Source organism: Agrobacterium sp. O3.4 (genome assembly GCF_041414895.1).
In the GTDB taxonomy this organism is placed as follows: Bacteria; Pseudomonadota; Alphaproteobacteria; order Rhizobiales; family Rhizobiaceae; genus Agrobacterium; species Agrobacterium cucumeris.
On sequence record NZ_JALPZP010000009.1, the window covers coordinates 114434 to 166024 of the forward strand.

37 protein-coding genes and 5 pseudogenes (1 of these 42 running past the window's edge) are annotated in these 51591 nt (G+C 52.8%); 32 read left to right on the forward strand and 10 right to left on the reverse strand.

What is annotated here, in order from left to right:
- A protein-coding gene (locus M0412_RS25030; protein WP_012476026.1) for a potassium transporter Kup crosses the window boundary here: on the reverse strand, window positions 1–47 show its 5' portion. It extends 1852 nt beyond the left edge of the window; only the first 47 of its 1899 coding nucleotides appear in the window; the start codon lies at window positions 45–47; the stop codon falls past the left edge of the window.
- A gap of 468 nt (window positions 48–515) precedes the next feature.
- Here M0412_RS25030 and M0412_RS25035 point away from each other — a divergent pair.
- From M0412_RS25035 to M0412_RS25045, 3 genes and pseudogenes are all read left to right on the forward strand, one after another.
- A pseudogene (locus M0412_RS25035) lies at window positions 516–1716 on the forward strand (pyridoxal phosphate-dependent aminotransferase).
- A 25-nt stretch (window positions 1717–1741) separates the two neighbouring features.
- Window positions 1742–2998: a cytochrome P450 gene (locus tag M0412_RS25040; RefSeq protein WP_234886495.1), complete on the forward strand. Its 1257-nt coding sequence runs from the start codon at window positions 1742–1744 to the stop codon at window positions 2996–2998.
- A gap of 203 nt (window positions 2999–3201) precedes the next feature.
- Window positions 3202–5757: a two-component system VirA-like sensor kinase gene (locus tag M0412_RS25045; RefSeq protein WP_010900341.1), complete on the forward strand. Its 2556-nt coding sequence runs from the start codon at window positions 3202–3204 to the stop codon at window positions 5755–5757.
- A gap of 72 nt (window positions 5758–5829) precedes the next feature.
- Here M0412_RS25045 and M0412_RS25050 read toward each other — a convergent pair whose 3' ends face one another.
- The gene (locus tag M0412_RS25050; RefSeq protein ID WP_077768110.1) at window positions 5830–6072 is read right to left on the reverse strand and encodes a hypothetical protein; all 243 of its coding nucleotides are present in this window, start codon (window positions 6070–6072) and stop codon (window positions 5830–5832) included.
- A gap of 456 nt (window positions 6073–6528) precedes the next feature.
- On the opposite strand from M0412_RS25050, the gene M0412_RS25055 reads away from it, so the two are divergent.
- From M0412_RS25055 to M0412_RS25110, 12 genes are all read left to right on the forward strand, one after another.
- Window positions 6529–7251 carry a type IV secretion system lytic transglycosylase VirB1 gene (locus M0412_RS25055; RefSeq protein WP_010900342.1) on the forward strand — a complete coding sequence of 241 codons (723 nt, stop codon included), beginning with the start codon at window positions 6529–6531 and terminating at the stop codon, window positions 7249–7251.
- Window positions 7251–7616, forward strand: a complete 366-nt coding sequence (gene virB2, locus M0412_RS25060; protein ID WP_010900343.1) for a pilin major subunit VirB2 — start codon at window positions 7251–7253, stop codon at window positions 7614–7616. Before M0412_RS25055 ends, virB2 begins: the two co-directional genes overlap by 1 nt.
- Complete coding sequence (locus M0412_RS25065) at window positions 7613–7939, forward strand: type IV secretion system protein VirB3 (protein ID WP_010900344.1); 327 nt, start codon at window positions 7613–7615, stop codon at window positions 7937–7939. Before virB2 ends, M0412_RS25065 begins: the two co-directional genes overlap by 4 nt.
- Window positions 7939–10308, forward strand: coding sequence for a VirB4 family type IV secretion/conjugal transfer ATPase (locus M0412_RS25070; protein ID WP_077768109.1), 2370 nt, complete (start codon window positions 7939–7941; stop codon window positions 10306–10308). The genes M0412_RS25065 and M0412_RS25070 overlap by 1 nt, the downstream gene beginning before the upstream one ends.
- A 16-nt stretch (window positions 10309–10324) precedes the next feature.
- Complete coding sequence (virB5, locus tag M0412_RS25075) at window positions 10325–10993, forward strand: pilin minor subunit VirB5 (protein WP_012476031.1); 669 nt, start codon at window positions 10325–10327, stop codon at window positions 10991–10993.
- A gap of 66 nt (window positions 10994–11059) precedes the next feature.
- Complete coding sequence (locus M0412_RS25080) at window positions 11060–11947, forward strand: type IV secretion system protein (protein WP_010900347.1); 888 nt, start codon at window positions 11060–11062, stop codon at window positions 11945–11947.
- An 87-nt stretch (window positions 11948–12034) separates the two neighbouring features.
- The gene (locus M0412_RS25085) at window positions 12035–12142 is read left to right on the forward strand and encodes a type IV secretion system lipoprotein VirB7 (RefSeq protein WP_371338341.1); all 108 of its coding nucleotides are present in this window, start codon (window positions 12035–12037) and stop codon (window positions 12140–12142) included.
- Window positions 12129–12842 (forward strand): type IV secretion system protein VirB8, encoded by a 714-nt coding sequence (locus M0412_RS25090; protein ID WP_012476032.1) that lies wholly within the window; start codon window positions 12129–12131, stop codon window positions 12840–12842. Before M0412_RS25085 ends, M0412_RS25090 begins: the two co-directional genes overlap by 14 nt.
- Window positions 12839–13717 (forward strand): P-type conjugative transfer protein VirB9, encoded by an 879-nt coding sequence (gene virB9, locus M0412_RS25095; protein ID WP_012476033.1) that lies wholly within the window; start codon window positions 12839–12841, stop codon window positions 13715–13717. The genes M0412_RS25090 and virB9 overlap by 4 nt, the downstream gene beginning before the upstream one ends.
- A complete protein-coding gene (gene virB10 / locus M0412_RS25100; protein ID WP_012476034.1) occupies window positions 13717–14847 on the forward strand; it encodes a type IV secretion system protein VirB10 in 1131 nt (376 codons plus the stop codon). Before virB9 ends, virB10 begins: the two co-directional genes overlap by 1 nt.
- Window positions 14848–14880: 33 nt before the next feature.
- A complete protein-coding gene (virB11, locus tag M0412_RS25105) occupies window positions 14881–15915 on the forward strand; it encodes a P-type DNA transfer ATPase VirB11 (protein ID WP_012476035.1) in 1035 nt (344 codons plus the stop codon).
- A 235-nt stretch (window positions 15916–16150) separates the two neighbouring features.
- Complete coding sequence (locus tag M0412_RS25110) at window positions 16151–16876, forward strand: response regulator (protein WP_012476036.1); 726 nt, start codon at window positions 16151–16153, stop codon at window positions 16874–16876.
- A gap of 33 nt (window positions 16877–16909) precedes the next feature.
- Here the strand turns inward: M0412_RS25110 and M0412_RS25115 are convergent.
- The 3 genes and pseudogenes from M0412_RS25115 to M0412_RS25125 all read right to left on the reverse strand — a co-directional run bounded on the left by M0412_RS25115 (window position 16910) and on the right by M0412_RS25125 (window position 19147).
- Window positions 16910–17680, reverse strand: a pseudogene (locus M0412_RS25115) (IS5 family transposase).
- Window positions 17681–17843: 163 nt separating this feature from the next.
- On the reverse strand, window positions 17844–18449 hold the full coding sequence (locus M0412_RS25120) for a conjugal transfer protein VirC2 (RefSeq protein ID WP_010900354.1): 606 nt from the start codon (window positions 18447–18449) through the stop codon (window positions 17844–17846).
- A 2-nt stretch (window positions 18450–18451) separates the two neighbouring features.
- The gene (locus M0412_RS25125; RefSeq protein ID WP_012476039.1) at window positions 18452–19147 is read right to left on the reverse strand and encodes a conjugal transfer ATPase VirC1; all 696 of its coding nucleotides are present in this window, start codon (window positions 19145–19147) and stop codon (window positions 18452–18454) included.
- Between the two features lie 254 nt (window positions 19148–19401).
- On the opposite strand from M0412_RS25125, the gene virD1 reads away from it, so the two are divergent.
- The 8 genes from virD1 (at window position 19402) to M0412_RS25165 (ending at window position 31930) form a co-directional block, all read left to right on the forward strand.
- Window positions 19402–19848: a T-DNA border endonuclease subunit VirD1 gene (gene virD1, locus M0412_RS25130; protein WP_012476040.1), complete on the forward strand. Its 447-nt coding sequence runs from the start codon at window positions 19402–19404 to the stop codon at window positions 19846–19848.
- Window positions 19849–19873: 25 nt separating this feature from the next.
- A complete protein-coding gene (locus M0412_RS25135; protein WP_012476041.1) occupies window positions 19874–21220 on the forward strand; it encodes a T-DNA border endonuclease VirD2 in 1347 nt (448 codons plus the stop codon).
- A 358-nt stretch (window positions 21221–21578) separates the two neighbouring features.
- On the forward strand, window positions 21579–24074 hold the full coding sequence (locus M0412_RS25140; protein WP_173992072.1) for a virA/G regulated protein: 2496 nt from the start codon (window positions 21579–21581) through the stop codon (window positions 24072–24074).
- 59 nt (window positions 24075–24133) lie between these two features.
- Entirely contained in the window at window positions 24134–26116 is a 1983-nt protein-coding gene (gene virD4 / locus M0412_RS25145) for a type IV secretion system ATPase VirD4 (RefSeq protein WP_012476043.1), read from the forward strand.
- 245 nt (window positions 26117–26361) lie between these two features.
- Complete coding sequence (locus tag M0412_RS25150) at window positions 26362–28731, forward strand: virA/G regulated protein (protein ID WP_236771576.1); 2370 nt, start codon at window positions 26362–26364, stop codon at window positions 28729–28731.
- A gap of 231 nt (window positions 28732–28962) precedes the next feature.
- The gene (locus M0412_RS25155; RefSeq protein WP_077768107.1) at window positions 28963–29913 is read left to right on the forward strand and encodes a hypothetical protein; all 951 of its coding nucleotides are present in this window, start codon (window positions 28963–28965) and stop codon (window positions 29911–29913) included.
- Between the two features lie 103 nt (window positions 29914–30016).
- Window positions 30017–31372, forward strand: a complete 1356-nt coding sequence (locus M0412_RS25160; RefSeq protein ID WP_012476046.1) for a hypothetical protein — start codon at window positions 30017–30019, stop codon at window positions 31370–31372.
- A 102-nt stretch (window positions 31373–31474) separates the two neighbouring features.
- Window positions 31475–31930, forward strand: coding sequence for a cupin domain-containing protein (locus M0412_RS25165; RefSeq protein ID WP_012476047.1), 456 nt, complete (start codon window positions 31475–31477; stop codon window positions 31928–31930).
- A 79-nt stretch (window positions 31931–32009) separates the two neighbouring features.
- Here M0412_RS25165 and M0412_RS25170 read toward each other — a convergent pair.
- Window positions 32010–32150: pseudogene (locus M0412_RS25170) on the reverse strand (transposase domain-containing protein); the annotation flags it as partial.
- 124 nt (window positions 32151–32274) lie between these two features.
- Between M0412_RS25170 and M0412_RS25175 the strand changes: the two are divergent.
- From M0412_RS25175 to M0412_RS25185, 3 genes are read left to right on the forward strand one after another with little or no spacing between them, the layout of a single operon-like run.
- On the forward strand, window positions 32275–33516 hold the full coding sequence (locus M0412_RS25175) for a site-specific integrase (protein WP_012476048.1): 1242 nt from the start codon (window positions 32275–32277) through the stop codon (window positions 33514–33516).
- Window positions 33513–34436, forward strand: coding sequence for a tyrosine-type recombinase/integrase (locus M0412_RS25180; RefSeq protein WP_077768106.1), 924 nt, complete (start codon window positions 33513–33515; stop codon window positions 34434–34436). The genes M0412_RS25175 and M0412_RS25180 overlap by 4 nt, the downstream gene beginning before the upstream one ends.
- The gene (locus tag M0412_RS25185; RefSeq protein ID WP_077768105.1) at window positions 34433–35434 is read left to right on the forward strand and encodes a tyrosine-type recombinase/integrase; all 1002 of its coding nucleotides are present in this window, start codon (window positions 34433–34435) and stop codon (window positions 35432–35434) included. Before M0412_RS25180 ends, M0412_RS25185 begins: the two co-directional genes overlap by 4 nt.
- A 140-nt stretch (window positions 35435–35574) precedes the next feature.
- Here M0412_RS25185 and M0412_RS25190 read toward each other — a convergent pair.
- A pseudogene (locus M0412_RS25190) lies at window positions 35575–36111 on the reverse strand (transposase); the annotation flags it as partial.
- Window positions 36112–36255: 144 nt separating this feature from the next.
- Between M0412_RS25190 and M0412_RS25195 the strand changes: the two are divergent.
- Window positions 36256–37437, forward strand: a complete 1182-nt coding sequence (locus tag M0412_RS25195) for a tyrosine-type recombinase/integrase (RefSeq protein ID WP_077768104.1) — start codon at window positions 36256–36258, stop codon at window positions 37435–37437.
- Between the two features lie 1328 nt (window positions 37438–38765).
- On the opposite strand, the gene M0412_RS25200 is transcribed toward M0412_RS25195, so the two are convergent.
- Window positions 38766–39590 carry a hypothetical protein gene (locus tag M0412_RS25200; RefSeq protein ID WP_010900201.1) on the reverse strand — a complete coding sequence of 275 codons (825 nt, stop codon included), beginning with the start codon at window positions 39588–39590 and terminating at the stop codon, window positions 38766–38768.
- A 263-nt stretch (window positions 39591–39853) separates the two neighbouring features.
- On the opposite strand from M0412_RS25200, the gene M0412_RS25205 reads away from it, so the two are divergent.
- A complete protein-coding gene (locus M0412_RS25205) occupies window positions 39854–41212 on the forward strand; it encodes a hypothetical protein (RefSeq protein ID WP_077768103.1) in 1359 nt (452 codons plus the stop codon).
- A 356-nt stretch (window positions 41213–41568) separates the two neighbouring features.
- On the forward strand, window positions 41569–43857 hold the full coding sequence (locus tag M0412_RS25210; RefSeq protein ID WP_161991480.1) for an FAD-dependent oxidoreductase: 2289 nt from the start codon (window positions 41569–41571) through the stop codon (window positions 43855–43857).
- 1531 nt (window positions 43858–45388) lie between these two features.
- Here M0412_RS25210 and M0412_RS25215 read toward each other — a convergent pair.
- Window positions 45389–46228 (reverse strand): RolB family protein, encoded by an 840-nt coding sequence (locus tag M0412_RS25215; RefSeq protein ID WP_077768174.1) that lies wholly within the window; start codon window positions 46226–46228, stop codon window positions 45389–45391.
- A 1263-nt stretch (window positions 46229–47491) separates the two neighbouring features.
- Here M0412_RS25215 and M0412_RS25220 point away from each other — a divergent pair.
- The 3 genes from M0412_RS25220 (at window position 47492) to M0412_RS25230 (ending at window position 51101) form a co-directional block, all read left to right on the forward strand.
- A complete protein-coding gene (locus M0412_RS25220) occupies window positions 47492–47896 on the forward strand; it encodes a RolB family protein (protein WP_161596388.1) in 405 nt (134 codons plus the stop codon).
- A gap of 695 nt (window positions 47897–48591) precedes the next feature.
- Window positions 48592–49188: a RolB family protein gene (locus M0412_RS25225; RefSeq protein WP_077768172.1), complete on the forward strand. Its 597-nt coding sequence runs from the start codon at window positions 48592–48594 to the stop codon at window positions 49186–49188.
- A 1352-nt stretch (window positions 49189–50540) separates the two neighbouring features.
- On the forward strand, window positions 50541–51101 hold the full coding sequence (locus tag M0412_RS25230; protein ID WP_161596389.1) for a RolB family protein: 561 nt from the start codon (window positions 50541–50543) through the stop codon (window positions 51099–51101).
- Between the two features lie 309 nt (window positions 51102–51410).
- Here the strand turns inward: M0412_RS25230 and M0412_RS25235 are convergent.
- Window positions 51411–51591: pseudogene (locus M0412_RS25235) on the reverse strand (hypothetical protein); the annotation flags it as partial.

A 51591-nucleotide genomic window follows, 5' to 3' on the forward strand; every position in this document is an offset into this window, starting at 1 on the left:
TTTTTCGGCGTCATCTGGGATTCGGTCGGATGGCTTTCTGCGGACATGATTTCAACAGGCTCTTCGGAGCCCCAGCCTCCTTTTCCCGCATCGTTTAAAACGCAACAAAGGCTTTCGCAACGGCGTTGGAAAATTGACCGGTCGAAGAATTCTTTGATGATGCAGGCGTTTCTTTGAGGCCTTATCTCATGATCTCAACAGAGCTGAAACGTCGGATCGAGCTTCATCTGTAACGCTCACAAAGTTGCAAATCCGTTCGGCAAACTGATGCGCTGATCGAGGACCACTCGGGCTCTTAAAGCGACGAGTTTCGCAGGGGCGGCTTTCAGAATTGCCGATCGCAGACGCGGCGGCATACCAAGCCGCTTTGAACGACTTCAAATCGCGCGCTTCGCTGAGGACGTCAAATTTGATTTCATTTGTAACAGGGGACCACGCGTCGATTGAAATCCGAAGCGCGTTCAACATAAAAACATCGGGAAGACTTCCTTTTGAAACGTTTGGGTCAGCCTGTCATGTTCGTGCGTTCCGATGCTCTCTCCCGTATAAAGCCTTCTGCCACTATCGTTGTCTCGCAGAAGTTTCGCGAGCTTAAAGCTGAGGGCAGGGACGTGGTCCGCCTCAATATAGGAGAGCCGGATTTCGATACGCCCGACAATATCAAGACGGCCGCCATCGACGCGATCAACCGCGGCGAAACGAAGTACACGCCGGTGTCCGGTATCCCCGAGCTGCGCAAGGCGATCGCCTCCAAGTTCAAGCGCGAAAACGGTCTGGAATATTCCTGGGAGCAGACGATCGTTGGCACCGGCGGCAAGCAGATCCTGTTCAACGCCTTCATGGCGACGCTGAACCCGGGCGATGAAGTCGTCATCCCGGCGCCTTACTGGGTGTCTTATCCCGAGATGGTGGCGCTTTGCGGCGGCACGCCGGTTTTCGTTTCGGCCACCCAGGAGCATGACTTCAAGCTTCAGCCGGCGGATCTCGAAAAGGCGATCACGCCGAAGACCAAGTGGTTCATCTTCAACTCGCCGTCCAACCCGACGGGTGCGGCCTATACGCATGCGGAGCTGAAGGCGCTGACCAACGTGCTGATGCAGCATCCCCATGTCTGGGTGCTGACCGACGACATGTACGAGCACCTGACCTATAGCGACTTCAAGTTCGTCACGCCCGTTGAAGTCGAGCCCAGCCTCTACGACCGGACGCTGACGATGAACGGCGTCTCCAAGGCCTATGCAATGACCGGCTGGCGTCGGCTATGCCGCCGGCCCGCTCCAGCTCATCAAGGCCATGGACATGATCCAGGGGCAGCAGACCTCGGGTGCGACGTCGATCGCCCAGTGGGCGGCTGTCGAAGCGCTGAACGGCACCCAGGACTTCATCCCGGCGAACAAGAAGATCTTCGAAGGCCGCCGCGACCTCGTCGTCTCCATGCTGAACCAGGCCAAGGGCATCGTCTGCCCGGTGCCGGAAGGCGCCTTCTACGTCTATCCGTCCTGCGCCGGCCTGATCGGCAAGACGGCGCCGTCGGGCAAGGTCATCGAGACGGACGAGGATTTCGTTTCCGAGCTTCTGGAATCGGAAGGCGTTGACGTCGTTCACGGCTCGGCCTTCGGCCTCGGCGCGAACTTCCGCATCTCCTATGCGACGTCGGAAGCGCTTATCGAGGAAGCCTGCCGCCGCATTCAGCAGTTTTGCTCGAATTGCTCGTAAGAGCGTATCCTCCAGAGGTTATTTTATGAATGGTAGAGTTTCTCAAAAAGTGTCGGAAGAGTCCGGGCCAATGATATCGGCGTCGATCGACCCAGACAACGTTAGTATCGCGGACTTAGATCGGTTCGGCCACGCTATTTTTAAAGAATGGCGGCCGAAGCGGCCCTTCCTCCGCAGGCAGGACGGCGTATACCTCGTACTTAGGGCGGACGATGTATTGGGCTTAAGTAGTGACCCTCGGACCCGTCAGATAGAGACGGAACTGATGCTCAATCGGGGGGTCAACGAAGGAGCGGTCTTCGACTTCGTTCGCTACAGCATGCTTTTTTCAAACAAGGAAACCCACAGCAGGCGTCGCTCTCCTTTTACTCGGACTTTCGCATTCCGGATGATTGAAAATCTACGTCCGCAAATAAGGCAATTGACGGAGATCCTTTTTCGAGATTTGAAGGAGCTTGGTTCCTTCAATTTCGTGGGGGAATATGCTTCAAAGCTCCCAGCCGTTACGATAGCCAGCCTGTTAGGCCTCCCGCCAAGCGACATTCCCTATTTTACTCAACTCGTCTATCGCGTTGCTCGCTGCCTGAGCCCTTCATGGCGGGATGCCGACTTTCCGGACATCGAAAAATCAGCGGTCGAGTTTAAGAACTACGTGCAAGCGGTAATTGACGATCGCCGAACGGATCCGCGTGATGACTTCCTCTCATCCTACATAAACGCAACGCGAGAAGCGGAGGATCTCTCGCCCGTCGAAGGCCTAACCCAGCTGATGCTTATCATCTTGGCTGGAACTGACACGACCAAAACCGGCCTCACTGCACTGACCGGACAGCTTTTGCAACATCGACAGGCATGGGACGCACTGTTGAACGATGGTACTCTCGTGGCCGCCGCCGTCGAGGAGGGACTGCGCTTTGAGCCTCCAGTCGGATCCTATCCCCGTTCAACACTGGCAGATATTGATCTTGACGGGTTCATACTACCCAAAAATAGTCTTCTCGCACTTTGCACCATGTCCGCGCTAAGAGACGAGAAACACTATGTCCACCCTCAACTTTTCGATATTCATCGCAAGCAGATGCGCTGGCATATGGTATTTGGCACCGGTGAACATCGATGCCTTGGGGAAGCGTTGGCTCGTTTGGAATTGCAAGAAGGACTTGCTACGGTGCTTAGACATGCTCCCAATCTCTCGATTGAAGGTGAATGGCAGGCGGTACAGGGTCATGGAGGTGTGCGCCGAATTGCGGAGATGAGAGTTGGCTTCAATCGAGAAAATTGAAGCGAGTTGCTTTCTCTCGTTGGCTGATGGGAAGAAAGCGCATAGGAGTCGCCGCCAAATTCTTGTCGGACCAGCTTGGTTTGTTCGGTCGGTGTTTTTCACCGTGGATGCGGAGTAATGAGAAACTGGGTCAGACCACTGGGCTCCGTTGATTCCGCGAAATCTGCTTAGTTGGATTGGCTGTCAGAAGGAGAGGTGACCGCATGATTTGGGATCATTTATCACCTTCCCGAAGGGTTCTGCTTGATATCAAATCGTGGTCTGTATTGGTACTGGTAATTGCCTCGATATCTTTTGCGGTTCTGGCCATAGGATCTTGGCAAGACAACGAAAGCAACGAAGCGATCCTGACAGAGCTGCAATCGATCGACGTGGATTGCGCGATGCTGCAGCGGAATGTGTTGCGTGCTCACGCCGGCCTTCTTCGGAATTACCATCCTCTTATCGTCCCTCTGGGGCGACTGCGCACGAGCGTCGCAGATTTACAGCAGCTTTTTAGGCGGGCGGGCCTCGACGGGGCCGGTGAATTTTCTGAATTGCTGGCGCGGGTGAAGAGCTCAGTAGATGCGACCGACGCAGCCGTTGCAGCGTTCGGTACGCAAAATGTAATGTTCCAGGATTCGTTGGCGACCTTTAACCAGTCGATAGCTTCGCTTCCGAGGTCTTTGGATACGAGGGATTTGAACTCGCTAGAAGTCGCTGAGTTGGGCTATCTGATGCTCCAGTTTTCGTCTCAGCCAAATTTCGAGTTTGCACGGGAAATCAACCAACGTCTCGACCGGCTTCAGGTTTCGGCGAACGGGGATAAGGCAGGCGTCAAGGAGATCGTTCGCAGTGGGAGGATTATCCTGACTCTACTGCCGCGATTGAAAGACACCGTTGGAGTGATCCAAACTTCTGAAACCATCGACAACACGAAGAAGTTGCAGCGAGCATACCTTGAAGCTTATAGCTTGGCCAGCGCGGGTGAACAGCGGGTACGGGTCTTCCTCGGCGCAGTTTCGGTTTTCTTTTGCTTTTGCATAATTTCCCTAGTCCATAGGTTACATCTGCGAACCAAGGTGTTGACGAGACGACTGGACTTCGAAGAAGTGATCAAAAAGATTGGGCTTTGCTTCGAAGATGCTTCAGAAGCAAAACCGTCGTTGGAATCCTCAACGAATGCCGCGTTGGGAATTATCCAATTATTCTTTGAAGCTCATCAATGCGCGCTGGGACTGGTCAACATCAATGAGAATGACGTTGGCGTCACCTTTTTTGGAAGCACTCCTGCGCCAGAGTGGAACGAACAACGGGTGCGCGAAATTGTTTCCACGGTAGGGGCCGAGGACGGCGGGCGGATTTTCCGAGCCTATCCTCAACGAAAAGCGAGCTGCTTCGGTGAGGACTCTCCATTTCTGTGGGTGCTGCTTGCGTTCAAGGTATCCGATCGAATAGTCGCTGTCTTTGGCCTGGGATTTGATCGAGAGCATCTACAGACGCCGACCGCACGTGAAATGCAGCTGATGGAACTAGCGGCTGCATGTGTTAGCCACTATGCGGTCATTCGGCGCAAGCAGTCCCAGCGAGATATTCTGGAACGTCGTTTGAAACATGCGGAACGGCTTGAAGCAGTTGGTACGCTTGCCGGCGGCATTGCGCATGAATTTAACAACATTTTGGGTGCAGTTCTGGGTTACGCGGAAATGGCACACAACGTTCTGCGCCGTCGTACTCATGCTCGAGACTACATCGATCACATCATTTCTGAAGGCAATCGAGCGCGGTTGATTGTCAACCAGATCCTTGCCCTTAGTCGAAAGCGGGATCGAACAACAAAACCATTCGATCTTTCGGAGTTAGTGACCGTGATCGCGCCGTCGTTACGTGTTGCGTTGCCTCCGGGCGTCGAGCTCGATTTCAAATATCAGAGCGCTCCAATGGTTATCGAAGGAAACTCACTTGAGGTCGAGCAAATACTGATGAATTTGTGCAAAAACTCTGCTGAAGCATGCCGAGAGTTAGGGCGTGTGGAGGTCAGCGTTAGGAGGTCTGTCGTACGGAAACACAAGGTTCTTACAAACGGTACTATTCCCACCGGCGAGTATATCCTTCTTTCAGTTGAGGATAACGGCGCAGGCATAACAGAGGCGGTATTATCGCACATTTTCGAGCCTTTTTTTACTACCCGCGCCCGCAGCGGTGGCACGGGCCTGGGATTATCCACGGTTCACGGTCACGTTAGCGCGATGGCTGGTTACATCGACGTGGTATCAACTGTCGGCAGAGGTACGCGCTTCGACGTCTACTTGCCACCTTCGTCGAAGCAGCCGGTAAATTCAGAGAGTTTTTTTGACCCTGGAAGAATCCCGCTTGGGAACGGCGAGATTGTCGCGGTGGTCGAACCCGACTTAGCCACGCTGGAAATGTACGAGGAAAAGATCGCGGCGCTGGGCTATGAGCCAGTCGGCTTTAACACGTTGGATGGTTTAATCGACTGGGTGTTGGAAGGAAAAGAACCTGATCTTGTTCTAATTGATCAACCGTCTTTGCTGGATGGAGACGGTGCAGGGTCCTTAATCTCAAAGCTGGCAAAAGCGCCCATCATCATTATTGGCGAAAACCAGAAAAATGTTCCCCTTTCTGCGGATCGCGAGGGATCTGCCCGTTTTTTGGAAAAGCCGATTTCAGCAAAGACTCTCGCCTATGTCGTTCGTGCGAATATCAGAACTGAACGAATGGTCGGCTCGAATAGCAGCGGAATCGTGATTGCGTCATAAACCGATACGCCCTCTGAACAGAAGCCGGCCGCACAACGCGATTGCTTATTAATTTAATCCCCAGTCGCGGAATCAGCCGGTCAGTCCCGACATCCGCAACAACGCAACTCCGGTTGCGGCTGCAATCACCGCCAGTGATATACAGGCAAAAAACCGGTAAACCTGCTCTTTTGATGTTAAGAGGAGATGGATCGAAGCGATCATCAGAAGGAAAATCGTCGCAAGTGCGCCATACGCCCAATACTCGTTCGAATAAAGCCATGTTCCCAAAGCCAACAGACCGCAAACAAAAAAAACGAGTTCGAGCTTTTGCAAGACAACACCTCAAAAAGATCTCGTTGTGATCCTAGGACATCGGTCTCGCAGGTCAATACTGCGATCGCGTTTCATGCAACGGACTTGATGTATCTGCCGCGCGGCACTAGGAGACGTGAGGAACGGCCCCCTGTCTAGGGTGCAGTCGGTGCCGATCTCCGCTTCGGGGGCGCTTTGCGAAATCTCCTGCGGCTGCACCATCCTCCGCGCCAGCCTGCGAAAATTTTCGAAAACCGCCGCTATGGTGAATTCGCTCTCATGGCCTAGGGATCACCGCTTGGGCCGCCGATTCCCTCGATTCAAGAAATCAAACGGCTTCGCTTCGATGCTTCAAATGAAACCGAGAGGTAAGATAATAAAATCAGAAAGTAACAGACACCTCCCATAGTCGCGACTGTTAGCGATCGAGTCATTTCATGCTGACCAAGATCATTGCGATACAGTGGGGAATAAACAATGCGGAAGACGGCAGGATCTTTCGGGATCATTTTTCTGATGGTCCAGCCAAGCAAAGCTGCGCCGCTCTCGTTCGCTGAATTTAACCAACTCGCTCGCGAATGCGCACCTTCAGTCGCTCCATCGACGCTTGGAGCGATTGCGAAGGTTGAAAGTCAGTTTGATCCGCTCGTGCTGCATGACAATACCACCGGCGAAACTTTACATGGCAAGAATCCGGCGGATGCTACGCAAAGCGTAAACAATCGCGTCGCAGCAGGGCATTCAGTCGATGTAGGCCTAATGCAAGTGAACTCGAAAAATTTCGCGAACTTGGGCTTGACTGCCGGCAATGCAATCAACCCTTGCGTGTCCCTGTCGGCGGCGGCGGACCTGCTCGTACGGCATTATAGTGGCGGCGACACGGTAGAGTCAGAACAACTTGCCATCCGGCGAGCAATTTCGGCTTACAATACCGGCAACCCGACACGCGGCTTCGCGAACGGCTATGTGCGGAGGGTCGAAGTGGCGGCTCAGCTACTCGTCCCCCCGCTGGCTCAGTCGGGGAAAAAAGGCGACCGTGATGAGCGGAGTCCAGAAGAACCCTGGAACGTCTGGGGTTCATACGACCGCTCCCACTCAGCAGTCGGTTCGTCCGCGCCGCCAGAGGCGCAGCAGCCGAATGAGCGCAAATCCCCCGAACAAGATCAAGTTTTCGAACCGAATGATGGAGATGCACCATAATGGCATGGCTTGAAGGATACCGCGCACCGTCGAAATTCCGTGGCCTCTGGCACAGAGCTGTGCGCCTGCTGGCTCCGCACGTGCCGAGCGTCACCGGCGCGATCGGCTGGAGCTTGTTTTTCTGCGAGCCAGCTGCCGCGCAGGCCGCTGGGGGCACTGACCCCGCCACCATGGTCAACAATATCTGCACGTTTATTCTCGGTCCGTTTGGTCAATCGCTCGCCGTTCTTGGTATCGTAGCCATCGGGGTATCGTGGATGTTCGGCCGAGCTTCCCTTGGTCTGGTAGCAGGTGTTGTTGGCGGGATCGTTATCATGTTTGGAGCCAGCTTTCTCGGCCAAACACTGACAGGGGGCGGGGGATGAATGCCGATCTTGAAGAAGCCACACTCTACTTGGCGGCAACGAGACCTGCATTGTTCTTTGGGGTACCGCTGACGCTTGCTGGAGTTTTCATGATGTTGGCGGGGTTTCTCATCGTTGTTGTGCAGAACCCCCTCTATGAAATTGTTCTCTTGCCGCTGTGGCTTGGAGCGCGGCTCATCGTAGAGCGGGACTATAACGCGGCAAGCGTGGTCTTGCTGTTTCTCCAGACGGCAGGGAGAAGCGTTGACGGCCATGCGTGGGGCGGCGCGAGCGTCAGTCCCAACCCCATCAGAGTGGCGTCGCGAGGAAGAGGAATGACGTAATGTTCGGAGCAAGCGGACGGACCGAGAGATCTGGGGAAATCTACCTGCCTTACGTAGGGCACCTCAGCGACCATGTCGTTCTTCTAGAGGACGGTTCCATCTTGACCATGGCGCATATCAGTGGCCTTCCCTTCGAACTGGAGGAAGTAGAGGTCCGAAATGCGCGCTGCCGTGCCTTTAACACGCTCTTTCGCAATATTGCCGATGATAACGTCTCAGTATATGCCCATCTCGTCCGTCACAACGATGTGCCAGTACCGCCGGTACGCCATTTTCGCAGCACCTTCGCGTCAAGCCTAAGCGAAACGTTCGAGCGGCGTGTTCTGTCTGGTAAACTGTTTCGAAACGACCACTTCCTCACGCTCATTGTCTCTCCTCGCACCGCTCTCGGTAAAGTGGGAAGCAGATTCACCAGGCGCTATGGGAAGAACCCAGGCGATCTTGCGCATCAGATCCGACATCTGGAGGATCTTTGGAACGTTGTCGCTGGCGCGCTTGATGGGTATGGACTTCGTCGACTTGGCATCCGAGAAAAAAATCAGGTGCTTTTCACGGAAATTGGTGAAGCCCTTCGCCTGATAATGACTTGTCGTTTTTTACCGGTGCCGGTCGTTAGCGGATCCCTCGGCGCCTCAGTTTATACCGACCGGGTCATCTGCGGCAAGCGTGCCCTCGAGATTAGAGCGCCGAAAGATCGTTACGTTGGATCTATCTTTTCATTCCGCGAGTACCCGGCAAAGACGCGGCCCGGAATGCTTAACACACTCCTGTCATCAAGTTTTCCGCTCGTTTTGAGCCAGAGTTTCTCTTTCCTCACACGTGCACAGGCTCACGCCAAGCTCAGCCTCAAATCGAACCAGATGACTAGCTCCGGTGACAAGGCGGTCACCCAGATCGGTGAACTCGCCCAAGCAGAAGATTCATTGGCCAGTAGCGAATTCGTCATGGGTTCGCATCATCTCAGCCTTTGTGTCTATGGCGATGATCTCGATACCCTTGCCGACTATGGTGCGCGAGCCCGCACGAGCTTGTCGGACGCGGGCGCGGTTATCGTGCAGGAAAGCATTGGAATGGAGGCTGCATACTGGTCTCAGCTTCCAGGAAACCACAGATGGCGTACCCGTCCCGGAGCGATCACTTCACGCAACTTTGCCGGCTTGGTTTCATTCGAGAACTTCCCTATCGGAAGGAAGTCGGGCCATTGGGGAGGTGCGGTTGCTCGTTTCCGTACAAACGGCGGGACGCCCTTCGATTATATTCCGCACGAAAACGACGTGGGCATGACCGCGATCTTCGGGCCGATTGGCAGGGGAAAAACGACACTTATGACCTTCATCCTGGCGATGCTTGAGCAGAGCGTGGTTGACCGCAGCGGGACGATCGTTTTTTTCGATAAGGATCGTGGCGGTGAACTGCTTGTGCGCGCCACCGGGGGCACGTACCTCACGTTACGACGAGGTGTCCCAAGCGGCCTTGCACCTTTGCGCGGCCTAGAGGATACGGCAGCGGCGCGGGACTTTCTCCGCGAGTGGATCGTGGCGCTGATTGAAAGCGACGGCAGGGGGGGAATTTCGCCGGAGGAAAATCGCCGCTTAGAGCGCGGTATCCAACGGCAACTTTCGTTTGAGCCTAACATGAGATCCCTTGCGGGCTTAAGGGAGTTCTTATTGCACGGGCCCTCCGAAGGTGCGGGAGCTAGATTGCAGCGGTGGTGCCGAGGCAACGCTCTTGGCTGGGCGTTTGACGGCGAATCGGACGAAGTGAAGTTAGATCCTTCGATTACGGGCTTCGATATGACCCATCTCCTCGAATATGAGGAGGTATGCGCGCCGGCCGCAGCATACCTTTTGCATCGAATAGGAGCGATGGTAGATGGCCGACGCTTCGTCATGAGCTGCGATGAGTTTCGTTCCTACCTGCTTAATCAGAAATTCGCAGCAGTCGTCGACAAGTTCCTGCTGACCGTCCGGAAGAACAACGGAATGTTAGTTCTTGCGACGCAGCAACCCGAGCACGTACTTGATTCACCATTGGGCGCAAGCCTCGTAGCACAATGTATGACCAAAATCTTCTACCCATCACCCACTGCAGACCGCTCTGCTTACATAGACGGGTTGAAGTGCACCGAGCGAGAATTTCAGGCTATTCGCGAGGAGATGGCGATTGGCAGCCGCAAATTTCTGCTGAAGCGCGAGAGCGGAAGTGTTGTGTGCGAATTCGATCTGCGCGACATGCCGGAATACGTCGCCGTACTATCCGGGCGTGCCAATACGGTGCGTTTTGCCCAGCAGTTGCGCGAGACGCATGGAGAGGAACCCTCTGCCTGGCTGGAAAAATTCATGACGCGCTACCATGAGGCACAGGATTGATCTGGAGTTCGAAGTCATGAATATTACGAAGCTCGTAATAAACGCACTTTTCATATGCCTTGTTCTGTCGGGGACTGCCAAGGCGCAGTTTGTTGTCAGCGACCCTGCAACGGAGGCCGAAACGCTGACGACAGCGATCAATACTGCGGCGAACCTCGAGCAATTGATCACGATGGTGACAATGTTGACCTCGCCCTTTGGCGTCACCGGCATGTTATCAGCGATCGACCAGAAAAACCAATATCCCTCTGCCGGCCAACTCGACAAGGAAATGTTTTCGCCGCAGATGCCTGCTTCGACAACTGCGCGTGCAATTACCTTAGATGCCGATCGCGCAGTCGTGGGCGACGACGCTGAAGGAAATCTTTTGCGACAGCAGATTGCAGGCGCCGCAAATGCTGCCGGTGTCGCGGCTGACAATCTGGATGCAATGGACAAGCGCCTTGCGGCAAATTCTGAGACATCGGGCCAGCTCTCCCGCTCACGCAATATCATGCAGGCCACCGTCACCAACGGTTTGCTTCTCAAACAGATCCATGACGCAATTATTCAAAACATTCAGGCGACCAGCCTGTTGACGATGACCACCGCACAGGCGGGGCTGCACGAGGCGGAGGAGGCGGCGACCCAACGAAAGGAACATCAGGCAACTGCGCTTATATTTGGCGCCGCTCAACTGCACTGATCCGCTACTGTTCATTCAGGGCCCTCTTTCTCCGTAGAAAATCGAAGCTAAATCCAGGTAAGGGCAATGAATTTTAGCATTCCTGCGCCTTTTACGGCGATACATACGATATTCGACCTCGCCTTCACCGTCGGGCTGGACACGTTGCTTGGGGACATTCAACGGGCAGTCAGCGCTCCTCTCGTGGCCTGCGTGACGCTATGGATCATTGTCCAGGGCATCCTCGTAATGCGTGGGGAAATGGACGCACGGGGCGGAATCACCCGGGTAATCATGGTATCGGTAGTTGTTGCTCTTATCGTTGAGCAGGCGGAATATCATGATTACGTTGTCTCGGTTTTCGAGGATACGATTCCGAATTTCATTCAACAGTTCGGTATCAGTGGGCTTCCTTTGCAGACGATTCCTGCTCAGCTCGACACGATGTTTTCACTCACGCAAGTAGCCTTTCAGAAGATTGCTTCTGAAATTGGGCCGATGAACGATCAAGACATCCTCGCCTTTCAAGGCGCACAATGGATTTTCTATGGAACGCTTTGGACTGCGTTTGGAATCTACGATGCCGTCGGAATCCTCACCAAGGTGCTATTGGCGATCGGTCCATTGATGCTCGTTGGCTATCTCTTCGATCGCACTAGAGACATGGCCGCGAAATGGATCGGCCAGCTCGTCACTTATGGCATACTTCTGCTTCTTCTAAACATAGTGGCAACTATCGTGGTTCTGACGGAAGCGACGGCACTCGTGCTAATGCTCGGGGTTATCACTTCTGCTGGCACAACGGCGGCCAAGATAATAGGCCTCTATGAACTCGACATGTTCTTTCTGACCGGCGACGCCTTGATCGTCGCTCTTCCGGCAATCGCCGGGAATATTGGAGGGAGCTATTGGAGCGGTGCGACGCAAACGGCCGGTAGCTTAAATCGCCATTTCGCCCGGACAATCCGCCGTTAGTCCCAGCTTCACAAATGGAGGATTTCCTTGAAGTACTTTCTATTGTTTTTGATCATCGGCTTGGCGTCTTGTCAGACAAGCGATCAGTTGGCGACTTGTAAGGGGCCTATTTTTCCGCTGAACGTCGGGCGATGGCAGCCTGCTCAGTCGGACCTTCAGCCTACCAACGCAGGAGAGGCTAATGAACGGCTCTGAATACGCGCTGTTAGTAGAGCGGGAAGCATTGGCGGACCACTATAAGGAAGTAGAAGCATTTCAGTCTGCACGTGCTAGATCAGCTCGGCGAATCTCTAGAGCCTTGGCTGCTTTGGCTGTCATTGCAGTCGCAGGAAACGTGGCGCAGGCCTTCGCTATCGCCGTCATGCTTCCGCTGAACAAACTTGTTCCAGTATATCTGTGGGTGCGCCCAGACGGTACAGTTGACAGTGAGGTATCTATTTCGCGGTTGCCGGCGACGCAGGAGCAAGCGGTCGTGAATGCGTCTCTATGGGAGTATGTTCGTCTGCGGGAGAGCTACTCGGCGGATACAGCCCAATACGCCTATGATCTGGTCTCGAGCTTCAGTGCCCCAACGGTGCGTCAAGATTATCAGCAGTTCTTCAATTACCCCAGTCCTAGCTCCCCCCAAACCATCATTGGTAAGCGCGGAAAGCTGGAAGCCGAGCACATCGGCTCAAACGAACTTATGACTGGCGTCCAGCAGATCCGCTACAAACGCACTCTCATCATGGAAGGGCAAGCTCCAATAGTAACCACCTGGACCGCAACGGTACATTATGAAACGGTAACTAACTTGCCCGGCCGATTGAGGCTGACAAATCCAGGCGGCTTAATCGTTACCTCCTATCAAACTTCGGAAGATACCGTTTCGAACACGACGCGGAGCCAGCAATGATCAAGAATTTGTTTCTGGGCCTGGTTTGTATCCTCTTTGTAACCAGCGGCGCGAACGCGGAAGACACGCCAGCGGCAGGCAAACTGGATCCACGTATGCGCTATCTCGCCTACAATCCCGATGAGGTTGTGCACCTTTCAACCGCTGTTGGAGCCACATTGGTCGTAACATTTGGGTCCAATGAAGCGGTGACAGCCGTCGCCGTTTCCAACAGCAAAGATCTCGCTGCGCTCCCACGCGGCAATTATCTGTTTTTCAAGGCCAGCAAAGTGCTGCAGCCGCAGCCTGTGATCGTCCTTACCGCAAGCGACGCAGGAATGCGGCGCTATGTTTTCAGCCTCGCGACCAGAACGATGTCTCGGCTCGATAAAGAGCAGCCTGACCTCTACTACAGCGTACAGTTCACTTATCCTGCCGACGTTGCCGCTGCTCGCCGAAAAGAAGCGGAGCAGAGAGATCTTGCGGATCGGATGCGGGCGCAAGCACAATATCAGCGTCGAGCCGAGGACTTGCTCGAGCGTCCGCCAGCAGGTGGCAGCACAGATGCGAAAAATTGGAGCTATGTCGCGCAAGGAGACCGCTCGCTATTACCGCTCGAGGTTTTCGACAACGGGTATTCCACGACATTTCGCTTTCCCGGAAACGTGCGTGTACCTTCAATCTACGTGATTAACCCAGATGGCAAGGAAGCCACGGCCAACTATTCAGTTAAGGGAGATTACGTTGAAGTAGCATCAGTTTCCAGGGAATGGCGTCTGCGGGACGGCCATACAGTACTTTGCATCTGGAATAAGGCATATGACGCCGTCGGACGGAAGCCGGGCACTGGCACAGTCAGACCCGATGTAGTGCGCGTGCTGAAGGAGACGAGGTGATGGAGGACGTGAATGCCCAATCCAGAGAAGGTATCGACGCGCCCGGATCCCTCGTCACCGATCCTCATGGCCGGCGCCTCTCGGGGTCGCAAAAGCTCCTTGTTGCGGGTTTAGTCCTGGTACTGTCGTTGAGCCTCATTTGGCTCGGGGCGCGTTCAAAGAAAAGGACCGAGCCGTCTCCACCAAACACAATGATCGATGCCAACACGAAGCCCTTTCGGCCGGCCCCGATTGATATTCCCGCCAAACCGGCAATGACACCGCCAGCTGCGGAAGCAACGGTTTTGCCGTCGGATCAACATCAGCGAGAACACAACGAACTGAGGCCCGAAGAAACACCGATCTTTGCCTACAGCGGAGGTGATCAGAATGGTGTCAAATCCGCCCCACACGCTGATATTCAGAACGGTGGCCAAGACAATAGAAACGCCAACTCCCTAGCCGCGTCGGAGGATTCTGCTGAGAACGATCTCTCTGTGCGCTTGAAACCGACAGTGTTGCAGCCTAGCCTCGCTATACTTTTGCCGCACCCAGATTTCACTGTTACGCAAGGAACGATCATTCCCTGCATACTGCAAACCGCCATTGATACAAATCTGGCAGGGTATGTGAAATGTGTACTTCCTCAAGACATACGCGGAGCAACCGGAAATGTTGTGCTTCTGGATCGCGGAACGACAGTTGTCGGCGAAATCCAGCGTGGACTGCAGCAGGGAGACGCCCGCGTTTTCGTTCTCTGGAATCGCGCGGAGACGCCCTCACACGCCGTCGTCTCTCTTTCCTCCCCGGGGGCCGACGAACTCGGCCGTTCCGGACTGCCGGGTACGGTCGACAATCATTTCTGGAAACGCTTTAGCGGGGCCATGCTCCTGAGTGTCGTCCAGGGCGCAGTCCAGGCGGCAAGTAGCTACGCAGGGAATTCGACCGGCGGGACCAGCTTCAATAGTTTCCAAAACAATGGCGAACAAGCGGCCGATACGGCCCTAAGGGCGGCCATAAACATTCCCCCAACCTTGAAAAAAAATCAGGGTGACACGGTCTCGATCTTCGTCGCGCGGGATTTGGATTTCTCAGGAATCTACCAGCTTCATATGACTGGTGGATCGGTGAAACGTCGGCATCTGCGCTAATGCACAGATAGCCAAAGCTGCGAGATGCATCCAATGGAAGTAAATCCGCAATTGCGCGCCCTTCTTAACCCAGTCTTGCAATGGCTCGATGACCCGAGGACTGAAGAAGTTGCCATAAACGGACCGGGAGAAGCCTTTGTACGCCAAAGTGGCGTCTTCACGAGGTTCGCCGCACCGTTCTCTTATGATGATCTCGAAGACATCGCCATTCTAGCAGGGGCATTGCGAAAACAAGATGTCGGCCCCCGCAACCCTCTTTGCGCTACCGAGCTCCCAGGTGGCGAGCGGATGCAAATCTGCTTGCCGCCAACGGTACCCTCTGGCACCGTGAGCTTGACAATTCGACGACCGAGCAATCGTGTCTCTGAATTGGGGGAAGTCTCGGCTCGCTACGATGTTCGTCGATGGAATCAGTGGCAAATCCGGACGCAGCGACGAGATCAACTAGACGAAGCGATTCTGCGCGACTACGACAATGGCGATCTGGAATCATTTTTACGTGCATGTGTTATCGGTAAGCGGACGATGTTGCTTTGTGGGCCGACCGGAAGCGGCAAGACCACGATGAGCAAGACCTTGATCAGTGCTATTCCGCGGGAAGAAAGGCTGATAACCATTGAAGATACGCTCGAACTCGTCATTCCACATGAGAACCACGTCAGACTGCTCTACTCCAAGAGTGGGGCAGGGCTAGGTGCAGTGACTGCGGAACAGCTGCTCCAGGCAAGCCTTCGGATGCGGCCTGACCGAATATTGCTCGGTGAGATGCGCGACGACGCGGCGTGGGCGTACCTGAGTGAGGTGGTCTCAGGCCACCCCGGATCGATTTCAACCATACATGGGGCGAATCCCGTCCAAGGCTTCAAAAAGCTGTTCTCACTTGTGAAGAGCAGTGTGCAGGGGGCATGCTTGGAAGATCGCACACTGATTGACATGTTGGCAACGGCAATCGATGTCATTGTTCCCTTCCGTGCTTACGGCGATGTTTACGAAGTGGGCGAAGTATGGCTCGCCGCCGATGCCCGCCGACGCGGTGAGACGATAGGGGATCTTCTAAACCAGCAATAGAGCCGCACGGAGGTCTGCTCGCGCAGATTTTAAAGCGTTACAAGTGTAGCGCGCTGCAGCAACTCCTGTCATCAATCTGAAACCTTCCGTTAGCATTTTTGTCATGCACGGCTTGGCCGAAATTTTGCCGAACTACCCTCATAGTGAGAGAAAATGATCAGGTTGAGGCTGAGACGTACATCCTCTGCTTGCACGAATCTATCGATTCTGCAGAATCCCATACGGAGGCGAACTGGTGAAACATGTTCTTGTCATCGATGACGATGCCGCGATGCGCCATCTTATTACCGAGTATTTAACGATTCATGCCTTAAGGGTCACCGCGGTATCAGATAGCCAGCAATTCAACCGGGTACTTGCATCAGAGACGGTCGATGTCGTCGTCGTGGATCTCAATTTAGGGCGTGAAGACGGACTTGAGATCGTTCGCAGTCTCGCCACAAAATCCGATGTTCCAATTATAATCATCAGCGGTGATCGCCTTGAGGAGGCGGATAAAGTGGTGGCGCTCGAGCTGGGAGCAACGGATTTTATCGCGAAACCTTTCGGAACGCGCGAGTTCCTAGCACGCATCCGTGTCGCATTACGCGTGCGACCGAATGTCATGCGAACCAAAGACCGGCGTTCATTTTGTTTCGCCGGCTGGACACTTAGTCTCAGACAGCGGCGATTGGTATCCGCACAAAATGGCGAGGTGAAGCTTACGGCAGGGGAATTCAATCTGCTCGTCGCTTTCCTGGAAAAGCCACGCGACGTGCTTTCCCGAGAACAGCTCCTCATCGCGAGCCGAGTGCGTGAGGAGGAAGTATATGACAGAAGCATTGATGTTCTCATTTTGAGGCTCCGCCGAAAGCTTGAGCAGGATGCAGCGAGCCCAAACTTGATCAAAACTGCCAGGGGTGCCGGCTATTTCTTCGACGCTGATGTGGATGTTTCCTATGGAGGTCTGATGGCGGCCTGAAGCAGCGACGCATATGCCTTTTTCGATCTGATCCTAGGACGCGGACTCGTTAATTGAAGCGATCCAGATTCTCGTCGCGGCAAGTTTGAGCCCGGCAAGGTAGTTGTCAGCACGTCTGTCGTATCGTGTTGCCAGACCACGCATCTGTTTGATGGTTGAAGAAACGCTCGATCAGATTGCGCTGGCGATAGACCCAACGGCTGAAACTGAAGGTCTGTTTTCGGTTGGCCTTGGCGGGGATGTTTGCCCAGCATTTGCGTTGCTTGGCGAAGTTACGGATCGCGTCGGTGTCATAGGCCTTGTCGGCAAGCAGTGTCGTTCCGGGCCGAATGTCACTCAGCAGCTTTTCGGCCATAGGAGCATCGGCGGCCTGACCGGCGGTCAATGCCAGTCGAACCGGCAAACCATCAGCATCGACGAGCGCGTGGATCTTTGTCGTCAGGCCGCCACGCGAACGTCCCATGCAAGGATCGGCAGATCCCCCTTTTTTTCGTTTGCACCATGCTGGTGAACGCGGACGCAGGAAGAATCGATCATGACGATCTCTCCGGCATAATGCCTTGAAACAGCGCCGGGAAGGCGATCCCAGACGCCTGCCTTGCGCCAGCGAGAGAAGCGATTGTAGAGCGTCGTGCGCGGACCATAGCGCTCCGGTACATCACGCCAGGATGAACCTGTCCGGAAACGCCATAGGATACCATTGATCACCCGGCGGTCATCCACGCGCTCAACTCCACGGCTGTTGGTCGGCAGCAAAGGGGCGATAACCGCCCATTCCTCGTCGGTCAGTTCGTGACGGCGCATAACAATCTCCTTTCCAGGAAATTGAATCACACAACGTCATCAACATGAACCCCGTTATGGGGACACAGCCTAGAGTGAGCTGGCTGTGTTGTAGCTGGGTAGGGGCTGCCTCATTGCCTGCTGTCGAATACAATACCGCCGTCAAGTGACCGGCCTCATCATATTAGCGTTCTTTTCTTATCTTCTCTTCGGCAAAGAAAGATGCAAGTGCGGCCGTAGCCAGTTTGTGGCCAAAAGCCCTGGCGGTCTCCAATCTCAATGGATCAAAGTGATTGCGTGCGACTTCTAACAGCGATACCGGGAACATGCGAGAAGTCAGGACAACGATAGGTTTTTCGACTACTTTTGAGATCGGGTAGCTTTGAGGCCCCGTGCTAAATGATCCGTCCGCCAACATGTTCTCAAAATCGGCGAGCGCACGGCGCAAGATCATCTGCAGCGCCTTGGTAGCGCTGTACTGCAGAATCAAGTTGTCATATATCTTCGATACCTCAGGAGCGGGGGGGCGTGCCGAAAGAAAGACCTGGACTTTTTCCGGCGGCGCAGTCGAACTCAAGGCGTCCGCCGTTAGCATTGATTGCCGATCGAAGTTGTCACGACGTTTGGCGGCGATAGGAGGCGCTGGTCGTTTTTCCTTTCCGGCTCTTTCAGGTAATTGCGAAGGCGCCAAGTTTTGCGAGGAAAGAGCTGGGATTGGGTGAACGATCGGTCGCGCGGCAGCAAGCCGTCTTGCTTCACCGACAGACAAAGCAGGTTTGCGGATCCCCATCTTCAATTCCCCAAGGTATCGCCAATCAATTCTGAAATTGTTACGAGTTCCTCCATCGCAATTCTGAGGTTCCGCTCAAGGAGGCGCATCGTCGGATCATTTGTCGTGTTCAGCAATGTGAGATGCAACATGCCACGCTCTTTCATTGCAGCGAACGCGTCTCGTTCATGCATTGGAGATTGTACGACAGGCAGATTCACCAGCATGTCTGACATCGCGCGTTGTGACGTGGTTAATCGGCCAACCGGGACTCGCTGGCGTAACACGGCGGTCGGAATCACTAAGTTCTCGCTCAGCAGCAGCTCGACAACATAACGATATGTCGAAAGTGCCTCATCGATATCCAGCGGCGTTAACATTGTCGGGATCAGAAGCAGGTTTGAGCTAGCGATGATTGTGTTATTGAGCTCGCTCGAACCACCATGCGTATCGGCCAGCGCATAATCAAATTCCTGAAGCTCGGCGTCCTCATAAGCCGCTTCAAGAAGCGACATTTCTTCTGCAGCGTACACCTCGCAGGATGTATCCCAGGTGTTGCTACGCATCGCGTTTTCTTTCCATCGCGTTAACGGCCGGTTCTCGTCCGCATCGAAGAGAGCCACTCTTTTGCCGTCTCTTGCAAACGCAGCGCAAAGGCCCATGAGCGCCGTGGTTTTGCCGGCGCCTCCTTTAAATGAGCAAAATGTCAGAAGTTTCATAAGTTTATCCTGGCGACGTTGTGAACGAAAGTGCGTCTGTATCATTGTTTGTATGTGTGACTGTCTGTATAGCGAAATTATCAGGAGTATATTTCAATTGCATTGAAGGATAGTTGCAAATGTAACTATATAGATCCGAATATGAACAGTATATTCTTGAATTTATTCTGTTGGCGGCTAGGCTCCCTCAGTCTCAACTGGAGAATTTCACTCCGGAACAAATCCAGATCATTCCGTTTTCTATGGAGCAAGCCATGTCGCAAAGCGAAAAATCCACTTCAAGTGACATTGTCGACCGGCGTGAAGGCCCGAAGATTGAAGGTTTCAAGGTCGTTAGCACTCGTTTGCGATCGTCGGAATATGAGAGCTTCTCTCGCCAAGCCCGTCTGCTGGGGCTCTCCGACAGCATGGCCATAAGAGTTGCGGTTCGCCGCATTGCCGGCTTTCTCGAAATCGATGCAGAGACTCGTCAGATGATGGAAGCCATTCTTCATTCAATAGGAGCACTCTCAAACAACATTGCCGCGCTGCTGTGTGCCTATGCTGAAAATCCGACAACGGATTTGGGCGCTCTGCAAGCTGAACGAAACGCTTTCGGTAAATCGTTCGCTGATCTCGACGGTTTGCTCCGTTCCATTTTGTCCGTATCACGGCGACGGATCGACGGTTGCTCCATGCTGGCGGACGCCTTGCAGCATTAACGTAGCACTTGGGGGAATCTGTTGGATGCCCGATCGGTCTCAAGTCATCATCCGCATTGTGCCGGGAGGTGGGACGAAGACCCTCCAACAGATTATCAACCAGTTGGAGTATCTATCTCGGAAGGGCAAGTTGGAGCTGCAGCGTTCGGCCCGACATCTCGATACTTTCGTACCACCGGATGAAATCCGCGAACTCGCCCTAAGCTGGGTTCAAGAAACCGGGACTTATCACGAAAGTCGGCCAGACGAGGAAAGGCAACAGGAGTTGACGACCCACATTATTGTAAGCTTCCCTGCCGGTACAAGTCAGGTAGCAGCTTATGCAGCGAGCCGGGAGTGGGCAGCCGAGATGTTTGGGTCAGGCGCAGGGGGAGGCCGATACAACTATCTTACAGCCTTTCACATCGATCGCGATCACCCACATCTGCATGTGGTCGTTAATCGTCGCGAACTTTTGGGGCACGGCTGGCTGAAAATATCCCGGCGCCACCCCCAACTGAATTATGACGCCTTGCGCATTACAATGGCCGAGATTTCACTTCGTCATGGCGTCGTCCTCGAGGCGACGAGCCGAGCTGAGCGCGGCATCTCGGAGCGGCCGATGACTTTTGCCCAGTATCGACGCCTGGAGCGGCAGCAGGCCAATCAAATTCGTTTCGAGGATATTGATTTCGAAGAATTCTCGCCTGGGGGAAACGACGGAGAACCGGATCAATCTTTTAATTCTTCGTACGGTTCGCTGCCTCAAAACGTGTCAGAAAACTTGCGACGAAACGGCGGTCTGCAATCGGTGTCTGAAGTACGTTCCCGGGCACTGATCGGATCGAACGGCAACGGTGTCACGCCCGATCGTGTATCATCTGGAAACGATTCCCGTTCTCAATCCGGCAGCGATAAAGCCTTTGTGGACGATGGCAACTTGAGGAACGGCCCTCTCACCATCGCCGGAGACGGCCAGGATCTTGAAGGCCGTTCTGGCATGCATCGTTTGGCAACCGAACCCGTCACGCACACAACAAGCGAAGATGATGTTCGGCAACGGCCTCATCGAAAACGGCCTCGCGGTGATGAGGAAGAGCAGAGCGGCGCAAAACTGACCAGGGTAGACGGAATTCGGACGGGAGTGACAATCAGCGCCGTACCGGTTGCCCAGGACGATCCGATTACATCGCCGATCCAGCCCCCTGGATCAAATCCGTTGGATGACCCGGGGCAGACCAACATCGCTACGGACGCATTGCCTCCGACAGCCGATCGCCGGCAGCAGGGAGAGCCAAATTCTAAGCGTCCTCGTGATGATGACGCCGAGCCGAGCATTCGTAAGCGGTCAAGGGACGGGCGCAGCCAAGGGGATGAGGGAAACAGAAGGTAGAAAAGGATCGATCATGGCAGATGAAGAATTTCGTCGAGACTTCAGCCGCTCCGCTACGTTGAACTCGAATAACGAAGGCGCTACAGGCGCACCAATCCCGGATACATCGGTGTCGACTGCCTTCCGACAAAACCGCAGAGAACACTTAACGACCAGTTCCTTACGGCCATTAATTACTGGTGGGGCCGGCGACCTTCCAGGCACTTCCCCCGAAAATCAACGGCCGACAACCCATGCCCCGAATACAGCAGAAATACTCCCGGTGAGATCAGCCGAAGCTCCGGCTGGCCAATCAGCGGTCTTTCCGAGGAGCAAGGGGTATTTTCGTACGGCCATGCAATACCTGCGGGAGATTGAAATGCAGTCCACTGCCAGGGCGGACCACGAGGCGACGTCGTCGTCACGTTTTGGCAAGGGGGAAAGAAAGCAGCTGCGCGAACACGAGCAAACCGGTGATCAAAGTGAATCAATGGCGAAGCGGAGTACCAGCTCGGGAATGCAGGTGGGAACTATTGCCGCGTCTTTGGCTATGAAAGATAGCTCGACCGCGACGCCGGCTTCGCAAGGGCCGCACCGGTCTGGGATGGAGCTGGATAATATCGAAGGGACTGGAGAGAGCCGTACGCAATCTCAGCACGAAATTGCGACACAACCTATTGCCACAAGCGCTTTTGGTTCAGGTCATGATGTGATCATTCCTGGAGAGGGCCAGCCTGAAGAAACATTCGACGGCGCACCATATTGGATGGTAGAAAGCGGGGATAGCGAGACCAATAGCCTTCCGTCGATCCAACAAGGCTTATCTTGGCCAGGGTTAGATGACCTTGATTTGCTCGCCGACAGCAGTTCACCGCTCAGTACTCAGGTTGTTCCTCCTGACGTAGCCGCTACGAATTTAAGCACTGAGGCAGGGTCCGCCAGCGTCGAAAGCACCCAAATCCTCGCCGACAGTGCCTATTCCGACGACGCGACCGAAACCGGTGGCCAAACAGCTTCAGGATCGATCCATGAAGGTTCAGTTCGTTCGCTTGGCTCACCGGAGGAACGCTTCGACGCCTTTCCCGAGTTGACCGACGAGGACTTGGCGCAGATTGACGCATTCTCGCGAGCCCGCTCTCCTTCGAGGCGAGATGCTGCGCACGCTATTCATGCGGTCAGCTTGGATGATGCCTTCTCACGCAAGGATCTTGCCGCGGGCCACGACGGCCGGCTTACGAATCCTGCGTTCCGTCAGGAGGCTTCTCTGCAGGAATCGAGCCCATCAGAAACGAAGTCCGACGACTTCCCGGAATTAACCGACGAGGACCTGGCACGGATCGACGCACTCTCCGAAGCCCGCTCAACTTCGAGGCTGGATGTTGCACGCACTATTCATGCGGTCAGGTTGGAGGCCTCTCGGCAGGACCCGAGCCCATCAGAAATGAAGTCCGACGACTTCCCCGAATTGACCAAAGAGGACTTAGCCCGGATCGACGCACTCTCTGGACCCCGCCCGACTACGGGGCGGGAAGGTGCGAACACTATTCAGCCAGTCAGGTTGGACGATGCTTTCTCAGCCGAAGATTATACCGTGGGCCGCGGCGGCCGGCATACGAATCCTGCGTTCCATGAGGAAGCTTCTCGGCAGGACCCGAGCCCATCAGAGATGAAGTTCGATGGCTTGCCGGAGTTGACCGACGAGGATCTGGTAAGGATTGACGCAATCTCTGAACCGCGCTCGAAGAGATCTCGCTCCGAGCAGGTTGTCGGGGGAAAATCTCATAGGCTCAAACTGAACGAGGCTATCGAGGAGGCGGGCTCGCCCACTACCGTTTCGGGAACAAGCGCCGCCAGGGCGGCACCTATCACGCTCGAAAGCGGAGTACCTAGGTTGCCGCAGGCTACCCATACGGAACTTCCTGGCTCGGACGTTGCGGGTCCACTGCGGATCGGGAAGGCGTCGTGTGCCGATATACGGCGAGATGTTTCGGATAAAGGGAAACGAAAAGTCTCGTCAGATTATCAGATTCAGCAAGGTCCTGGCGCGTCCTATGCTTACCAGCCGCGACGCATGCCGACGGAAGCGATTTTCGATGCTGAACGGCTTGGTGACGAAGTGCTCATCGGGAATGAGCCAGTTCCGCGGTGGCCTTACCCCTGGGAGCACGTTGTTCGTTTTGAAACAGGCAAGCAGCTCTTCGAAAGATTGCAGAAGTGGCCGACTGCGGAGGAGTTGGAAAACAGTGTGATCCTCGTCAAAGCGGATAGCGCGCAACGATCCTATATGCCCCGAAATCAGCTGCTCTTGCATCTCGGATCCGAAAAGTATTACGAACGAATGAAAGCGCTCGGTCTATCCGATAATACCTTCAGCGGATTGAAGTCCGATAGCAAATATTTTTATGATACACCTGCTGGACCACGGGTAAGTGAACATGATTATGAGTTCCCGCGGCAGGCAGGCGTGCATAATCCAGAGGTGATGGTTCAGCATCATAGCGGAACCTTCTTCGCGTTTTGGCCAAAACTTCTCAGGCTGGAAAAGCTTGCGACAGTAACGAATACGTATGGCGCGGAAAATGTTTGGCTCAAATCGCCAGCCAATGCTTACATGACGCCGGAAACCTATAATTCCAAGGTTGCGAACGGCGCCGAAAACCTTTTCATCGAGTTCCTACGTCCCGCTCCTGTCCACGACCACCTGCGGGAACCTGGAACTTCAAACGCAAAAACTGTTGACGGACGAAACGAAGATCGCGCGCAACAGGCCGACCGGTTAGCAGATCAGTCGATGGGCCGGAACGGGGACGGCCGTGACGCGCAGGGTGGTAAGAGAACCTTGGAACCGCGCGTGCGCGAAAGGTATGGGCTGTAGATCCAGCTGCCCGTAAAGCAAACAGCCGTCCAATAGGATAAACGGAGCGTGGTCACGTGATGAATTCAGGCAAGTACACGCCAATAGGCCTGGCTGCGAGCATAGCATGTTCATTGGCCGTGGGGTTTTGTGCGGCCAGTCTCTATGTCACATTTCGCCATGGCTTTACGGGCGAAACGATGATGACTTTCAACGTTTTTGCGTTCCTGTACGAGACACCGCCTTATTTGGGATACGCAAGTCCTACGTTCTATCGCGGACTAGCCATCATCGTTGCGACGTCAACGCTCGTGTTGCTATGCCAACTACTGTTATCGATGCGCGAGCGCGAACATCACGGCACTGCTCGCTGGGCCGGCTCCGGCGAGATGCGGCACGCCAGGTACCTCCGGCGCTACAGTCACGTCACGGGTCCCATCTTCGGCAAGACATGTGGACCACGTTGGTTTGGCAGCTACCTAAGTAACGGAGAACAACCTCACAGCCTTGTTGTCGCGCCAACTCGCGCTGGTAAGGGTGTCGGCGTCGTTATCCCGACGTTGCTAACCTTCAAGGGCTCAGTAATTGCCTTGGATGTGAAAGGCGAGCTATTTGAACTCACATCGAGGGCGCGTAAATCAAGTGGCGACGCGGTTTTCAAGTTCTCGCCCTTAGATCCAGAGCGGCGAACGCATTGTTACAATCCCGTGCTGGATATTGCCGCGTTGCCGCCCGAACGGCGCTTTACAGAAACGCGCCGCCTCGCTGCGAATCTCATCACAGCCAAAGGCAAGGGAGCCGAAGGTTTCATCGACGGGGCACGGGATCTTTTCGTAGCAGGCATATTGAGTTGCATTGAGCGCGGCACACCAACGATCGGTGCCGTTTACGATCTGTTTGCTCAGCCGGGTGAAAAGTACAAACTATTTGCGCAACTCGCGGAGGAAACACAAAACAAAGAGGCTCAGCGTATCTTCGACAATATGGCGGGGAATGACACCAAAATCCTGACATCCTACACATCGGTGCTCGGCGACGGCGGACTCAATCTTTGGGCCGATCCACTCGTTAAAGCGGCTACAAGCACCTCGGATTTTTCCGTCTACGATCTGCGGCGGAAGAGGACTTGTATTTATCTTTGTGTCAGCCCGAACGATCTCGAAGTCATAGCGCCCTTGATGCGTCTTCTCTTCCAGCAGGTTGTATCAATCCTGCAGCGATCGCTGCCACTTGGAGATGAACGGCACGAAGTTCTGTTTCTCCTCGATGAGTTCAAGCACTTGGGCAAGCTGGAAGCTGTGGAGACGGCAATTACGACGATCGCCGGCTACAAGGGCCGCTTCATGTTTATTATTCAGAGTCTTTCGGCTTTGACAGGAACTTATGATGAAGCTGGTAAGCAAAATTTTCTCAGCAATACGGGTGTGCAGGTATTCATGGCGACTGCTGATGACGAGACGCCCAACTACATTTCCAAAGCTATCGGCGACTACACATTCCAGGCTCGCTCAACGTCGTACAGCCAAGCGCGCATGTTTGATCATAACATCCAAATCTCCGACCAAGGAGCACCGCTTTTGCGCGCCGAACAAGTCCGCCTACTCGACGACGATTATGAAATAGTCCTTATCAAAGGCCAACCTCCCCTCAAACTGAGAAAAGTGCGATATTATTCGGATTTCATATTGAAGCGAATTTTCGAAAGCCAACACGGTTCCCTTCCCGAGCCCGCATCTTTGATGTTGCCGGGAGACACAAACCTCGTTGAAGGCAAGCTCGACCAGGGAACAGCCGATACAACTTCGCAAAAACCGGTGCAGATTGAAGAGAACGACCATGGGGAAGTCGTTTCCCCCCAAAACAGAACTGTGGCTGATGGAGTAATGCCAATAGAAGTTCGCCCCCGTTCAAACGAAGTTGATGACGAGCGGGAATACCAAGGCGCGGACGCCGCAACCTCTGAGAAGCTTCCGGAAATTGCTCCGGCTCTTTTGGCGCAGCGCGAACTCCTCGACCAGATCATTTCGCTCCAGCTACGAGGTAGAACAGCCTCCGGCACTTGAAGCTCGATGTGATACCGCTTCGGATCGAGTCTTGTTAGCGCCGTCAGATGTCCCGTTTCGGGAATGCATTACCAACGTTGAAGGTTGCCAATTGATGAGACATCGCCATGAAACCGTCGGGAAGCTCAAAAACTGGATACGCCGGGTCGGCTAGATCCTCGCCCCAGGTTCGCGCAGGGGTTACGCCTGTCCTTCATCCCAAAGAGCCTTGGAACCGTTTTGCTTGCTCCCCATCTGACGGCCAAATGGATCACCGGGAAAATTTATCTGCGCAATTCGCTTACGATGGAATGAGACTGGGCGCAGCCGAGCGGTCCGCGTACGAGACATGGGATAGAGCGGACCGGCCGAGTTGGAAAGACCTGATACTGAGCGCTCGCCTGAACGCGATTGACAGTTTCGCTTGGAATGTCGATGTCGGAGAAAGTACCTCTTCAACTTTTGTTTATGATGGTGTTCCTCTGGCGGAAGGGGAACGGCATGCCTACGAGGAATGGGTGGAGCCGGGACAGCCCAGTTGGCAACAACTCGTTGTGAACGCGCGTATTGAAGAGCTAAACACCTCTGCTGCAATTCCGAATGAGTGTAGTCCCCTTCAAGAGGAATTCCGATCGGAGGCGCCTAAGCGTAAGCGGACAAGCTCCATTGGTCAAAAGAACGGTTTCCCTGAACCATTCGAATTTGATGGGATGAGACTCGGCTCGCCTGAGCGCGAAGCATATGAGAATTGGAGTAAACCGCAACCGCCATCCTGGAAAGACCTGATAGTTGACGCCCGTCTTGACGCAATCGACACCTCCACCTGGCTCAACGAATCAAATGACACCTCGGTCTTCGAGTACGAAGGCGTCCCGCTTGGGGAGGGGGAACGCCTAGCATATGAAAAATGGCTCGAGCCCGCGCAACCAGGATGGGAAGACCTGGTTGTGGACGCACGCGTTGCGGAATTGCACCAGTCTGCTCCGACGTGGTGCGAACACCAACCAGGCAACGACGTTTCTTCCAACGAGTCCGGGCGCATCTCGGGCGTCCCAATTAACGCCGAGCAGGTGTCGCGTGCGTTCTTCGTGTACGATGGAGTGGCGCTCGGAGCAGCCGAGCGCGCTGCGCATGATCGTTGGAGCAGGCCGGACCGGCCCACCTGGGAAGATCTTATCATAGTCGCGCGCCAAGCTGCTATCGAAGGCGGTGCCGTTTCGAATGGGATGATCGGGAAGACATCTTCCTCAGTCTTTTTATACGAGGGAATGTTGCTTGGGGATGCGGAGCGTCAGGCGTACGGACGGTGGAGGCAGCTAGCCCAGCCGCGGTGGCAAAATCTGGTGGTGAACGCGCGCCTGGCAGAGCTCGACCCGGCGGCCTGGATTCCCGATGAACATGATCCGTCTGAGGATGGCGGGGCGACTGGTCTTCTGTCGCAAGCAAGCACGACCAATAAGTCCCGCCTCAGTTTAGGTGATCAACCGGAAGCGCGCTCGCCTAGTCTCGCACGTGAGCCAGCACAACAGCCGACTCACGTGCAAAACCTGACGTGCGCACAATTGGAAGCAAGACGTGCTCTATATTTCGGGCCCTCTGGGAGGGATGCAGACCAAACCGCCAGCATCGCCGACAGTAATCGCCTCGACGAGGTAAGCAAAGTTAAACGGCTGGGTGCCAAGAGCCGTCGAGGCGCTAAAGCAACGGCCTATGACGTAATTTCAAGTGCGGAAAGACTGTCGTCTCACGAGGGTTGTTTGACGGTTCAGTCCACTCAGCCAGAAAAAGCCGCTTGCTCGAGAAGCGACAATATCGGCACTTATGGAAGTCGAAAAAACGAACGAGCTCGGCTTGCGACCGAGACCGGGAAATACGAGTCGGAGCATATTTTCGGGTTCAAGGTTGTCCACGATACCCTGCGCTCGACCAAAGAGGGCCGGCGGCTGGAAAGGCCTATGCCCGCCTATCTCGAATGCAAGGAACTTCATCGACAACATGTTGGTACGGGAAGGGGGCGGACCCGACTGGTGGGGCGCGGCTGGCCAGATGACGCAAGTTACCGCTCGGATCAAAGGGCAACTCTATCGGACCCTGTTGCGTCCACGGAAGGTGCAACGGCGTCAAACGGGTATCAATTAAACCAGCTAGGCTACGCACACCAGCTCGCTAACGACGGGCTGCAGAGCGAAACGCCAGATGGGGTTATCATGCCGCTTCAGGTCGCGACTACTAGCTACAACTATACGGTAAGCCGCGATCCGGTACTTTCTCCGCCCAGTAAAGAGCAAGCTCCGGAATTGTTGCACCTTGGGCCACGTGGCCAGACAGAAGCTGTACTCGCTCGCGAAACAGCATTGACAGGAAGATGGCCAACACGCGAGCGTGAGCAGCAAGTCTATCGAGAGTTTTTAGCCCTTTATGACGTCAAGAAGGACCTGGAGGCCAAGACACTTGGGTTGCGGAAGAAAAAAGCTGCGCTTGTTTCCGCGTTGAACCGGACTGCCGCCTCAATAGGCACTTCACCCTTGAAAGCCCAATCGTCGAGCGCAGAAGTTGAAAAAGCAACTCACGAGTTTGATGAACGACGGGTTTATGATCCGCGCGATCGCGGTCGGGACAAAGCATTACAACGGTGACAAAGCTGGAGATGACCATCGTTAGCGGACTTTGTATCGATGCTTAAAAATGATGGTTCAGCATTTGAACCGCAGGCTGTACTGCTACTCTTTGAAATCCCCCGCAAAAAACGCGCCGTAGTGCAATCGATCGCCAGGGCCTGAATTTCAGTTGAAACACGATGTCCATTCAACGCCTTAAGCGCAGGTGTTAGACTTCGCATATCCTTGATCCGCGTTGGAGTGTGAGTTATGCTCGAAGACGGCCAGAAAATGCAGGAACGCGAGCTTTCGGTCCTCGGTGGTGATAAGACCGAAAGTGCAGCCACCTTACCGAATGACATTTTGGTGGAAGTTGCCAAACATCTGCCGACCGACGATCCAGTCGAAACGGCAGCCAACCTCACAAGCTTTAAACTTGCGAGCCCGTCGGTTCGGGCATCGGTCGATCAGAGCGATGTCGGAACGTTCCACCGAAGCGTAAATCGACTGGGTGCCTCAAGCAAGGCATTGTATGACCTGGCTGTACCCCGGAACGGCTTTGCCGAGTATCCGAACTATCCGGAACCGGACCCTGCTGGCGAGTTTGCGCTGGCGAGCCAGCGCATCAGGACAATTGGTCCAACTTTGAAGTTCCAATCGCCCGCCAGGAAAACAGCGATCGTCAATCACATTCTCAATATGTCGGAAGGCGGTGAGCAGGCGGAGGCGATTATGTCGATGACGTCCCATTTGAGTGACCTCGAGAGGGCCGACAAGAGACGCCTTATCGACAGAGCAATTGAATACTTCAAGGTAGACGGGCCTATCAACTACGACAGTCGCCATTATGCAGCCTACGCGATTGCAGCGGCGCACAACCAGTTGGAACTCGAACACAAGTCACAAATCTTCGATGCAATGGCGAAGAGACCCCAGCTTGCGAGACTCTACGCCGACGAACGCATCCATGCGCAGGAGCATTTGGGGCTTGCGTCGACATCCGAAGGTCCGCACGAGCGGAGCAATAAACAACTGGCCACGGACATTCTTCAGATCGAACAAAAAATCCGCACTGAGCTCCTTCCCGAAACTCTCAGTGCTCACGACCAGATGGTAAAAGCGGAAGGAATCGCTGGATCGATTGAGAAGGCTTACCGCGATGCTCGCGCGAACTTAACCCGGGCACCGCGAGGGAGGTCAAATTCTGATCTCAGCCGGTAGAACTTGGTCTGAATATTCGATTATTTCTCCGACGAAAGCACTTGGTTGACGAGCGAATTTTTAAACGAGCATCGATAAAGCGTGCACAGGGAAGGCCCACCTAATGGTCAGTATAAATAAAAAAGCCCCGCAGAAATCTTCTACAGCGACCACGCGCAATTCTGATGAACGCCTGGTTGATCAGTTAGGGCAGGCGTACCTTGTGGAACGCGAGGCGCAGGAAAGGCGCGCGCGACTTGAAGCGCCGCCGGCGTTGAAAAAATATGCCTCGAAACTGCAACTCCTCAATAAGCTCGATGCAGATTTCCGTGGTGTGATCGCCCACAAGCCGTTTCGCAGCGAGCAACTGCGGGTCGATAGCAATGGAGAATTGACCCATAGTCGGGGTCTCATAAAAAAGAAGAAGAAGGTTTTCATTCGAGATCAAACAACTGGCTCCCTTCGGCTTATTCACTACGAGAGGTCTGACTGGAATAGTGTCCGTCGCTATGACTACGACCAGAACGGCGTGTTGAGCGAGAAACATATCAAAAGCAAAGCCGGTGCCTTCGAAGAAAAATGGGAGCGGGACGAAAACGGTGAACTGATGCGCACCCGATACATCGATCGGCGCAGACTTACTGGACGGGCGTTGCATCCCATTTCCGAGGAAATCGGACGTCCTTATGAGAGTGGCCTGGAGAAGAGGCTTTATCGCGTTTTAACGCGTCGGGAGGGCTCCCAACAAAAGACTTTCGAACGCGATGACAAGGGTAATCTGGAGCTCATTGCAAGCAAACGGATGGGCTATTCGATGTCTTCACAAAAGGCACCGGATCGACAAACATCTAGAACAAGTATCCGCAAGCTTGGCGGAGCTTTCAGTGAATCATATAGATCCCGGCTGGATAAGGACGGCCACGAGTTAGGTCGGGATGTCTCCGCACATCGAAGCCTCCTCAACAAGCGTTCAGCCGTCTACGATGACGCTACAGGGGAGCTAAAGAGCAGCAAGCACACGTTTGGGAAGATATACAAAGCGGAAGCGACATACCTGAACGCCGAAATCAAAGAGGTCTCCAAAAAAATCCTCGGAGTTACGGTCGGTAAAGAATTGAAGACATTAAGTGGACGCGAACTCGAGGCTCAAGTATTACGTGCCGCGGAACGTGCCCTCCATAAACAGGCCTGGCAGCACCCTTCAGCTAACCCCTCGCGGTCGCAGCGGGAAAATACCAACAGTCATCTTGGAAACGAACTTGATGGGCCGCTCGAATCGGATATGACCGTCGTCCATCAAGCCGGATCCGGGTTCGTCGGCGACGATCGCCACGTTCATGATGGCGGTGGATCCAGGTTGAATGAATTGCACGAATCGCGATCGTCGAATGATAGGGAAAAGCTTAGTTCGCCGAGAGCCGAAATTTGCGACCGCTCGATGAATCGGGATCGCACCGGCTCAGGTACTTTGTCGCGATGATAGCTAAACTAGGGGGGCACACACCGAGTTGTCAAGTCGCCCCCCGGCAAATGAGCTCATCCCTGCTGCCATATTCCCAAACTACCAACGTTTCGCGTCAAAATGATCACTGAGAAATCCGTGCCATCCCCGAAAATAACTGCCACGAGTGTCTCATCGAAGCCCACCTGCCGTGTCGTGCGGCCCGGCAGCACCTATGCCGGAAAACAGGGTCTCAATTATTTCGAAGGGATTGCGGCCGAGACAGTGGGCTCGACGGGGATCTGCATGCATCTTTTAACCATACCGCCGGGCGCCCGCGCCAAGGCGCATTTGCACGCCTCGCATGAGACAGCGATCTATGCGATTTCCGGAGAGACGCATTGCTGGTTCGGCGACCAGCTGGAAGAACACGTCATCGTTCGCGAAGATGAGATGTTCTATATTCCGGCTGGCGTTCCGCATCTTCCCGCCAATCTCAGCGACCGGCCGGCGACAGCGGTCATCGCCCGCACCGACCCGAAGGAGCAGGAAAGCGTCGTCCTGTTGCCGGATTTGGAGGGGTATGTGCCGCGTTGAACGCCACCCGGCGGACCCAACCTGGTGCAATGCTACGAGTCAGTTTACTGTAGGGTAAGCATCCGGTGAAGGCCGCAGGTTAGGCTGCTTTAGCTTTCAATCCGTGCGGCTGCCAATTCCACGGAAGCAATTGCTCGAGCTTACTGATTGGCGTGTCGGCGATGCGGGCCAGGAGGTCAGCAAGCCAAGCCTGCGGATCGACGTCGTTGAGCTTGGCACTTTATGCCGACCGGCGAACTATGCCTATTAATCAAGTTTTTTCCAACGTTTCCGGCAGCATAGCGGTCGCCCAGTCGGCATAGCTTAGGGTCTCTCCGTCGCAATTGACGCGAAGGAGAGGACACATGAACACAACTGACTATTTGAATCGCAGCGCCCTATATCGGAAGCTGCTCCACGGTCCGTATCGGGAGTTTGCGCGTGTTTACGCCGCCAGCATGTCGAAAGAAGGCTTGGGTCGGCAATGCACGTGGCGCTCGCTGAGCCTGTTTCGAGACCTGATGGACTGGCATGTTGGCAATGGATATGCCCCGCAGGATTTGAGCGAAGCTTATGTCGATCGTTTTCTTGAGCATCGCTTCAAACACTGGAGTCCCGATACGGGCGACCGATCGGCACTCCGACGCGTGCTTTCAGCGTTACGGGAAGAGGGCTTAATACCAGGTGCGCTTCCGGTTGAGCGCACTGAGCACGAGCAGATCGTCGATGTATTCGGGGCATATCTCTCGAATGAGAGAGGGCTCGCCGCCTCGACGGTGGGGAGCTACAAGCTTCTGTCACTTCGATTTCTGCGGGAGGTCTGTCCTGCCGGCGCGAATGGGTTTGCAGCGCTCACCCCGGAGATTGTCATCGGGTATGTCGAACGACATGCGCTCGATGGCTCCGCCGACAGCGGCAAGGCAATGTGCGGAGTCGTGCGTGCCTTACTGCGCTACTTGCATTTGAAGGGCTTCATTTCGACGGCGTTGGCCGATTGCGTGCCATCCATCCGCCGCTGGCGACTTGCCGGCCTTCCAACCTTCCTGCCGCCAGAGAAGGTCCAGAAGGTTCTCGATGCCTGTGACCGGACGACGGCAATGGGACATCGGGACTATGCGGTTCTGATGATCTTGGCCAAGCTCGGTTTGCGCGCTAGCGAAGTTGCTACCCTCAATCTCGATGATATCGACTGGCAGTCGGGCACGATTCTCGTACACGGAAAGGGACGGCGGCAAGCGACTATGCCGCTGCGTCACGACGTCGGAACAGCTATCGTGGCTTATATCCGGCATGGGCGTCCCGCTTCGGCGTGTCGGCGAGTTTTCTTGCGAACACTTGCGCCGCACGTGGGCTTTGCCTCCGGCTGCGCCATCACGATGATCGCGAAGCAGGCACTCGAGCGGGCAGGCATTGATGGCTATGCCCATCACGGCGCCCATCTTTTCCGCCACAGCCTCGCGACCGACCTTTTACGGTCGGGTGCCAGCTTTGCCGAGATCGGCCAACTGCTCCGTCATCGAAGCATCGACAGCACAAGGATCTATGCCAAGCTCGATGTTGACAAGCTGCGTGGACTGAGCCTGCCCTGGCCGGGAGGTGTCCAATGAGCCGGCTTCGCACTGCCCTCAACCGCTATGTCGGCATGCGCCAAGGGCTGGGATACAAATATGATGGGCCGGCACGACGGTTGTCGGCATTCGTCACCTTCATGGAAGCCCGCGGCGCCGAGACCATCACGTCGGACCTGGCAATGCAGTGGGTGACGTCGATGGGCCGACAGCCGAGTTGGTCCATCCGCCTGGCTGATGTGCGCTGCTTTGCCCAGCACCTCAGTCATTTCGATCTTCTGACGGAAGTGCCACCGAGCGACGCAGTGCCGCCGGCACGGCGGACAAAGCCCTACATCTATAGCGACATTGAGATTCAGGCGCTGCTGGCGGCAGCACTGTCGCTGCCGCCAGCCAACGCCCTTCGACGCTGGACGTATCACTGCCTGTTCGGACTGATAGCGGTCGCCGGACTGCGCCATTCTGAAGCGCTCGGCCTGCTCCGGGCCGACGTCGATCTCGAGCAGGGCGTCCTCACTATCCGAGAGACAAAGTTCGGCAAGTCACGGCTGGTGCCGCTGCATGCCACGACAATCGCTGTCCTTACAAACTATGCTGCCCGACGCGATGCACACCTTGGCACGCCGCGCAGTCCCTATTTCTTCGTCGCCGAACAGGGCGGCAGATTGCTGCATCAATACGTGCACCGGGTGTTCTGGCGACTATCCCGGCAAATTGGTTTACGGCAGGAGGGGGATCGCGGTGGCCCGCGGGTTCACGATCTTCGTCACCGTTTCGCCGTCCAAACCCTGATCAACTGGCATCGCGCTGGCGAAGATGTGGAACGCGAGCTGCCGGTACTCTCGACCTTCCTCGGCCATGCCAATGTTCGCGACACCTACTGGTATCTGTCCGCCGCGCCGGAGCTGATGAATCATGCCGTTCGGCGATTGGATAAGCGGTGGGAGGTTCGGTCATGAGACGAACGAACGACTTAGCCGTGCTGATCGAGCGGTGGTTCACAGATCGGCTCATGAAGCATCGAGGTGTAAGTTCCAACACCATTGCCTCCTATCGAGACACGTTCAGGCTCCTGTTTGCGTTCGCGCAGGCGCGCCTTGGGAGGTCCCCATCTCAATTGACACTGCGGGATTTGGACGCTCCGTTCATCGGCGCATTCCTGGAAGTCCTCGAGACGCAGAGAGCCGCCTCGGTGAGGACCCGGAATCTCCGCCTCACAGCCATTCGATCTTTCTTCCGATATGCGGCGTTCGAGGAGCCGGCACATAGCGCCCACATCCAGCGCGTGCTCGCGATCCCCAGCAAGCGATGCGACAAGCGGCAGCTTCAGTTCCTAACCAGGCCCGAGATTGAATCGATCCTGGACTGCACGGATCGAAGCACGTGGCTGGGACGCCGCGATTACACTCTGCTATTGCTGGCCGCGCAAACGGGGCTGCGGGTTTCGGAAGTCATCGACCTCGACCGAGACTCGGTAATGCTCGGCCGCGGTGCGCATGTGCAATGCGTCGGTAAGGGCCGCAAAGAGCGAAGTACGCCGCTCACAAAGGTTGCACAGGAAGCCCTCCGGCGTTGGCTCAAGGAACCAGGGAAGCGAGGCGCAACGGCTCTCTTTCCGAATATGCACGGTGGCAGGCTCAGCGCCGACGGCGTGCAGGCACTGCTGAACAAATATGTCGCCAAAGCGCGCGAGCACTGCGTCTCCCTCCGCTCGAAGCGGGTGTCGCCCCACGTCTTGCGGCACAGCGCTGCCATGGAGCTACTACAGGCGGGCGTCGACTGCTCGGTCATTGCCCTGTGGCTGGGCCATGAGGCGATGGAAACGACGCTGACCTATCTTCATGCACATCTTGAACTGAAGGAATCGACACTCGCAAAGCTGAAGCCGTACGAACGCGCCAAGGCCGAGCGATTTCGACCAAACGACCGGCTTCTGGAATTCCTGAACGCCCTCTGAGCATGAGAACTATGCCGAGTGCCAACGACGGGTCTTCGACCAAAACGGCAAGAGAAGCGCGTTTCAACTGGTAAGTTGGAAGAGGTGCTCGGCATAGTTCGCCGGTCGGCATAAACCGCCTTATGCCGCGCGCGGCATAATGCTGTCATGATCAGTGTCGCCATGAAGGCGGCGCGATCGGCACCTCGATCCGATCCGGCGAAGAGCCATGACTTCCTCCCGAGAGCAAAGCCTCTCAGCGCTCGTTCGGCCGCGTTGTTCGTGAGACAAATCCTGCCCTCGTCGAGGAAAGACGTGAAGCCGTTCCAGCGCTTCAGCATGTAGTCGATCGGCTCGGCGACTGGAGAACTGCGCGACAGTTTTGCCCGTTCGGTTTGAAGCCAGCAGTGCAGTTCGCCGACAAGCGGCAGGCTGTCCTTGCGACGGCGCTCCAGGCGTTCCGCTGCGGCAAGCCCGTTGATCTGCCGCTCGATGTCGAACAGGGCATCGATCCGTTTGACGGCCTCCAACGCCATAGGCGAGATCGGTGCGGCGCGGCTGCCGCGTTTGGCATTCGTGGCGATGTCGGCCAGCACGAAGAACTTGCGCCTCGCGTGCGACCAGCAGAGCGCCTGCGTCAGCGGCCCCGGATCGCGGTCTACCTTGAACAGCGGATTGTAGCCGCCAATATGTTCTGCCGAACATATCGGGGGCTATGTTGCGGCCGTCCATATGTGGCCCTGCTGACCTATACCCTTTGTCAACTGAGTATTTGGGCCCGATTTGACGCAACATAAATCGCAAGTTTGGCAGCCGGACCTTTTCTCGTTTGGAGGTTCGACATGGATCACCCTTCCTTTTCCGACCAAGCCGCTGATGCCCTATTTACCGAAGTGCCATTTGCTGACGAGCGGAACCGCTATTTGCATCACTGCGCCACACTCGGAGCGAGACCCGAAGTTCTCAGGGTCAAACGCAACGAACTCCTGTGGATCGCGCGACATCTCGGTCCAGAGGCTGCGGCCGGCGTCGGCATGGCGGAGTTGTTGCCGATCGCGCAGGCTCGGCAGAATGTTCACGGTGCGGCTACCGCTGCACGTCGGGTCGTCGATATCGGGCGCCCCTGGCTGAAGTTCCTTGGCTGGTGGCGTGAGCCCACTGTCATATTGTCGTACCAGGCGCAACTCGACCGGTATGTTGGCTGGATGCGCGACGAACGCGGATTGACACCGTCGACGGTGGAACAATGGGGGCGCATAGCCGGCAGATTCTTGCTGTGGTGCGAACAGTCGAGCCACCGGCTCAAGGATTTGAAGGCAGAAGACATCGACAACTATATAGCGACCCAAGGGGCCGGACGCTGGGGTCGTGTCTCGATTGCATACATCGTCTCAGCCTTGCGCGGATTTCTTCGATATGCGGCAAAAGAGGCTTGGTGCTCAGACCGCCTGGTGTCGTCAATATCGCGGCCTCGGCTCTATCGACAAGAATCTCTGCCATATGCCCCAGACTGGTCGGACGTCCAAAAGATGTTGGCTGATGTCGATACCGACCGGCCCCGCGATATCCGAGACCGCGCGATCCTAATGTTGCTGGCGGTATATGGTATGCGGCGCGGCGAAGTAGCCGCGCTGCGGCTCGACCAAATCGACTGGGCGGGGCGAACGCTTCGGCTTTTCCGCTTAAAGCGCCGACAAGCCCAGATCTATCCGCTGGTGCCCTCCGTTGCGGAAGCATTGGCACGCTACGTGGACAGAGTCCGCCCGCCGTCGTCGTGCCGAGAGGTTTTCCTCCGGATGCAGGCGCCTCGACATCCCTTAGGGGCCTCCAGCATTTATAGCGTCGCCAATCGGCGATTTGTTGCGCTCAACTTTATGGACCGCCTCTTAAGGGCGGTGGAGCGTCGTGACCGGAAGAAGTTGACCGACGTGCAAGCCGTCAGCGGTTGCGCAAACGACGATGATATCCGTCTCCAGCGCAGTGTCTTGGCCCAATGCCTGATTTTATACAGCCGAGTTCAATAAGCGAAGTGGCGCACACTGTCATCAGAACTTTCCTGCCAACCGCCCGAGGTCTCCAAACGAACAAAACCGCCTTACAACGGGCCTTGCTTCAAGATATTACCGAAACGTGCTCCCTCATGAAAAGGTCGCGAATAGGTTGCGGCTATCATCGCTCTTGATCATGGCGCACCTCATAAGCGACCCAAGGCAAAGCACGATGTCGCCTTATGTGGGGTGGCAGGATATATTGTGGTGTAAACGAGCTAAGTACAAGAGCTTTGAAGCGATTTTTGAGCACGTTTTTGCTATATTACCAGATGGTGTCCGGGTATGTTTAAAAGTGATTAATACAGCCTATCTAATTACAATTTTTATTTAAGATATTAAAATAATAATAATATCCGCGCCTTTAAATAATAAAGGTGAAAATTTTATCGCCAATCGTCGTCGTGCAACAATACGTGAGCCTGCACTTATTTTCCAAATTATATAAATAGGAAATACAAGCAGATTGGAGCAATTAGAAAGGGCGCCAATAATATTCACTACTAACATTTTATAAAAAGAACAAATACATCTGTCGACTATGCCGTACGAGTTGGTCGGGCAAAGCGGAGACTCGCCACAAGTTGAAGTCGTGAGAGGCGATGGGCACATCGTCAGAGCTGAGTGCGGCATCGAGCTCGGAAAGATTGCGCCTGCCTATCTCTCCGAGAGCAGCGAGCAACGACGTTTCAGTGCATTCCTGTACTCGCTTTCCGAGATTGTACATGCCTCTGTGTTCGATGACTTGAAGAGGCAGAGTCTCTTCAAGACGTTCAAGGAGGTTCGGTACCGAGTGCCGGGCGAGACCTCATCCGCCGTGACACCATTTGGGAGATCCCATTCGAGCTTCCACTCGGGCCAACATGTGCCTTTCACGGGGAACGGTTTGCGCTGGCAAAGGATATCGTTTTCCATCGGTTTCGGAAGGCTGCCAGATAAATATGAGCTTTTCTAAAAAGGATTCTTGTAATAATTAATCCTTATCCGGCGGGAGTCTTAAGTACTTAATGATGTTGAAAGAATTTATATTAAAAATATTCTATTCTGAATTATTGATTAATTAAATAAAGTATATAAAATATAAATAATTTTCGGTGAAAAAGATTCCATAGTTATTTATTCAATAATGCAGTGGCTCATGGAGATATTATATTATTTCTGGCGTTGTGTATTGAAATAGTCGCCGGAGTGGCGGATCATAGACACTAAAATAGAAAAAACTAAGTAACAACTGAAGCAATTATGACTTCTTTCCCTTCCTACGGTGACTATGGATGTAATAGAACAGCGGCAGATCGGAGCGATCACTTGCTCAGATCGGGCAACAACACGCCGAGATCGCCAAGAATTGCAGAGAGAGCATCCTCATTCGGTATGGCGAAGACGTTGGTTCCAGTGGGCTTCGTCTCACGGGTACCGACCCAGAACGCGATACCATTCTCCTTGTTGCCAACAGCGGTCAGCATATCTTTATCGTTTTCGCCGTTGCCGCACGCTATATGTAGGCCGATCTCACGAGGGAGTAGATTGACATAAGCAAAATAGCCTTTGCGCTTGCCTGGCGTTTCCTCGGGCATAACGCAATGACCCTCGGGTACTGCGGTCGCCCGGAAAGTGCGTCCCCAGGAATGATCTACACGCGGAAGAAGCGATGAAAGCAGATCTCCGGCCGATTGGTAACGTGGATGAGAGTCCCACATCTGACAGCCATAGAAATGCTCCATCGGAATGTTGCGGATTTCTGGGTTGCCGCCAAATTCGCTCTCCATAACCGCATGAATGCGGCTCCAGTTGGGCAGGGGAACGGATTCAAAACGTTGACCTTTGAAGATTGTGACCGTTCCGTCATTCCCTTGAAAATCAATACCTGGAATGTCTTTGAAGGGCGAAGCAGCGATTTCGCCGCAGTGGCGAGCGGACGTCAGCAGTAGGTAATGTCCCTTCCGGGCGATCTTGGTCAAATTGTCGATGATATCGATGGCAGGATTAATTTCCCAGCACTGACGGTTTCGATCTTGCTTAAAGGCGGTGCCATCACCATCGAAGGCGAGCAGAACCCGGAGAGAGGGATCCGTAAGACCGCGTGCTACCCGTTCCGCGATATCCGGAATGACCTCAACAAGAGACATATTCAAAGCTGGTGTAAATACGATCTGAATGAAGCCTTAAATGTAACGCAGCGCGGCAAGCATTAGTTGACTTTTTGGTGAGAGAAATAACTCTTAGCAGGGATTAGTTGGCCAGCCATTATCAATGTGGGGCCAGGCTGACAATGTTTGCGTGCAAGGCCGGATTATGTCGATGTAGACCTGCAGACCCGTTGACTTCCTATAAACACCGCCAATCATCCACCTCTCCCTTTCCAAGGTCTTGCCTTTTTTGCCTTGCTACCATGCCAGCCAGCGACGCGATGTGCGCTGCCGCGGTCGCCTTCCCGGAGGGTAACTGGAAGAGAGAACTCGCTGCGCTGCAGATTTTGCATGATCCTGTAGATGTGATTACGGCCGCTGTCGCCAGAGGTCTTAGCGGCATATGTAATGTCGTTGCTGCAATGGATGCCGAAAAAGTGACAGGCCTCGGCGACGTCATTCGGCGGATGCCTGCTCTAAATCACCGAATTGCCGTCGCCGCCGGTGAAACTCCAGTGCGAGACCTCGGAATAGGGTACCAGTGCGCAATCTGCCACCCCGACATAGCAAGTGCTATGTTAGCCACTTCCGACGGGATCAGCCATGCTGTCCGTGAAAAGATCGAGAAAGAAGTTGCTCAGGATATTGGAGAAGGTGCCATCGTATACATCTTCATTCAGCCGAGGATGAGTTCCAGCAACTCTCCGGTTTCTGTCCATTTCACCCTCCAGTTTGCGAGTTCTGGAGCTCTCGTCGAAGCCAGAATGATAGAGAGTTACAATTTTATGAAAGGCGATGGCACAGTGACTGCAGAGAAATTGAAAAGTCATTGGAAGCAGCACGGTATTCGCAGACCAAGTCCACGTCCGCCCAGGTCCAAATTTGAACTTCTTTTCGCTCCGGTCCCCGACAACAGTAAACTTGCCGCCGCCGATTTCACCCATCTCGGCTTGGTCGAGCGGGATAGAGAATTGCTTGGCAGTACGGTCTTCGGAATTGCCGCCAATAAACCTGGGACGGTAGTTTATCAGTGTGACAAGGTTCTGTGTCTGGAAGTGGATGTCGAGTCACACCGCGCGTTGGAGGTGCTTCACCGCCTTGGGGAGCAGGTATATAGGGCTGGTTGGGGCACGAGTTTCGGTCTTCACACAGGCCCTTCATCTTGTCTTAATCTTTCCGCTGCTGCACTCGCCACCTTTTTCAAACGGACTGATCTTTGTTCCGTCCCGCTGAGTGATGTTTTTTGTCTCTTCTGCGACCATGCCAGCCGTTGCTACGCCGCCAAAGAAGACGGACTTCCACTCACCGCCTTCTCCCTCGAAAATGAAAGTCAGTTTGAACTCGTCGACCCCCAGGTTGTCAGAAAATACGTTCTCGGTCTTTTCGACGCCCCGACAATGGTTGAGCCCCGCGATATCAGCAGAGCGAGCTTCTGCAGCCAATATATAACTTTCCGGGAACCACATCCCTGTAAGGAGTTCAATGAAATTGGTGTTCTGATCCTCGATGCTGCTGCTAAAATGCTCGAAAGTTATGCCGAATTCCTGGAAGACGATGGAAGCGATGATAATGAAATTGCGAGCGTTAAAGATGTATTTGGCTTAATTGATAGGACATTATGAGCACGATACAAAACAGAAGCAGTAACGGAAGTTTCCAATGTGTTTGATATTTGTGTTGCCATTGTATGTTGAATTCCTTTTGTCAATCTTATTGCATGTTCGAAATTGCATAAATTTGGGCCGTAATTTTCCGACTTTTTTGAATTTTCGTTCATCTCTTTAATTGTTGATGTTGTCTAGGGAGACAGCTTTATTGAATTTCAATGACATGTCGCCATTTACGTGTACATCAGAATAAAAAGATAATTCCGGCAAATAGTTTCAATTTATATATATTACATCCAGATTTACATTAACAAAGCATGCCTTCTATAAACAAAAGGAAATTCTATATTCTCTCAATACTCCATATCTACATGATGGATCTTCCCTATAACCGCCCCCGTTTCCCCCCGTTTGCTATCACCGGTCTACCTAGTGCGGCCAAACTGAAACGAGCAATTTCTCGGGCCTTTGTCTGCTATGACCAGTTTTGCGATGAACTCCTACAATATCAGCAAAGGTGGACGGATTGGGTGTTCGACCACGGATTTGCAGAAGCCATAGAAGACATGGCTCTGGTGTTCCAGATTGAACCTTGCCTTCATGGTCCCCGAACAGGCACACTGGAAGTGCTGAGATCTTGTCGCACGAAGGTCTTCATTTATACGTCGTACCGCAGGTTGCGCCACTTTGTTGAGAACCAGTGCATTGCTCAACCTGGCGACGCCGTCCTTGCTTGCATGATCCCGCCCTACGTGAGTGACCTCTCACTGCAGGAAATGTCTCGAGCCCACAATAGTTTTTGTCCAGGCAGTCACACGAGCATTGCAGACGTGCAGTGCTTTATTGCCATCCAACTCAGCAGCCTATTTGTTGAGGAGGGTACATGTGATGTGCATGGGCGAAATGGATTAAAAACAACCTGCCGCTTCTTTCGTCGTCCCGCTGAGTGCTTCAGCCGTTACGACATAGTTGCAATAGGGTCTGTGCTCTTTCACAACGCATTGCATCAGCCAGCGAACTACAATGAGGATCTTTCTTGCTTCGATCTGCGGTACGACTATCAGGTTTTCCTCCATGAGCGCGATGCCAATGATGGTGTGGGGCATTATCCGGAAGGCACACCACTACCTAGTGTCGCCATCGTAGGTGGTGGGCTCTCTGGCCTTGTTGCTGCTGCAGAACTACTTGACGCTGGCGTCAGGGAAATAGCCCTTTTTACCCCAGTAGATGAGGTTCGGAGTTTGGGTGTATCGCCGATGTCAAACGGCGACGCTCGCCAGGTCTTGACGTCATTCGGTGTCATGCCCATCTCCGGCAACCAAGTTTGTCTGTCATACTATCTGGATAAGTTTAGAATTCCGTCCAGCCTTCGTTTTCCTTGTGCCGGCAACGATCACACAGCACTCTACTTCCGGAAAAAACGTTACGAATGGCCGGCTGGACAAGCTCCACCAGGTGAATTCCAGCGGATATCTGCAGGGTGGGAGAAACTACTATACCACGGGTGTGAACGGAACGGCAGGAGGCTGATCGCTCCGATGGATATCTTTTCCATGCTGAGAGGTCGGCGTTATGAAGAAGCCTCGGAAGCAAGGCGGGCTTGGCTCAGGGAGTTTGATAATTTCACTTTCCATGCCGCTCTGGTCGAGATCTTCAGCTGCGGTGTCGAGAGTCCTGGTGGGGCGGCATGGCAAACAACTGATTTTGCTGCTTTCGGGATGATGAGATTGGGCGGCGGCCGAGTTTCTTCCTGTTACACCCTACTGTTTTCGACAGTCCTGGACTGGATAATCAATGGGTACGAGGAGGACCAGTATATCTCTGTTGGAGGGGTTCATCTTTTGCAGGCTCTGATGCGCATTGAGATATTCAAGAGAAAAGTAGGATTCCATTTTGACCCCCTGCGTGGACTAGCCAAGGAGGGCGGGAAAGTGAAGGTATGCATGAAAGATGGCCGTTCGCGCGTTTTTGACCAGGTCATCATTGGCGGGCGAGGTGGGCCCGATGCAACTAATATCACTCCGGTTAGCCATGTGACCTGTGTCGGCTATGATATCGAAGCCCCCGCTGGAAACTCGTCTGCTACTGTTAACGCAGCACTTTTCATGATCACAAAGCAAAAATTCTGGCTTGATGACGATATCCCAGCTTTGATCTGGACGGATGGGCTCGTCCGTGAGCTCTGTTGTATTGACATCGAATCGCCATCGGGAGAGGGGCTTGTTATTTTTCATTATGAAATGAACGACTATCTATCCCGCCCGTTCCAGTCCGATGAGAAGAAGAGAAGGTGCTTGGATTTAGTCAGAGAACTTGCTGCTGTCTTTCCTGAATTGGCTTGTCATTTGGTTCCAGTCAACGAAGATTACGAAGAATATGTCTTCGACGGCCACTTGAAGGATGGTTTCAGGGCCTCTTTATGGAGGGAAAATTCTCTTAAAAAATGTCAGTACAGCCAAGATCCGCATATGTATGATTCTCCGTTAATGGAGCATGGGGCAGTTTGCCAGATTGACAGTAAGGACTGCGTAAACGGAGCTTTGTTCGAAGAGCAGGTTAAGACGGGCATCATAACGGCCTGCACCGTCATTCGCAGCACCGGCGGGACACTATCTTCACTCCATCCCCTGGATTGGAATAAAATATATTTTCCTGCTTAAGTATATTAATGTATTAGTGCGTATTAATCCCGTAAGCCTGTAAGCTGCAGTAGCGGCGCTCAACTTAGCTTTCCATGAATAATAATGTTTTTCCTTTATTTTTGATTGAATCCTGCTTAAAAAATATTCTTTGAGTGGGCTTAAAATGACATTAATCAGATTCCAAAAATTTCCATCTGTGACCATTAGCGCCTTGATCGATGACATTAAAGTCTTCACATCTCCAGAGAAATGCCTTCGTGATTGCTTGTCTCCACGTGCTTTCGCATCTTGACAGCTAATAGCGGGCCCCTTGACACACTAGCCGGCCACGCAATTCGAGATATTCCCACTAACCCCAATGAGGTCACTGCATTCGTCATTGGCAGCCGCCCCACTTGCATTCGCCACTGTGCCGTTTGGGGTCCACTAGCCGCTAATTAGGACTGCATATATTTTGGACGAGCTAAGGGGTCACTATCACCTTCGGTTTGAATTTCCTTTTCACAAGACTTTAATGTTGCCAATTGAGCAGGCTGAAAGAAAATCCGCAATCAACGGAGAAAGGTTAACAGCCAAACAAAAAAAGAATGCTTCATCATTGCATAGGGTCTACAACGACCATTACTTTCGGCGGTGGGCCTTCTACTATTTTTTTCTTAGTCTTCGGCCAGCCATTTGTTAACTTCCTATATAAATCGCTTCACCAGAAGAATGAATTATTTAGATCATGCTGTAATGCTTCAATGCTGTAAGTTCTAAATGTTTGTTTCGTTTTGCAAGAAATCTATTTTGCTAACAGCACTTCTTTTATTCTCAGGATGGAACTAGCCGGAATAAACGTTGTCGGAATGGCCCAGACCTTTGGAGAGGCCTCGCTCGTTGTCTCCGACCTATTTCGGCGGGCTAAGGTCAAGAAGAAGAAGGCCAAACGTGTGTCGCCGGGCGATTTCCTCCCTGACCAAATTGCAGAGCTTGATGATCTGAGCGTCACTCCTCTGGCTATAACTTCTCCTGGGCCTCCCGTGATGGTCAATGATCACGGAATTGCCACGAGGGGACGCTTTGTCGCTGGACCGGAATATTCAGACCTACGGGGTTAATACGCAGTTCTAAACAAACCTACGGGATTAATACGCACGTGGCTCTATAATTTCGATTCATCTCGCCGCCGGAGATGATGTCGGCTATTTTCTCGTTGGTACAATAAGTTGCGAGCCACCGTGCGATTGTTTTTAATTTTCTATATAGTACTTTAACGTCTCTCTATGGCGATTTGTAATGTTTGGAATATTATTGTCTGTTAAGGCGCCTTTGTAACAATATCAATGTAAAAGCATTATCAGTATTGTGTGAGATCTCTATAAATATCGAAATGATTTGCCTATTTTCTGAAAATTGGCGGCAGAAATAATGCTGTAATAATTTATTTCAACACAAGTAAAATACATCGTGGCGTACGCTACACAACTCCTAACAGGAGCATAGGGGCTACGCCGGAAAACATAGAAATCCTACCAAACTTATAGTTAAAGGTGGCCTGCAGGGGACCTCAAGTCGCCGAGGTTTCTTTCTTCAGATTTACTATAGCAGGCTTCATATCACCCTCTTCACGTTTCTGGTTGGGTCCCGAGAGCCGCAGGGTGAGGTCTGGCTCCGGTGACGGTACCGCCGGTCGTGGCATCACGCCAGCATTTTTGGTGAACTGTGTGATGCCGCAAGCAATGACGTCATAGGAGCGGTTTCCAGTGCCTTGCCGCACGAAGAAGGTGCAGGCTACCTCCCTGCCGTACACATTTGTCACTTTTAACTCCAGCAGGTGAATGAACAAGGTACTTGCAAAAATGGCGATAAAACCTTCCAGATCAGGTTCTTCCACGCGGCGGTGCGGCCAAGCAATGTTGTGAGCACGGACCATCTCCTGGAGGGCGAGGTCGCTACGATAGGGTTGCATCGTGGTCGCCAGCACGGCCTCTAATCCAAACGTGATGGATTTTTCCTCCAGTACTTTCTGCATCTTCTCGCGAGATAGATAGACAAATACATGTCGGTCGTTTTCTCTGGCCAAATCCGGTTGATCGACAAGCATGGGGGGATGATAACATACTTTGTTTTTTAGAAGATGGGCCAGTTGTTTAAGTATGACCACCGGCGGACGGTTTTCCTCCAAATCAAGCACGCCTTGGGCCCACCTTTTCTGGAAATCCATGAGAGTTTTGCTATAGACTTGGCTATAGATTAAAAATGCAAATTGGATCTCATTGAACAAGTTAAGCTGGTTCCAGGCTTTTGTGAGATCTCGTGGTTGAAAGCGTTGAAGGAATAGTAATCGAGGAGGCATTGTGATGTGAGGTTGGGGATAACTGTGGAATAACGGCAAGTTCAGTGCCATTTAAAGTACGCCGCCGGCAAGTGGCATCAATCAGCCACAGTTTCCGGTCGGGAAAGCCAGAGGCAATCTGGCAATAATCACCATCGCATCAAAATCGATGCTCGGACATGGCGGCCTTAAAACCTGGATCAAGCGAAAAATAATGCCTGCTTGATTGGTCACGAGGTCATAGTAGTGGGCTAGCATTTTTGTCTTTTTTGTTTGGCTTTAGTGAAAGTGTATCTAAAAGATACCTGAAATGGGGAGGGGTGGGGTAGAGCTTAAAGTTTGCCGAATATTGGGTTTCGTGAAAGCTGCACGGGCAACTTGTTGATGGTTGCACTCTCGATGCTATTTATAATTAAGATGTAATTATTGCCGCTACGTGTAGTTATTGCCGATAATATCATAAATTCTATTGATGTATGTGGTATATTTTGAAATTGCATATGTCTGCTCATACAAATAATTTATTTCAATTACGCAATTACTCTTATGCCAATAAAATGTGGATTATATAGCAAGTGTAATCTTAAATACAATTTGGACCTATACGACTTAATATTGCCACGCCAGGCAACCAGTCCATTCGGATCTTGCTATAAGTGCCATACTGATACAAGTTTTAGATTTGAAGCCCATCAATCGTTTTAGAGCCCAAAAATCAAAATGGGCCGAAATAGCATTTATCTAAAAGAAGGAATCGTGGCTAGTTAAGTGCTTTGAATGAGATCCCATGGAAAAGCGACACCTGTGTGGTGCAGACAGGCCTAACGTGGTGCACAGGTTGAAAAAGTAGTGCCTTTTCGCAGCATAAATAAAGGTAGGCGCGTGCGACCATAATTAAAGGAAAAAGAAAGATGCTATTGACGATGTGACACCATTATTGGACAGCAGAACCTATTCCCACTCGTGCTTTTGCAAAGATGCAAAACCCTTAAAGGCCATTTTAAGTACAGACACGTGCCGGTCTATAATTATTTTACAAATGTGAGACGTGGAACATCGATAGTCGTATAATTTATGAATATTGGGTTTTGCAGCTATACCTAACTGATATTCAACTCATATAAGCAAAAGCATCTATAAAGGGAATGGTGCTTCCAGTTCTGGGTGCACGCCACTATTGTTTCCTACTTTGCTAACATGGCGGAATTTGACCTATGTGCTCTCTTTTCCAGTCTTAAGGTAGGCGACGTATCGTCCAGCGATGAGCTAAAGAAACACATCCAGAGCGCCTCAAAGGAGCGGACCCCCCTGACGGAGCCGGGTGAGGGCCAGTCGATGGATGTTGACGAAGAGGGCGGTCGCCAAGACCCTGGGATACTGTACCTCTACGTCGATTGCCCGACGATGATGCGATGCTTTTATGGAGGGTCTTTGCCCTACAATTCCACGCACGGCGCGCTCATCACCAATCTTCCACCATACCAGAAAGATGTAAGTCTCGGTGAGGTGTGCAGGGGGCTTAGGCAGGCATCAGGATTCTTTGGATACGAGGATGTTATCCGGAGCGCCTACTTCGCCGCACTTTCTGTCCCCGGGTACTTCGTCAAGCTGGATGGGCAGATGGAACTAACTTCAACAAAGGGAAAGTCTCTGACCTTCGACCTTTATGCCAGCAACCAGCTCAGGCTCGAACCTGGTGCGTTGGTGAGGCATGGCGAATGCAAATTTGGAATGGAGTGATGGCAGTAGCTGTTCTGACGGTGCCCAGAGGCTGGAGGTGGTACCTGTTTCACGCTAGAAATATAAATGTAATAAACTCATGGATCTGGTTGATGTAACCTGCGCCATGGATGCACTTGTTCTTTTTTGGTTCCGATGGATGGGTTGTTTGCTTGAAATGAAACCTGCCTGTTCGAAATTTGGTTATCACTTTTTCCATTTATGTTTTTAATTATTTGTGTATTAAAGAAAATAGTTCACATAGCCGCAATATATGACCGAAGCTGGCCCGCAATGCCGCAATAGATGATTAATTTGTCAAACTTAGCTATCAATATCTCGATAGAAGTGCCCACATGTTTAAACTAGGCAAACTCGTTCTCCTTGAAAACTGATAATAAAGACAAGAAAATTAGCCCACTCTAAAAAGTCACATAGCAAATTCAACATAAAGAAACCAGAAGTCAGAGGAAAGACTTTTAATCCTTGATTATTTGAACGAAATAGCCGCAATACGCCAAAGTGTCGCCTTCATGATTGTTCAATAATTTCTGTAGCAAATGGAAAACGTTTTACAAACAATGTGGCCTTGGAGTAATAATCGGAAGAAAAGTTCATAAGTCAGATAATTTGCGTTGCTGACACTAGTGACCAAGCACCTTTAAATACCTCTGCTTCCCATGCATTTTTCCAAGTTAACCTAAAGTGGCAGTTGAATGGCTCGTTATTTCGGTGGTAGCTCTCAACGGCTTCATGTCGATGATTTTCGTTTGATCAAGGAGCCCACTCGACTGAAGGCTCAGCTTGTTAATGTGGTGGAAACCTACAAGGCTGCACAAACAGAGACGTTAAAGTACTATATACCATCTGCAACTGAGCGTGTGGCTCATATGGAGGCAGTCCATGTCAACAATGCAGAAATGGGGCTGCATCCGGCCGGGTTCAAGTATCCTCTGTCCTTCGTCTTTACCTCCCTGGCCGTGGCTAAAGCCTGCAAGGAGAACAAGCATCTCGTGTGCGAGGAGCATTTGGAGGGAGATCTGATATCGTGCGTCGTTCCTCCCTATCAGACAAATGTCTCACTCGCTGCTTTAAGGGAGATCCACAATTCCATTTCGGGAGGAGGGTACCGGAATCCAACAGACATGGATTATTTTGTGGCGATCTTGCCAGATGAAAATTTCGACTATCAGAGCTGTGAAATTGTCACCAAAAATGGCGGCGAAGGCCTTTGCAAGATTTATAGCAGACAACTGGAGGGGCCCTTAGCTTATGAGGCCATACTGGCAATTGGCAAGGTCCTGTTGGAATAGGCAGTGCACCGCTGATCCAACGGGAGTTTCGATTATATTTCGTATTATCTTACATGACTTAAGATCATGCATGTTTCGCTTGTTCTCCCGTGTGTCGGTTACGTTATTGTGTTAAAATAACGGGATGATGATATCAAGTGCTATTGTAAAATATGTTATATTTTGAATATCTATAATATAAGCGCTGTGTGCGCTCGATGGGTAGTTAAATGATCATGATATATATTTTTGGGTAATCAATCGCATTGCAGTGCCGTGTGCTTATTGAAGTAATATAGTGTTAAAATTATTTATTTAATATCTGATAACATATCAAAGGGTACAACGTGATAACAAAGACGGTGGATACAGCGTTTATTGGGATATCCGCTGGCCAGTTATACGTAAATAATACAGACAGAGTTTGAGAGAGCACGCAGATTGTAGCCAAGTTGAGTGACTTGCCGGTAGCACCGAAGCTAAGCTCAGGTGTTCCAAATTGACTGGCGTCGAGGTGACGAGCACGACGACCTTGCCGGACAATGCGGTCGCAGGGGGCTCAAGGCGGGTGGCTTGTAACGGACCTTGTGCTTCTTGTTGTAGCTTTCGTTGAGCATAACCATTGGGAAGGTTGCTGAACAACGGTAGCGCACCTTTTTCAAGCGAGGGTGGCAGAAGAACATATTTGCCCGTCGGCAGACGGCGGTGAGCATGACAGCTGCTAAGGGAGTTACTGGAATCGCGTGAGCGGTGAGCATGCCGTCCTGACTATCGGCGCCCAATCAACAGGACATCCTCAACATGTTTTCCAATTCCTTGAAACCTATCTTTATAGCATTGATCTCCAACCGATCTCGATTGAGGCCAAATTTAATATTCAAAAGAGAGTTTAGTGGAAATGGAATATAATCCCGTGGCGGAAGAAGAGCCTTCAAAAATGGCAGTCCACTAGGACAGTCAATAATATCCAAAAAGCATTGAAATTGGGTTGGGCACGAGAGGCTGACGCGGATGCCACTCGATTGCTAATGGAGTGGTTCCTTTTCTAGCATATCGAATCCATCGCTTCACTATATCCTTACCTGATTGGCTGAGCTGCGAGACCACCAATAACTTCCACTAATATCGAAAGTGTGGCTGCTTTGATTATGATGCTTTGTGAGAGGTTCTCTCCCCAATAAAGTCAAGTTGACAGATTCGGATACGCCCGGTTGAGATTTTATTTCATTTTTTATCTATTTCGCATCTCGAAAAGTTCACAGAAATCAACAAGGAGGAGGCCAGGTGTTTAAATAGGTTCCAGCTGCTCTAAAGTGATCAGAAGAGAATTTACAGCTGGAGGCACAAAGCACTAATCCTGCTAAAGCATGAGCATGGCAGATGAGTTGGAGCGTCAATTGGAAGGCATTTCTCTCGTTACAGTCCTGGGTCCGGATGTGAGGGCCGAGCTTGAGGCGGCGCTACGGGACTACCGCGATGATCTCGACTTCTGGAAAAGCAACGGTTACGCGGTGGCGGATCTCGATCAATCTGTGACGGTCGACAAGCTTCTTTTTATGTATATGGATGAACCAATAGCAGACTTGTGTGTAAAGAATCGCATCCTCGTTTGCAACAGCAATTCAGTCGCGAAAATTACTTCGCTTCCACCATACCTGCCTGGGGTTACAAGGGCCGAGGCGTTTGAGAAACTTAACTCCATTGTTTGTGGAGGTCCTGCATCTGGATCTCTTCAATCTGCTTGTTGCGACTATTTCGTGGCGTTCCTCCCCAGCAATTGTTTTGAGAAGACCGGTGAGATATCGGTGCGCACAGTGGACGGCGAGTGTGGCCCCTTCGATGTCTTTACCCGGCAGCGTCAGCCAGAGGATCAGAGCGATATGTTTTTTAAGTATGAAGAGATTGTATGTGCTGGAAAGAGTCTATTTTTTTGAAACTAGTGTGTTTTATCTGTGTAACATGTTATGGAGTCTGATCGTATGATGTAATAGCTAAATTTGGTATTAATAATGATTGATCGTTATATAAGAATTGTTATTAACATAATTAAGTTTAGAGTAAAGCAAGAGGGAAATAAATTAAAACACTTTATTCAGTTACAAACAATTATGAAAATACAAACATAATACAAACATAATACAAACGTCGCAGGAGAAAGATGACACCGTAGGATATTTATGAGCCAAGGATAGACTTGCCAGAAGGCGAGATCGTCCTCATAGCTTAGTCGCCTTGGGCGGGCCCTAACTGGTGGGCTCCATCTTGAGAAAAAACAGCTCCTTAGTCAGGAAGGTGGCTTCCAGAACAGCGCGACCAACCTTATAGATATCGTCGGCATACTCCGGCAGGATCTCACCGAGAACCGGTGTCGCAATATCTTCGGTGACTTCACCATACTGGACGATGACCTTGTTGCCGGTGCCC

Excerpts from the sequence above, each read along its gene's own strand:
- M0412_RS25040 (WP_234886495.1), top strand. The coding sequence starts at position 1,742 with ATGAATGGTAGAGTTTCTCAAAAAGTGTCGGAAGAGTCCGGGCCAATG.
- M0412_RS25045 (WP_010900341.1), top strand. The coding sequence starts at position 3,202 with ATGATTTGGGATCATTTATCACCTTCCCGAAGGGTTCTGCTTGATATC.
- M0412_RS25055 (WP_010900342.1), top strand. The coding sequence starts at position 6,529 with ATGCGGAAGACGGCAGGATCTTTCGGGATCATTTTTCTGATGGTCCAG.
- virB2 (WP_010900343.1), top strand. The coding sequence starts at position 7,251 with ATGGCATGGCTTGAAGGATACCGCGCACCGTCGAAATTCCGTGGCCTC.
- M0412_RS25065 (WP_010900344.1), top strand. The coding sequence starts at position 7,613 with ATGAATGCCGATCTTGAAGAAGCCACACTCTACTTGGCGGCAACGAGA.
- M0412_RS25070 (WP_077768109.1), top strand. The coding sequence starts at position 7,939 with ATGTTCGGAGCAAGCGGACGGACCGAGAGATCTGGGGAAATCTACCTG.
- virB5 (WP_012476031.1), top strand. The coding sequence starts at position 10,325 with ATGAATATTACGAAGCTCGTAATAAACGCACTTTTCATATGCCTTGTT.
- M0412_RS25080 (WP_010900347.1), top strand. The coding sequence starts at position 11,060 with ATGAATTTTAGCATTCCTGCGCCTTTTACGGCGATACATACGATATTC.
- M0412_RS25090 (WP_012476032.1), top strand. The coding sequence starts at position 12,129 with ATGAACGGCTCTGAATACGCGCTGTTAGTAGAGCGGGAAGCATTGGCG.
- virB9 (WP_012476033.1), top strand. The coding sequence starts at position 12,839 with ATGATCAAGAATTTGTTTCTGGGCCTGGTTTGTATCCTCTTTGTAACC.
- virB10 (WP_012476034.1), top strand. The coding sequence starts at position 13,717 with ATGGAGGACGTGAATGCCCAATCCAGAGAAGGTATCGACGCGCCCGGA.
- virB11 (WP_012476035.1), top strand. The coding sequence starts at position 14,881 with ATGGAAGTAAATCCGCAATTGCGCGCCCTTCTTAACCCAGTCTTGCAA.
- M0412_RS25120 (WP_010900354.1), bottom strand. The coding sequence starts at position 18,449 with ATGGGGATCCGCAAACCTGCTTTGTCTGTCGGTGAAGCAAGACGGCTT.
- M0412_RS25125 (WP_012476039.1), bottom strand. The coding sequence starts at position 19,147 with ATGAAACTTCTGACATTTTGCTCATTTAAAGGAGGCGCCGGCAAAACC.
- virD1 (WP_012476040.1), top strand. The coding sequence starts at position 19,402 with ATGTCGCAAAGCGAAAAATCCACTTCAAGTGACATTGTCGACCGGCGT.
- M0412_RS25135 (WP_012476041.1), top strand. The coding sequence starts at position 19,874 with ATGCCCGATCGGTCTCAAGTCATCATCCGCATTGTGCCGGGAGGTGGG.
- M0412_RS25140 (WP_173992072.1), top strand. The coding sequence starts at position 21,579 with ATGCAGTCCACTGCCAGGGCGGACCACGAGGCGACGTCGTCGTCACGT.
- virD4 (WP_012476043.1), top strand. The coding sequence starts at position 24,134 with ATGAATTCAGGCAAGTACACGCCAATAGGCCTGGCTGCGAGCATAGCA.
- M0412_RS25150 (WP_236771576.1), top strand. The coding sequence starts at position 26,362 with ATGGATCACCGGGAAAATTTATCTGCGCAATTCGCTTACGATGGAATG.
- M0412_RS25155 (WP_077768107.1), top strand. The coding sequence starts at position 28,963 with ATGCTCGAAGACGGCCAGAAAATGCAGGAACGCGAGCTTTCGGTCCTC.
- M0412_RS25160 (WP_012476046.1), top strand. The coding sequence starts at position 30,017 with ATGGTCAGTATAAATAAAAAAGCCCCGCAGAAATCTTCTACAGCGACC.
- M0412_RS25165 (WP_012476047.1), top strand. The coding sequence starts at position 31,475 with ATGATCACTGAGAAATCCGTGCCATCCCCGAAAATAACTGCCACGAGT.
- M0412_RS25175 (WP_012476048.1), top strand. The coding sequence starts at position 32,275 with ATGAACACAACTGACTATTTGAATCGCAGCGCCCTATATCGGAAGCTG.
- M0412_RS25180 (WP_077768106.1), top strand. The coding sequence starts at position 33,513 with ATGAGCCGGCTTCGCACTGCCCTCAACCGCTATGTCGGCATGCGCCAA.
- M0412_RS25185 (WP_077768105.1), top strand. The coding sequence starts at position 34,433 with ATGAGACGAACGAACGACTTAGCCGTGCTGATCGAGCGGTGGTTCACA.
- M0412_RS25195 (WP_077768104.1), top strand. The coding sequence starts at position 36,256 with ATGGATCACCCTTCCTTTTCCGACCAAGCCGCTGATGCCCTATTTACC.
- M0412_RS25200 (WP_010900201.1), bottom strand. The coding sequence starts at position 39,590 with ATGTCTCTTGTTGAGGTCATTCCGGATATCGCGGAACGGGTAGCACGC.
- M0412_RS25205 (WP_077768103.1), top strand. The coding sequence starts at position 39,854 with ATGCCAGCCAGCGACGCGATGTGCGCTGCCGCGGTCGCCTTCCCGGAG.
- M0412_RS25210 (WP_161991480.1), top strand. The coding sequence starts at position 41,569 with ATGATGGATCTTCCCTATAACCGCCCCCGTTTCCCCCCGTTTGCTATC.
- M0412_RS25215 (WP_077768174.1), bottom strand. The coding sequence starts at position 46,228 with ATGGCACTGAACTTGCCGTTATTCCACAGTTATCCCCAACCTCACATC.
- M0412_RS25220 (WP_161596388.1), top strand. The coding sequence starts at position 47,492 with ATGGATGTTGACGAAGAGGGCGGTCGCCAAGACCCTGGGATACTGTAC.
- M0412_RS25225 (WP_077768172.1), top strand. The coding sequence starts at position 48,592 with ATGGCTCGTTATTTCGGTGGTAGCTCTCAACGGCTTCATGTCGATGAT.
- M0412_RS25230 (WP_161596389.1), top strand. The coding sequence starts at position 50,541 with ATGGCAGATGAGTTGGAGCGTCAATTGGAAGGCATTTCTCTCGTTACA.